Source organism: Nocardioides sp. NPDC057577, from assembly GCF_042801335.1.
In the GTDB taxonomy this organism is placed as follows: Bacteria; Actinomycetota; Actinomycetes; order Propionibacteriales; family Nocardioidaceae; genus Nocardioides.
In genome coordinates, this window is sequence record NZ_JBHVGB010000023.1 from 1 (window position 1) to 50,107 (window position 50,107).

Annotated in this window: 37 protein-coding genes and 2 tRNA genes; 20 read left to right on the forward strand and 19 right to left on the reverse strand. The window is 69.2% G+C overall.

The genetic code is table 11. The features are described from left to right. Positions 1-91: 91 nt before the first annotated feature. The 5 genes from ettA to ACFU7D_RS07355 all read right to left on the reverse strand — a co-directional run bounded on the left by ettA (position 92) and on the right by ACFU7D_RS07355 (position 7,223). Positions 92-1,774 carry an energy-dependent translational throttle protein EttA gene (ettA, locus tag ACFU7D_RS07335; protein WP_378728741.1) on the reverse strand — a complete coding sequence of 561 codons (1,683 nt, stop codon included), beginning with the start codon at positions 1,772-1,774 and terminating at the stop codon, positions 92-94. A 59-nt stretch (positions 1,775-1,833) separates the two neighbouring features. After that, positions 1,834-2,361, reverse strand: coding sequence for a single-stranded DNA-binding protein (ssb, locus tag ACFU7D_RS07340; RefSeq protein ID WP_378865140.1), 528 nt, complete (start codon positions 2,359-2,361; stop codon positions 1,834-1,836). Positions 2,362-2,511: 150 nt separating this feature from the next. Further along, on the reverse strand, positions 2,512-4,164 hold the full coding sequence (locus tag ACFU7D_RS07345) for a GTP-binding protein (protein WP_378728744.1): 1,653 nt from the start codon (positions 4,162-4,164) through the stop codon (positions 2,512-2,514). Between the two features lie 42 nt (positions 4,165-4,206). After that, the gene (locus ACFU7D_RS07350; protein WP_378865143.1) at positions 4,207-6,060 is read right to left on the reverse strand and encodes a dynamin family protein; all 1,854 of its coding nucleotides are present in this window, start codon (positions 6,058-6,060) and stop codon (positions 4,207-4,209) included. Continuing rightward, positions 6,057-7,223, reverse strand: coding sequence for a PrsW family intramembrane metalloprotease (locus ACFU7D_RS07355; protein WP_378728746.1), 1,167 nt, complete (start codon positions 7,221-7,223; stop codon positions 6,057-6,059). The genes ACFU7D_RS07350 and ACFU7D_RS07355 overlap by 4 nt, the downstream gene beginning before the upstream one ends. A 124-nt stretch (positions 7,224-7,347) precedes the next feature. Here ACFU7D_RS07355 and ACFU7D_RS07360 point away from each other — a divergent pair, with 124 nt between their 5' ends. Then, entirely contained in the window at positions 7,348-8,772 is a 1,425-nt protein-coding gene (locus ACFU7D_RS07360) for an aminopeptidase P family protein (protein WP_378728747.1), read from the forward strand. A gap of 2 nt (positions 8,773-8,774) precedes the next feature. Next, the gene (locus tag ACFU7D_RS07365; protein WP_378865146.1) at positions 8,775-9,698 is read left to right on the forward strand and encodes an N-acetylmuramoyl-L-alanine amidase; all 924 of its coding nucleotides are present in this window, start codon (positions 8,775-8,777) and stop codon (positions 9,696-9,698) included. 7 nt (positions 9,699-9,705) lie between these two features. Here ACFU7D_RS07365 and ACFU7D_RS07370 read toward each other — a convergent pair whose 3' ends face one another. Further along, on the reverse strand, positions 9,706-11,409 hold the full coding sequence (locus tag ACFU7D_RS07370) for a hypothetical protein (RefSeq protein ID WP_378865149.1): 1,704 nt from the start codon (positions 11,407-11,409) through the stop codon (positions 9,706-9,708). 566 nt (positions 11,410-11,975) lie between these two features. On the opposite strand from ACFU7D_RS07370, the gene ACFU7D_RS07375 reads away from it, so the two are divergent. Further along, positions 11,976-12,052: transfer RNA gene (locus ACFU7D_RS07375), tRNA-Arg, on the forward strand. A gap of 22 nt (positions 12,053-12,074) precedes the next feature. On the opposite strand, the gene ACFU7D_RS07380 is transcribed toward ACFU7D_RS07375, so the two are convergent. Next, on the reverse strand, positions 12,075-12,698 hold the full coding sequence (locus tag ACFU7D_RS07380; RefSeq protein ID WP_378865152.1) for a YitT family protein: 624 nt from the start codon (positions 12,696-12,698) through the stop codon (positions 12,075-12,077). A gap of 78 nt (positions 12,699-12,776) precedes the next feature. Here ACFU7D_RS07380 and ACFU7D_RS07385 point away from each other — a divergent pair, with 78 nt between their 5' ends. Next, complete coding sequence (locus tag ACFU7D_RS07385; RefSeq protein WP_378865154.1) at positions 12,777-14,207, forward strand: PLP-dependent aminotransferase family protein; 1,431 nt, start codon at positions 12,777-12,779, stop codon at positions 14,205-14,207. 123 nt (positions 14,208-14,330) lie between these two features. Here ACFU7D_RS07385 and ACFU7D_RS07390 read toward each other — a convergent pair whose 3' ends face one another. Next, entirely contained in the window at positions 14,331-15,395 is a 1,065-nt protein-coding gene (locus ACFU7D_RS07390; RefSeq protein ID WP_378865157.1) for a DUF1152 domain-containing protein, read from the reverse strand. A gap of 115 nt (positions 15,396-15,510) precedes the next feature. Here ACFU7D_RS07390 and ACFU7D_RS07395 point away from each other — a divergent pair, with 115 nt between their 5' ends. Next, positions 15,511-17,136 carry a long-chain fatty acid--CoA ligase gene (locus tag ACFU7D_RS07395; RefSeq protein WP_378865160.1) on the forward strand — a complete coding sequence of 542 codons (1,626 nt, stop codon included), beginning with the start codon at positions 15,511-15,513 and terminating at the stop codon, positions 17,134-17,136. Between the two features lie 8 nt (positions 17,137-17,144). On the opposite strand, the gene ACFU7D_RS07400 is transcribed toward ACFU7D_RS07395, so the two are convergent. The 3 genes from ACFU7D_RS07400 to ACFU7D_RS07410 all read right to left on the reverse strand — a co-directional run bounded on the left by ACFU7D_RS07400 (position 17,145) and on the right by ACFU7D_RS07410 (position 21,267). Beyond that, positions 17,145-19,883 (reverse strand): BTAD domain-containing putative transcriptional regulator, encoded by a 2,739-nt coding sequence (locus ACFU7D_RS07400; protein ID WP_378865163.1) that lies wholly within the window; start codon positions 19,881-19,883, stop codon positions 17,145-17,147. A 133-nt stretch (positions 19,884-20,016) separates the two neighbouring features. Then, positions 20,017-20,592 (reverse strand): hypothetical protein, encoded by a 576-nt coding sequence (locus ACFU7D_RS07405; RefSeq protein WP_378865166.1) that lies wholly within the window; start codon positions 20,590-20,592, stop codon positions 20,017-20,019. A gap of 294 nt (positions 20,593-20,886) precedes the next feature. Further along, the gene (locus ACFU7D_RS07410) at positions 20,887-21,267 is read right to left on the reverse strand and encodes an MmcQ/YjbR family DNA-binding protein (protein WP_378865169.1); all 381 of its coding nucleotides are present in this window, start codon (positions 21,265-21,267) and stop codon (positions 20,887-20,889) included. Between the two features lie 76 nt (positions 21,268-21,343). Between ACFU7D_RS07410 and ACFU7D_RS07415 the strand changes: the two genes are divergently transcribed. From ACFU7D_RS07415 to ACFU7D_RS07430, 4 genes are all read left to right on the forward strand, one after another. Continuing rightward, a complete protein-coding gene (locus ACFU7D_RS07415) occupies positions 21,344-21,802 on the forward strand; it encodes a MarR family winged helix-turn-helix transcriptional regulator (RefSeq protein WP_378865172.1) in 459 nt (152 codons plus the stop codon). Continuing rightward, positions 21,799-22,221 carry a hypothetical protein gene (locus ACFU7D_RS07420; protein WP_378865174.1) on the forward strand — a complete coding sequence of 141 codons (423 nt, stop codon included), beginning with the start codon at positions 21,799-21,801 and terminating at the stop codon, positions 22,219-22,221. Before ACFU7D_RS07415 ends, ACFU7D_RS07420 begins: the two co-directional genes overlap by 4 nt. 10 nt (positions 22,222-22,231) lie before the next feature. Continuing rightward, positions 22,232-23,806, forward strand: coding sequence for a phytoene desaturase family protein (locus tag ACFU7D_RS07425; RefSeq protein ID WP_378865177.1), 1,575 nt, complete (start codon positions 22,232-22,234; stop codon positions 23,804-23,806). A gap of 83 nt (positions 23,807-23,889) precedes the next feature. Further along, positions 23,890-23,965, forward strand: a tRNA-Lys gene (locus ACFU7D_RS07430). Between the two features lie 538 nt (positions 23,966-24,503). Here the strand turns inward: ACFU7D_RS07430 and ACFU7D_RS07435 are convergent. Continuing rightward, a complete protein-coding gene (locus ACFU7D_RS07435; RefSeq protein WP_378865180.1) occupies positions 24,504-24,935 on the reverse strand; it encodes an Ltp family lipoprotein in 432 nt (143 codons plus the stop codon). A 338-nt stretch (positions 24,936-25,273) separates the two neighbouring features. Beyond that, complete coding sequence (ilvD, locus tag ACFU7D_RS07440) at positions 25,274-26,956, reverse strand: dihydroxy-acid dehydratase (RefSeq protein ID WP_378865183.1); 1,683 nt, start codon at positions 26,954-26,956, stop codon at positions 25,274-25,276. A gap of 210 nt (positions 26,957-27,166) precedes the next feature. Here ilvD and ACFU7D_RS07445 point away from each other — a divergent pair, with 210 nt between their 5' ends. Both ACFU7D_RS07445 and ACFU7D_RS07450 read left to right on the forward strand, forming a co-directional pair. Continuing rightward, positions 27,167-28,936 carry an ABC transporter ATP-binding protein gene (locus tag ACFU7D_RS07445; RefSeq protein ID WP_378865186.1) on the forward strand — a complete coding sequence of 590 codons (1,770 nt, stop codon included), beginning with the start codon at positions 27,167-27,169 and terminating at the stop codon, positions 28,934-28,936. Beyond that, positions 28,933-30,681, forward strand: a complete 1,749-nt coding sequence (locus ACFU7D_RS07450) for an ABC transporter ATP-binding protein (protein WP_378865189.1) — start codon at positions 28,933-28,935, stop codon at positions 30,679-30,681. The genes ACFU7D_RS07445 and ACFU7D_RS07450 overlap by 4 nt, the downstream gene beginning before the upstream one ends. A gap of 17 nt (positions 30,682-30,698) precedes the next feature. On the opposite strand, the gene ACFU7D_RS07455 is transcribed toward ACFU7D_RS07450, so the two are convergent. Continuing rightward, positions 30,699-30,932 carry a TetR/AcrR family transcriptional regulator gene (locus ACFU7D_RS07455; protein WP_378865192.1) on the reverse strand — a complete coding sequence of 78 codons (234 nt, stop codon included), beginning with the start codon at positions 30,930-30,932 and terminating at the stop codon, positions 30,699-30,701. A gap of 119 nt (positions 30,933-31,051) precedes the next feature. Between ACFU7D_RS07455 and ACFU7D_RS07460 the strand changes: the two genes are divergently transcribed. Further along, positions 31,052-31,252: a hypothetical protein gene (locus tag ACFU7D_RS07460; protein ID WP_378865244.1), complete on the forward strand. Its 201-nt coding sequence runs from the start codon at positions 31,052-31,054 to the stop codon at positions 31,250-31,252. A gap of 166 nt (positions 31,253-31,418) precedes the next feature. Here the strand turns inward: ACFU7D_RS07460 and ACFU7D_RS07465 are convergent, their stop codons facing one another. From ACFU7D_RS07465 to ACFU7D_RS07485, 5 genes are all read right to left on the reverse strand, one after another. Then, positions 31,419-34,442, reverse strand: a complete 3,024-nt coding sequence (locus tag ACFU7D_RS07465) for an NACHT domain-containing protein (protein ID WP_378865194.1) — start codon at positions 34,440-34,442, stop codon at positions 31,419-31,421. A 1,032-nt stretch (positions 34,443-35,474) separates the two neighbouring features. Then, a complete protein-coding gene (locus ACFU7D_RS07470; RefSeq protein ID WP_378865211.1) occupies positions 35,475-36,038 on the reverse strand; it encodes a TetR/AcrR family transcriptional regulator in 564 nt (187 codons plus the stop codon). 72 nt (positions 36,039-36,110) lie between these two features. After that, a complete protein-coding gene (locus tag ACFU7D_RS07475; RefSeq protein WP_378865214.1) occupies positions 36,111-38,324 on the reverse strand; it encodes an Ig-like domain-containing protein in 2,214 nt (737 codons plus the stop codon). A 148-nt stretch (positions 38,325-38,472) separates the two neighbouring features. Next, a complete protein-coding gene (locus tag ACFU7D_RS07480) occupies positions 38,473-40,509 on the reverse strand; it encodes a hypothetical protein (protein ID WP_378865217.1) in 2,037 nt (678 codons plus the stop codon). A gap of 31 nt (positions 40,510-40,540) precedes the next feature. Then, a complete protein-coding gene (locus tag ACFU7D_RS07485; protein ID WP_378865220.1) occupies positions 40,541-41,206 on the reverse strand; it encodes a heme oxygenase (biliverdin-producing) in 666 nt (221 codons plus the stop codon). Between the two features lie 149 nt (positions 41,207-41,355). On the opposite strand from ACFU7D_RS07485, the gene ACFU7D_RS07490 reads away from it, so the two are divergent. From ACFU7D_RS07490 to ACFU7D_RS07525, 8 genes are all read left to right on the forward strand, one after another. After that, complete coding sequence (locus ACFU7D_RS07490; RefSeq protein ID WP_378865222.1) at positions 41,356-42,495, forward strand: hemin ABC transporter substrate-binding protein; 1,140 nt, start codon at positions 41,356-41,358, stop codon at positions 42,493-42,495. Next, positions 42,492-43,526, forward strand: a complete 1,035-nt coding sequence (locus ACFU7D_RS07495) for a FecCD family ABC transporter permease (protein ID WP_378865225.1) — start codon at positions 42,492-42,494, stop codon at positions 43,524-43,526. Before ACFU7D_RS07490 ends, ACFU7D_RS07495 begins: the two co-directional genes overlap by 4 nt. Beyond that, positions 43,526-44,290 (forward strand): heme ABC transporter ATP-binding protein, encoded by a 765-nt coding sequence (locus tag ACFU7D_RS07500; protein ID WP_378865228.1) that lies wholly within the window; start codon positions 43,526-43,528, stop codon positions 44,288-44,290. The genes ACFU7D_RS07495 and ACFU7D_RS07500 overlap by 1 nt, the downstream gene beginning before the upstream one ends. 19 nt (positions 44,291-44,309) lie before the next feature. Further along, positions 44,310-45,395, forward strand: coding sequence for a hypothetical protein (locus tag ACFU7D_RS07505; RefSeq protein ID WP_378865231.1), 1,086 nt, complete (start codon positions 44,310-44,312; stop codon positions 45,393-45,395). A 360-nt stretch (positions 45,396-45,755) separates the two neighbouring features. Then, a complete protein-coding gene (locus tag ACFU7D_RS07510) occupies positions 45,756-47,012 on the forward strand; it encodes a hypothetical protein (RefSeq protein ID WP_378728776.1) in 1,257 nt (418 codons plus the stop codon). 178 nt (positions 47,013-47,190) lie between these two features. Continuing rightward, positions 47,191-48,033, forward strand: coding sequence for a DUF1524 domain-containing protein (locus tag ACFU7D_RS07515; RefSeq protein WP_378865234.1), 843 nt, complete (start codon positions 47,191-47,193; stop codon positions 48,031-48,033). Between the two features lie 103 nt (positions 48,034-48,136). Beyond that, positions 48,137-49,378 carry a hypothetical protein gene (locus ACFU7D_RS07520; RefSeq protein ID WP_378865238.1) on the forward strand — a complete coding sequence of 414 codons (1,242 nt, stop codon included), beginning with the start codon at positions 48,137-48,139 and terminating at the stop codon, positions 49,376-49,378. Continuing rightward, a complete protein-coding gene (locus ACFU7D_RS07525) occupies positions 49,371-49,970 on the forward strand; it encodes a class F sortase (protein WP_378865241.1) in 600 nt (199 codons plus the stop codon). Before ACFU7D_RS07520 ends, ACFU7D_RS07525 begins: the two co-directional genes overlap by 8 nt. The last annotated feature ends 137 nt before the right edge of the window (positions 49,971-50,107 follow it).

Here is a 50,107-nt window from a genome sequence, read left to right on the forward strand (position 1 = left end):
ACCCGGACGAACAACCGGCCCGCGCCGCCCCTCAAAACCGAGCCGCCTCGGCCGGGTTTTCGGTCAGAACGCGCCGACTCGGCGCGGTTGATCAGTCGCGGGTGAGGCGACGGTGGGTGACACGGTGGGGGCGGGCGGCCTCCTGGCCGAGGCGCTCGATCTTGTTGGCCTCGTAGGACTCGAAGTTGCCCTCGAACCAGAACCACTCACCCTCCTTCTCCTCGGTGCCCTCCCAGGCGAGGATGTGGGTGGCGATGCGGTCGAGGAACCACCGGTCGTGGGAGGTGACCACGGCGCAGCCGGGGAAGTCGAGCAGCGCGTCCTCCAGCGAGGAGAGGGTCTCGACGTCGAGGTCGTTGGTGGGCTCGTCGAGCAGCAGCATGTTGCCGCCCTGCTTCAGGGTGAGCGCGAGGTTGAGGCGGTTGCGCTCACCACCGGAGAGCACGCCGGCCTTCTTCTGCTGGTCGGGGCCCTTGAAGCCGAAGGAGGCGACGTAGGCCCGCGAGTTCATCTCGAAGTTGGCGACCTTGATGAAGTCCAGGCCGTCGGAGACGACCTCCCAGACGTTCTTGTTGGGGTCGATGCCGCCGCGGCTCTGGTCGACGTAGGAGATCTTCACCGTCTGGCCGACGTTGAGCTCACCCGCGTCGGGCTTCTCGGAGCCGGTGATCATCCGGAACAGCGTGGTCTTGCCGACACCGTTGGGGCCGACGATGCCGACGATGCCCGCGCGCGGGAGGGAGAACGAGATGTCGTCCCACAGGGTGCGGCCTTCGAAGCCCTTGACCAGGCCCTTGGCCTCCATCACCACGTCACCCAGGCGCGGGCCCGGCGGGATGTTGATGTCGGCGGTGTCGATCTTGCGGGCCTTGTCGGCCTCGGCGGCGAGCTCCTCGTAGCGGGCCAGACGCGACTTCGACTTGGTCTGGCGGGCCTTGGCGTTGGAGCGGACCCACTCCAGCTCCTTCTCGAGCATCCTGGCGCGCTTGGCGTCCTTCTGCCCCTCGACCTTGAGACGGTCCTTCTTGGTCTCCAGGTAGGTGGAGTAGTTGCCCTCGTAGCCGTGGATCGAGCCGCGGTCGACCTCGGCGATCCACTCGGCGACGTTGTCGAGGAAGTAACGGTCGTGGGTGACCGCCAGGACGGCACCCTTGTAGGACTTGAGGTGACCCTCCAGCCACTGCACCGACTCGGCGTCGAGGTGGTTGGTGGGCTCGTCGAGCAGCAGCAGGTCGGGCTCCTGCAGGAGCAGCTTGCACAGCGCGACCCGGCGGCGCTCACCACCGGAGAGGTTGTCGACGATCGCGTCGCCCGGAGGGCAGCGCAGCGCGTCCATCGCCTGCTCCAGCTTGGAGTCGATGTCCCAGGCGTTGATGTTGTCCAGGTAGGTCTGGAGGTCCCCGGTCTCGGCCATCAGGGCGTCCTGGTCGGCGTCGGGGTCACCCATCTCCATGTAGGCGTCCTCGAGGCGCTTCATCTTCGTCTTGATCTCGCCGACCGCCTCCTCGACGTTCTCGAGGACGGTCTTGCCCTCGGTCAGCGGCGGCTCCTGCTGGAGCATCCCGACGGTCGCGTCCTGGTCGCGGACGATGTCGCCGTTGTTCGGGTGGTCGAGCCCGGCCATCAGCTTGAGCAGCGAGGACTTACCCATGCCGTTCGGGCCGACGACGCCGATCTTGGCACCGTGCAGGAACGAGAGGGTGACGTTGTCGAGGACGACCTTGTCGCCGTGGGCCTTGCGCACATTGCGCAGGGAGAGGATGTAGTCGGCCATGGGCTCCACCCTAATGAGGTCGGGGCACGCCGGTACAACCGGCGCACGCCCGGCTCACCTCAGGCCGCCACGGACGCCTCTGTCTCGGCGGGAGCCTCGCCATCGTCGGGGGTCTCCGGCTTCTGGTCCCACGGGTCGGCGCCCGGGGCACGCCAGTCGGAGAGCGGGTCCCGCTCGGGATCGTCCTCGCGAGGCTCGGAGGCAGGCGCGGCGACCGCGGCCAACGTACGCGGGTTGCGCGAGATGCTGGACATGCCGCGGTTGAGGTCGTGGCCGACCACGTTGGCCTCGACCTCGAAGGTGTTGACCTCGAGCCCGTCCTTGTTGACGTAGCTGCGCGCCGACAGCCGCCCCTGGACGACGACAGGGTCGCCCTTGCGCAGCGAGCGCCCGACGTTCTCCCCCAGCTGCCGCCAGGCGCTCACCGAGAACCATTGCGTGACGCCGTCGCTCCACTCACCGGTGGACCGGTTGAGCTTCCGCGGCGTGCACGCGATCCGGAAGTTCGCCACCGAGACCTCACCGACGCTTCGCACGACGGGGTCGGCGCCGACGTTGCCGCGCAGGGTGATGATCGAGTCGTTCATCGTTGTCTCCTCAGTGTTCGCGCCCACCTGATGCGGGCCTCGAAGACAACCCTGCGCTCGACCACCGACAGTTTCCGGGCGGCGTACGTCCGCCTGTGGACAACCCCGGATCGAACCCTCCCTGTGGACAGTGATCGGCCCGCCGACCGGTCAGCGCAGCGCTTTGGCCACCCCGTGCCGAAGGGCGGTGTAGGCCGCCAGCTCGGTCTCGATCGGGTCGACGACGAGCTCGCGGGAGACGTCGGCGACCGCCGTACGCAGCCGCGCATCGGCCGAGCGCGCCCGCCGTCGTGCGGTGGTGATCACCAACAGGTGGCACACGGCCCACAGCACCAGCCCGAGCCCGACACCCCCGAGGAAGAGGACGTAAGGCAGCTCGACCCCGGCCACCGAGGGCGTCACGTCGCCGAGCTGAGCGGCTCCGGAGAGAAGCAGCGCCACCGACCACACCAGCCCGACGGTGGCGAGCACGATGAGGAGCCACTGGAGCGCCTTGACCAGCCCGGTCCACAGCGGCAGCCGCTCTGCGTTCAGGTCGACTCCGCCGACCGAGGCGTCGAGCCTGTCGGCGAGGTCGTCCATCCGCGAGACCGATGCCCGCCGGATCGCGTCTCGCCACGGCGAGGCGAGCCCGGCGCCGGCCTCGTCGGCCAGCTGACGCACCTCGGTGTCGACCCGCGCCCGCTCGACGGCGGTGGTCTGCGGCAGCGAGGTCCGGGCGCGCCCGGCCAGCTGGGTCGCCTCCTCCCCGAGGGAGAGGTGCAGCCGCTTCAGGGGATCGGGCCGAAGCCGGGAGACCCACGAGACCAGCGGCCAGCCGGTGGCCGCCCGGGCCCGGGTGCGTACGGAGCGCTCGACCGCGTCCACCACGGTCGGCACCCCGGCAGCCTCGGAGATGGCGTCCTCGAGGGCCTCCACCCGGGGCTTGGCCAGGGAGCGCGGCTTGGCGTCGCCGGACGCCTTGGCGAGCTTCACTGCGGCGGTCTTGATGTCGGCCGAGAGCCGCGACTTGTTCGCCCGCTTCGCCGCTGCCCGCTGGGCGATCTCGGTCTTGAGCTGCGGGATCCCCCAGCCGAGCTTGGCCGAGACCGGGATCACCGGGACGTTGCGCAGCCCGTCCTGGTCGAGCAGGCGGCGTACGTCACCCAGCATCGACTCACGACGGTCCTCGGGAACGCGGTCGATGTGGTTGAGCACCACGACCATGATCTCGGAGTGGGTCCGGAGCGGCTGCAGATAGCGGTCGTGGATGGCCGCATCGGCGTACTTCTGCGGGTCGAGCACCCACACCAGCATGTCGGCGAGCTCGACCAGCCGGTCGACCTCGAGATGGTGGGAGACCTCGGTGGAGTCGTGGTCGGGCAGGTCCAGCAGCACCACGCCGTCGAGCTCGTGCCCCTCACGGCGGGTGTCGAGCATCGAGTCGCGGGTGGTCTGGTGACGCTCGGGGATGCCGAGCCACTCGAGCAGCTCCTGAGCGCCCTCCGAACCCCACACGCAGGCGGTCGCCCAGGAGGTGGTCGGCCGCCGGACACCGACGGCGGAGAGCTCCAGCCCGGTCAGGGCGTTGAACGTGGACGACTTGCCCGACCCGGTCGCCCCCGCGACCCCGACGACCGTGTGGTCGGCGGAGAGCTTGAGGCGTCCCTGGGCCTTGTTGACCACGGTGCGCGCGTCCTCGACGAGTCCGTCGTCGAGGCGCCCCGTCGCCGCCACGGTCGCAGCGGTCAGTCCGTCCAGCCGATCACCGAGGTCTCCACCTCGGCTGACCAGGTTCTTCGCACCTTCGAGCAGGCCGCTCAATGGTCCCCCTTCGCATCTTGATCAGGCACAGCGTGACAAGTCTCAGTCATCGCCGCGCTGGCTGGCGAAACGAGCGTCGCCGACCTTCCGCGCAGCGTGCCGCAGTCGCTCCGGTGCACCATGGTCGATCTGCAGCGCGTCGACCTGACCCGTGTAGCGCGCACGCTCCTCATCGACGAGACCCACGATGCGTACCTCCAGCGACTTGCGCGCCCTGGACGCGAGCCCGCGCACGGCCTGGTCGCCGAAGACCGCTTCCAGCAGCTTCTGGCCGAGCAGGAGCGTGCCACCGGCGATGCCCACCTCGGCACCGACGAGCGCTCCGCCGGTCGAGGCGAAGACGACCACCATCAGCGCGACGCCTAGGCCGTTGACCCCGTAGGAGAGGAACTTCGCGGTCGTACGTTTGTCCTGACCCTCGCTGCGCACCATGTCGAGCACGTCCTGCTGCCAGTCGCGCACCGCACGCTCGGCCCTGGGCCGCAGCGCACGCGAGGCTCGGCCGAGGTCGGCGGGGCCGGCTTCGAGCAGCCCGCGGCCCGCGGGACTCATCTGCCAGGCCGCCTCCGCCCTCTCGGCAGCCGCCTCGCACTGCTCGAGGATCAGCATCTCCAGGCCGCCCTGCACGGCCGCGGTCACCCGTTCGGCCTGCTGCGGCTTGCCCTTGATCGAGCCGAGGATCTTGTCGCGGAGCATCCCGACCCGCGTCTCCAGCGCCTTGAGGAGCTCCCCGGTCCCGACGAACTCCTGCCAGCGCGCGAGCACCTCGCCGCGCAGCAGCGTGCCGTCGGCGGTCGCCGCCATGATCGCCTCGAGCGCCTTGTCGTAGGCCATGTCCGCATCGGTACGCAGCCGCTGCGCGGCCTCTCCCTGACCGTCCGCGGTGTCGGCGATCGGGTGGACCTCCAGGGTCAGCGCCCGCACCGCACCGTCGAGGGTCTGGGTGACGACCTGGTGCCGCGCGGTGGCGTCGTCGGCGAGCATGTCGAGCCAGGCACGCACCTCGGCGACGTGCTCGGCCGGCAGCAGCCCGTGCTCGGAGACCTCGCCCTCGTGGACGATGAAGAGCGGTGAGTCCTTGAGCCCGCGCGAGGCGAGCATCCGGGCCAGGTGGCCAGCGACGGTCTGGACGGCCTCGGTCGGGGTGCGGTCGAGCACCACCGCGACCGCGGTGGAGCGGTTGGCGGCGAGCTGGAGGAACTCCCACGGCACCTGGTCCGCGTAGCGCGCGGCCGAGGTGACGAAGACCCACAGGTCGGCCGCGGCGAGCAGCTCGGCCGCGAGCACACGGTTGGCCTCTTCGACCGAGTCGACGTCGGGCGCGTCCAGGATCGCCAGGCCGGGGTGGAGCCGGTCGCTGGCGACCAGCTGCAGCGCACCGGGGTCGTTGGTCGGGTGGTTGACCCGCTCCAGCTCGGGAAGCAGACGGTCCTGGCCGAACCAGCGGCCGTCCTCGGGATTGTGCACCAGGACCGGCGAGCGGGTCGTCGGCCGCAACAGGCCCGGCGTGGTCACCTTGGTGCCGACCAGCGAGTTCACCAGCGTCGACTTGCCGGCGCCCGTGGAGCCGCCGACGACCGCGAGGAGCGGCGCGTCGATGGTCATCATCCGCGGGATGACGTAGTCCTCGAGCTGCTCGACCATGTTCTGCCTGGCCGCCCGCTGCTCGTCGATGCCGGGCAGGTCCAGCGGCAGGGTGACCTCGGTCAGCGCCTGGTGGAGCTGGATGAGCGAGGTCACCATCCGGTTGCTCTCGCCGCCGGACGCCTCGATCTCGGCCCGAACGGCCTCGAACTCGGTGGTCGGCTTCTCCGCGAGCATCCCCGCCGTCAGCGCCTCGTAGGCCGCCGGCCGGGTCTCCGGAGCGGTGTCGTCGTCTGTGTGTTCTTCACTCATCCGGTCATCACCTGCCCGCTCGGGAACGCGATGTGTGGACGTACCTCACTGATGCGGTCAACGTATGCCCTCCCCCGGGCGGCGAAGTCTGGCGGCGGGTTGCCGCGCAGGAATCGCCAGTGCAAGTATCCGAGCTCGATGGCAGCCTGCTGGTATTCACGCATGGCCGCAACCCCCTGAGCCCCTCCGTGGGTCGACGCGAACCTCCGCGCCTGCTCCCGGCGCCGCAGATCGACCACCCAGCCGACGTCGGTGTAGGGAATCAGCCCGCGTTGGGCGGCGTCGGTCAGCGACCGGGTCAGCACGATCCGCTCGGACTTTCGCCGCCACACCGCGAAGACCACCATCGAGACGAACGCGGGCACCATCACCACGACGTACGCCAGCAGGAAACCGGCCCCGTCATAGAGCAGCGTCGAACCGTTCCAGGTGCCGTGGGCGAGCACCGCGATGCCGAAGCCCAGCAGCGGCGCCACGACCTTCAGCCAGCGCTTGCGCGTCACCACCGCGATGCCGATGCCGATGCCGGTGAAGGCGGTGAAGAGCGGGTGCGCGAAGGGGCTGAACAGGCAGCGCATCACGAAGACGGCGGTGAACTCACCGATGTGTCCCGCGGAGCTGTCGCCCATGCCGGGCGTGCCGTTGTAGGTGCCGCCCAGGTAGAGGATGTTCTCGGTGAAGGCGAAGCCGATGCCGACCATGCCGGCGTAGACGATCCCGTCCAGCACCCCGTCGAGGAGGTGGCGGCGCCAGACCAGCAGCACGAAGAGGAACAGCCCCTTGGCCGCCTCCTCGGTGACCGGAGCCACGATCGCGAGCTGGGTCGGCTGGCTCCATCCGGCGAGCAGCGCCCCGACGCTCTGCACGATCAGCGCGGCAGCGACCGCGACGAAGGCGCCCCACCCCAGGCCGAGTGCGAGCAGCGACTTCGGCTCGGGTTCGTAGCGGTCCAGCCACAGGAAGGCATAGACCAGCGGCACCACCGGGATGGCCGCGAAGAGCACTCCCAGGATCGCGCCGGTCGGAGCAAGATGGTCATCGACGACGCTGGTGCTCAGCAGGACGATGCCGAGAACCGGCAAAGAGGTCAGCACGACAAGCACGCCCACCACGATGGTGAACGTGCGGTTGCCTCTTGTCGGATCCTTCGGGATCGCCCCCATGCGCGCCAGACTATCGGGCAAGCGGACCGCACGCGCGACCAGACACCGATCGAGACGTCCTCGCCACCCGCGTGGCCTGGGAACTCACGAGCGTTGCAGATCCGGCGCGGCGTACGATTCCGGTATGACGGACAACGGCGCCCCCACTCCTGCAGACGACCACACCGAGAGCCACGACCAGACGGTTCCGGAGGCATGGTCGAAGTTCATGAGAGAGGGCTGGGACGACCGCGAGGTCGAGGTTCCCGAGCATCCGATCACCCCGTGGGCGGCCGCCCGCCGCGAGCGCCTCTCGGGCATCTTCCCGGGTGAGCGCCTGGTCGTCCCGGCCGGCACCTACAAGGTCCGCGCCAACGACACCGACTACCGTTTCCGCGCCGACACCGCGCACGTGCACCTGACCGGCAACCAGACCTCCGACGCGGTCGTCGTGATCGAGCCCGACGGCTCCTCGGTCCTGTACGCCCGCCCGCGCAGCGGTCGCGACACCGACGAGTTCTTCCGCGACCGTCAGTACGGCGCGCTCTGGGCCGGTGCGCGTCCCTCTGCCCGGGAGCTCTCCGACTCCCTGGGCATCGAGGTACGCCACGTCGACCAGCTCGAGTCCGACCTGGCCGGCTCGACCCCGACCCGGGTGCACCGCGGCGTGTCGGCCGACGTCGACAAGCTGGTCGCTCCGGCCGAGGCATCCCGCGACGAGGAGTTCGCCAAGGCGCTCTCCGAGCTGCGCCTGATCAAGGACGAGTGGGAGCTCGGCGAGCTCAAGGAGGCCTGCGACATCACCGTGCGCGGCTTCACCGACGCGGTGCGCGAGTGGGACCAGGTCCTGAAGCACGGCGAGCGCTGGATCGAGGGCACCTTCTTCCGCCGCGCCCGCGCGGAGGGCAACGACCTCGGCTACGACTCGATCGTCGGCGGCGGGTCCCACGCCACCACGCTGCACTGGATCGACAATGACGGCCCGATCGTCCCCGGTGAGCTGGTGCTGCTCGACATGGGCGTCGAGGGCCACAACCTCTACACCGCCGACATCACCCGCACCCTCCCCATCTCCGGGAAGTTCACGCCGCTCCAGCGCAACCTCTACGAGCTCGTCTACAAGGCCCAGCAGGCCGGCATCGAGGCGATCCGCCCGGGCGTGACCTTCCGGGCCGGCCACTTCGCCGCCATGGAGATCCTCGCTCATGGGCTGGATGACCTGGGGCTGCTCCCCGTGTCCGTCGACGAGGCACTCTCCGAGGACAACAAGACCTACTCCCGCTGGACCCTCCACGGCGTCTCCCACATGCTCGGCCTCGACGTCCACGACTGCGCCTCCGCGTCGAAGGAGACCTACATCGAGGGACCGCTGCAGGAGGGCATGGTGCTCACCGTCGAGCCGGGCCTCTACTTCCAGAAGGAGGACAAGCTCGTTCCCGAGGAGCTGCGCGGCATCGGCATCCGCATCGAGGACGACATCGTCGTCACCAAGGACGGCTCCGTGAACCTCTCCGCCGGCCTGCCGCGTACGGCCGACGACGTCGAAGCGTGGATGGGCCAGCATCTGTGAGCTTGGATGCTGACCGAGGCGATGTCCTGAGCCTGTCGAAGGGTGACTCGGTCGAGTCGCGCTTCCTTCGTGGAGTTCCACGAGGGCAGCGACTGCTCACCGAGGTACCTCGGTCAGCGGCCGCGGTCGTGGGCAGCCTCGCCCTGGCTTCGGCCCTGATGGCCTGCAGCCCAGGACGTACGCCACGGCAGCAGCCCGCCGCCTCGCCATCAACCACGACGTCTCCCTCCGCCTCCGCCTCCACCTCCGCGTCGAGCGGAGCGGACGACATCTTCGAGGGAGCCGTGGTCGGGATCGACCCGGGCCACAACGGCGGCAATGCCGGCGCCCCGGAAGTGATCAACGAGCCGGTGTGGAACGGGCGCTCCGAGAGCCCGTGCAACACGACCGGTACGGCGACCAACGACGGCTACCCGGAGACCGACTTCACCTGGGCGGTGGCCCAGAAGCTCGCCACCGACCTGCGCGAGTCCGGAGCCAAGGTCGTCATGACCCGCGGCAGCAACGAAGGGGTCGGGCCGTGCATCGACGAGCGCGCGAAGACCATCAACGACGCGAAGGCCGACGTCGCGATCGACATCCACGCCGACGGTGCGGCCGCGTCCGAGCGGGGCTACTCGCTGCTGATCCCGGTGCCCTCGGGCACCAACGACGAGGTCGTCGAGCCCTCGCGACGCTACGCCCGGATGCTCCGCACCGAGATGCGGAAGACCGGGATGCCGCTGGCCGACTACCTCGGTGAGGGCGGGTTCGTGGAGCGCGACGACCTGGCCGGACTCAACCTGACCACCGTGCCGCAGGTGCTGCTGGAGACCGGCAACATGCGCAACCCCCAGGACGCGCGGCTGCTGAAGTCCGACCGGTTCCAGGCACGGACGGCCGCCGCCATCAAACGGGCGATGGCGGCGTACCTCCGCTCACGCTGAGCTCAGCTCAGAGCTTCGTCCACTCGACGGACTTGTAGCCGTACTCCTCCGCGATCGGCCCCCACGCCTTGGCGGCCGCCTTCTTCGGATCGTGACTGGCCAGGCTGAGCGTGGTCGCCTTCTCCAGCTTCCCCTTGCCGCCCACGCACTCGCCGTCGGCGTTGACCTTGCGCTTCTCGCCCCAGGCGGCGAAGGCCAGGTCGGCGTTCTGCGAGGTCATCCACGCGGACTCGAGGTTCTTGACGAGCTTCCGCGACCCCGGGAGGACGGCGGTGTCGATCTTGGCGACCTTCGCAGCAAGCTTCTCGCGGGACGTCGCGGCGTCCTGGAAGGTCTGGATCGCCTCGTCGATGTTCTCGCACGCCTCGAGGTCGGCCTGAGCGGCGCCGATGGCCGCCTTGTCCTTGGCCGAGGTCTTGATGAGGTCGTCGATCTTCTTGGCCTCGGCCGCGGCACCGCCCTCGGTCGTGGTGGCGCCCTGGGTGGTGCCGGTCTCGGCGTTGGCGTCGTCGTTGCTGTTGATCAGCCCGATGACGAAGGCGATGATCGCGACCACGACGGCCAGCGCGAGGACGATCAGGCCCCAGCGCTTCAGGTCGAGACCACCAGGTCCCTTGCCCTGACCGCCCTGACCGCGCTGCGGCTCGTAGCGGGCGTCGTAGCCGTTCCCGTACGGGTCGTAACCCTGCGGCGCCATCGGCGGCGGGGCCGGGGTGGTGGGTCCACCGCCAACCGGCGGCTGCCCCACCAGGGTGGCGTCGGTGTAGGCGTTCTGGCCGTAGGGGTCACCGTACGGCTGGCTGAACTCGTCCTGGGACCGGTCCTGCGGCTGCCCGTAGGGCTGCTCGTACGCCTGGTCGTAGCCCTGGTCGGGCCCCTGGCCGTACGGCTGGTCATGGGGCTGGTCATAGGGCTGGTCGTAGCCCTGCGACCACTGCGCCTGGTTCGGCTCGAGCTGCGGCGCGAGCGGAGCGTAGGCGGGGTCACCGTAGGTCGGGGCCTGCTGGACGAGACCAGGCTGGACGAGATCAGGCTGGCCGAGATCGGGCTGACCGTCGTCGTAGCGCGACTCGGGCGCCGGGGCGTCGAACTGCGGCTGCGGCGGCGCGAACTGCTCGAACTCGTCACGCGGACGGGTGCCTCCGGCGGCCTCCTCGTCGACGGCGTCGAACCGAGGGCTCATCGCGACCTGGGTGCTGTCCTGAGCCTGTCGATCCACCGGCGGCATCGCCTCGTGGGTCGCCTCGTAGGCCGGCTCGTAGGCCGGCTCGTAGGCCGGCTCATACGTCGGCTCATACGTCGGCTCGGGGCCGGGGCCACCGAACTGCGGCGCGGGCTCGACGAAGGTCGGGTGCTCCGCACTCTGGTGGTACGCCGCGGCCGGACGCTCGGGCAGCGGAGGCGCAGCCATCGGCTCCGGGGTCAGCGGCGCCTGCGGCTCCGGCATCTGCGGCGCGGGGGCGGGCGGCTCGGGCGCGCGCTCCTGCACCGGGGGCCGCGTCGGGAGGTCCGGGAGCGGCGCCGGGGCGGCCGCCCGCACCTCGGGCTCAGGATCCGGCGCCGGGGTCGGCTCGGGCTCCTCCGCGACGCGCTTGCGCTTGGGCAGGAAGAGCGACTGCGACTGGGAAGCTAGCTCTGGCTCGAACTTCGGCGTACGCGCCGCCAGCCCGAACAGGCCACCACCATCCGACTCTGCCGGCGGCGGGGCCATGCCACCACCGAAGGCAGGCTGCTCTCCGCTGGGCGCGGACATATTCAGCTGAGGCGCCATCGAAGCCCCAGGCGTACGCCTGACCTGCTCGAGCGGCAACGGGGCCGGCTCCGTGTCGGGCTCTGGCGCAGGTGTGGCGGAAACCTGCCCACGCCTCGGCAACGACAGACCACCCTGCTCAGGATCGGCACCCCGCTGCGGCAGACGCGGCGGTGCGACCGGCTCCGGTGCACCCTGCGACGGCGGCTGATGAGCGCTTCTGACGGGGGTCCCACAACCTGTGCAGAAGCGCATACCGGTGACGGCTGCACCGCACGAGGTGCACATGGACTCCATAGTCATGTCCGGGGACCTTACCGATGATCGCGTCCAGTCTCGAACCCTCGTGGTCCGCCAATCGGACACCCAGGTCGACAGTGCGGGGACAGTGCACCCAAATACCCCCCACACCTTGGTAACACTCCGGTCAGCGTTTCGGATTCCGATGCACACAGGGGATACGGGCACCGGTAAGATCGTGCGCGGCCTGCGCAAACCCCCTTCAGCGGGGTGCTCACGAAGGCCACGCCTCCGTAGCTCAGCTGGATAGAGCATCGGCCTTCTAATCCGACGGTCACAGGTTCGAATCCTGTCGGGGGCGCCACCGGAAATCTGTGTGGGTTAAATCATGCACTCGCGCGTGTTTCGGCACCGACCTCCGCAGCGGCCGACCTCCCGGCGTACACGGTCCGGAAGAACGGCAGGGTGCGGTGCACCATCGGACCGATGAGCAGCGCCTCGGCGACCGTGCCGATGCCGACCAGTCCGCCGAGGAGCCAGCCGACCGCCAGCACGGTGATCTCGACGCCCGCACGGCAGAGCCAGACCGGGGCGCCGGTGCGCTCGTGCAGGCCGGTCATCAGGCCGTCGCGCGGACCGGGACCGAGGCCCGGAGCGATGTAGATCCCGGTCGCCGCGGCGAGCAGCGACAGCCCGGCCGCGAAGACCGCGACCTGTGCGAACACACCGGAGACGGGCGGGATGAGCCACAGGCCGATGTCGGCCGAGGTGCCGACCAGGAGCACGTTGAGCACCGTCCCGATCCCGGGCCGCTGGCGCAGCGGGATCCACACCAGCAGCACGCCGAGCCCGATCAGGTTGGTCATCAGGCCGAACGAGATGCCGGTGGCCTCGACCAGACCCGAGGTCAGCACGTTCCACGGCCCGACGCCGAGCGAGGCACGCAGAAGCAGAGCGAGTGCGATGCCGTAGAGGAAGAGTCCAGTTATCAACCAAGAGAGCGACTTCACAGAGAGATCCTTCACGATTGCAAAGCCAATCACGGGTCCAATCGAAGGTAAAGAAGCCAATTGGCGTAAGGTGGCCTCATGCCTCGCGGAAGAATCGGTGCCACTGCGCTCGCTGGCCTGCTCGGTCAGTGGCAAGGAGAGGGCCCGGCGTACGAGAACCTCGCCGAACGGATCCAGCTGCTGCTGATCGACGGACGGCTCTCCGCCGACATCCGCCTGCCCTCCGAGCGCGAGCTCTCCGAGCGGCTGATGCTGAGCCGCACCACGATCACGGCGGCCTACCGGCGCCTGCGGGAGCACGGCTACGCGCTGAGCGTGCAGGGTTCGGGTACGACGACGAAGCTGCCACCCACCGCACCCGACTCGTTCACCGAGGGCGGCGAGATCGACCTGGTCCGGGCCACCCTGCCGGCCACCCGGCGGCTCCCGGAGGCCGCGGTGGAGGCGACCCGGCGGCTGGCCGACCACATGACCGGCCCCGGCTACACGCTGTGGGGCATCGAGGAGCTCCGCGCCGAGATCGCGGCGCGCTACACCGATCGCGGTCTACCGACCGATCCCGACCAGATCATGGTGACCACCGGCGGCCAGAGCGCGATCGCCCTGCTCGCCCGCACCGTGATCAGCCGCGGCGACCGGGCCTACGCCGAGAGCCCGTCCTACCCCAACGCGTACGACGCCCTGAGCCTGGCCGGCGCCCGGATCATCACGAGCCCGGTGACCACCGACGCCGGCTGGGACATGTCCGCGATGGAGGCGGCCATCGCCCGGACCACCCCCGTGATGGCGTACGTCATGCCCGACTTCCACAACCCGACGTCTCGCTCGATGTCGACCGAGGACCGACTCCGTCTGCTGCGCGCCGCCGCGAAGGTCGACACCCTCCTCGTGGCCGACGACACCACCGCCGAGCTGAACATCGACCGTCCTCATACGTTCCCGCCGCTGGCCGCGATGGCCGGCGAGCACCAGGCCCGCGTCGTGCACATCGGCTCGGCGAGCAAGATGCTGTGGGGCGGGCTGCGGATCGGCTGGATCCGCGCCGACCCCGTGCTGCTGACCCAGATCGCCAGCGGACGCTCGGCCACCGACCTCGGCACCCCGATCTGGGAGCAGCTCGTCACCACGATCCTGTTCAGGCATCTGCCCGAGATCCTCGAGGAGCGCGCCGCACAGCTCGCCGCGGGCCGTGCCGCGCTCTACCACTCGATGCGCGAGCACCTTCCCGACTGGGAGCTCCCGCCGCGGATCGACGGCGGTCTCTCCGCGTGGGTCGGCCTGCCCGCGCCGGTCAGCTCCCAGCTCACCCTCGCCGCCAGACCGCACGGACTGCTCGTCACCGCCGGGCCACGGTTCGGGGTCGACGGCGCCTACGAGCGTCACCTGCGGCTGGCGATCACGCCCCGGCCCGAGCTCGTCCGGCGCGGAGTCGAGATCCTCGCCGAGGTCTGGCCCCGCGCCGCCTCCACCCCCGCCCTGGCCCTCACCACCTCCGAGGCCGTGGTCTGAGCCGCGACCCTGCGAGGTACGAGCAGAGTCGCGACGCGAAGAGATCGAGCGAGCGCGCGGCTGAGCTTGCGAAGCCGCGACCGCGGGTCGAGATCCGACCCGCTTCACCCGACACAGCCCGGTTCAACCCCGAGCGAGGGCATCCAGAGCCCACAGCCCGAGCCCGTCGAAGCGTGCCGACTCGTAGCTGGGTACGTCCCCGCTGGTCGCCTCCAGAAGCCGGCGGGTGGTGATGTGCGAGGCACCCCGGGCGAGGCTCGCGTTGGCGATGTCGGCAGCAGTCACGGTTCGCGGCGGGATCTCGCGACGTTCCCGGGCCCGTCGCCGCTCGTAGTCGAGCTCGTCGACGGTGATGCCGCGGATGATCGTCTCGGCGCTCCCCAGGGAGCGGGTCTCGATCAGCGCCTCGGCGAGCGGGAAGTCGTGCGCCTCGACCACGTCGAGGCGCCACACGGTGGCACTCGCCTCGCTCACCGGGACAGGTGTCTGTCCTCGTCTCATCTCCACGGCGCCTCGAAGTCCGCGCGCGGCTGCTGCGGCCAGCGTCGTCGCCTCGGTGGGATGCCAGCCGAGCGAGTCGCCGACCCTGTTCACGTCCGCGGTCCCCAGCGTCCCCACGTGGGTCCCGCCGAGCCCGCCGAGGATGGCGATCACCTGCTCGGCCGGAAGCTCCCCGTCCACACCCGGTCCGACGACGGCGAGCCGCACGGGCAGGCCGCTGCGCAACGCCGCCGCCAGCGTGAGCGAGTCGGCCAACGGGCTCAGCAAGCCGGGCTCGTCTCCCCGAGCGACCACATCACCACCGACATCGACGACCGTGAGCGAGTCGGCGCCCAGGGCCCGAGCGAGATGCTGAAGCTGCTGGGCGAGCCCGATCGCACCATCCGCGAGATCGTGCAGGAAGAGGCGCCCGTCCAGGTCGCCGGCGAGCCGCGGCAGCACGGACCTGCCCGGAGGAAGGGTGTCGGTCGTGGTCGATATCTCCGCACGGACGCCCTCGACCAGGCGGAGCCCGATGAAGTCGCCTCGCGAGCGCGGGCCGGGCACCGGGTCGATGCGGAGCCGCTCCCAGGCGCAGGTCGACACGAACACGTCACCATCGTCCAGCTCGGGTTCCAGGACCTGACGCGCCAGGAGCACGCCGAGCGCATCACCCCCACCACCGGCCGCGACGAAGAGAGTGCTCACGCAGTCGATTCTGACCGCTTGGCACCCGGGGCGCCACCTGGTCGGCCGCATCGTCTGTCAAGAAGTTCGCGGGAACTCGTTGTGACCTGCGCCACGTTGGGTCACGATGTGCAGCATGCAAGGACTGATCCAGGACGCACCGCTGACCATCGACACGATCATCCGGCGCGCCGAGCGCGTCTTCCCGACGCGGGAGATCGTCACCAAGACCGCCACAGGTCTGGATCGCCACACGTTCAAGGACCTGGCCACCGAGGTGCGCAAGCAGGCCGGCGTCCTCGACCGGCTCGGCATCTCCGAGGACGGCCGGGTGGCGAGCTTCGCGTGGAACACCCTGCGCCACCTCGCGCTCTACTACTCCGTCCCCTGCACCGGCCGGGTGCTGCACACCGGCAACATCCGCTACTTCCCCGAGCAGCTCGTCTACACCTTCAACCACGCCGAGGACGAGGCCGTCTTCGTGGACCGGTCGCTGCTCGGCCTGCTGGCTCCACTTCTCCCCCAGCTCACCACGCTCAAGCACATCGTCGTGATGGACGACGGGGTGCCGACCCCGCTGCCCGACGACCCGCGGGTCGTCTCCTATGAGGAGCTGATGGCCGACGCCGAGGAGGCGGTGATCGAAGGCCGGGTCACCGACGAGCGCACCGCTGCCGGGATCTGCTACACCTCCGGCACCACCGGCAATCCGAAGGGCGTCGTCTACACCCATCGCTCGCAGTACCTGCACGCGCTGGCCTCCCTGGCCGGCACTCTCTTCGGCACCAACGACCGCGACCGCGTGCTTCCGGTGGTGCCCTTCTTCCACGCCAACGGCTGGGGCTTCGCCCACTCCTCCCTGCTGGCCGGCGCCAACCTGATCCTGCCCGGTCCCGACCTCTCGCCGGCCGGCATCATCAAGCTCCTCGAGGCCGAGAAAGTGACGATCGCGGCCGGCGTACCCACGATCTGGATGGGCATGGTCCCGCTCCTCAAGGACGCCGATCTGTCCTCGCTGCGCGTCGTCGTCTGCGGCGGCTCGGCGGTGCCGAAATCGCTCTCGGAGGCCTGGCGCGAGGCGATCGGCCTGCCGATCACCCAGGCCTGGGGCATGACCGAGATGTCGCCGCTCGGCAGCGTGTTCAACGAGCGCGCCGAGATCGCGGGGCTCTCCGAGGAGGAGAAGGCCGACTTCCGTACGTCGCCGGGCATCCCTGCCGTCGGCGTCGAGCTCCGCATCGTGGAGCCCGGGACCACCGACGAGCTCCCCTGGGACGGCGAGACGACCGGCGAGCTCGAGTGCCGCGGCCCGTGGATCGCGTCGGGCTACTACAAGGTCGACGCGCCGAGCTCCTTCTCCCCCGACGGCTGGCTGCGCACCGGTGACATCGCCGCGATCGAACCGCTGGGCTACGTACGCATCGTCGACCGCACCAAGGACCTGGTGAAGTCCGGTGGCGAGTGGATCTCGACCGTCGCGATCGAGAACCTCATCATGGGCCACCCGAGCATCGCCGAGGCGGCGGTCGTCGCGGTGCCGCACCCGAAGTGGGGTGAGCGGCCGCTGGCCTTCGCGGTGGTCAAGGACGGCGAGTCGGTGACCAAGGAGGAGCTGCTCGGCTACCTGACCGACAACCTGGGCAAGTGGCAGGTGCCCGACGACGTGGTCTTCATCGACGAGGTGCCCAAGACCTCGGTCGGGAAGTTCTCCAAGAAGACCCTGCGCGAGGAGTACGCCGACTACAAGCTGCCCACCGCGTAGCGGAACGGTCAGCCCAGCTGCGCGAGGATCGAGGCGGACTCGGCCCTCGCGCAGTGGGCGTCCTCGTCCTTGCCGAGGGCGGCGCGGGCCTCGGCGAGATGGCCGAGCGCGTCGGCCAGGCCGGGCAGGTCACCGGCGGCGCGGAGCTTGGTCACGGCCTCCTCGAAGTGGCCCGCAGCCTCGTCGACGGAGCCGAGCTGCTGGTGGATCCAGCCGATGGTGGCGATGACGTTGCCCTCGCTGCGATAGCCGGGTGCCACCCGGCGCAGCTCGGCGAGCGCCGCCTCGCAGTGACCGAGCCCGGCCTCGTACGCACCGTCGAGAGCCTCGTAGAGACCCAGTCGCCCGGTCGTCCAGGCCGCCCGGATCGGGTCTCCCGCGCGAGCGAAGACCTCCGCCGACCGAGCCGCGTACGCAGCTGCCCCAGCATGATCGCCGGAGGCCGTCGCCACGGTGGCCAGCCGGTGCAGGCTCTTTCCCTCCCCCACCAGGTCGGCGGACTCCGTCGCCAGGTCGAGGGCCCGGCCAAGGTGATCGAGGGCGTCCTCGACCCGCCCGAGCCGCCCGCAGGCTGCCCCGGCGGCGCGGTGGATGACGCCGAGCCCGGCGGGGTCGCCGCCCTGGGAGACGCTGCGGCGCACACCCGGGAGCGCGGTCTCGGCCAGCGCGGCGAGCTCGATCCAGCGTCCCTGGAGATCGAGCAGACGCTCGAGGGCACCGACGAGCAGCACGATCCGATCGGGGGCGAGTCCCCGAGCGACGGCGACCTCGATCACCCGGGAGATCACCGGCAGCTGGGTGCCGATCCAGGCCAACGCCTCGACGCTGTCGCCGATGACCTCAGGGGTGACCCCGTCGCGCATCGGCTCCAGCGCATCGAGGTGGCGCTGGTGGGGGTCGTAGGCGCTGTGCACCACCCGGGCGCTGAAGACGTAGTGGTCGATCATCCGCAGCTCGGCCGCCTCGCGGGCCTCCGCGGGCTCGCCGGTGGCGAGGTCGGCGGCGTACTCCCGGAGCAGGTCGTGCAGCGTGAACCGGCCGGGCGCGCACTCGGTCAGCAGGTTGGCCTCGGTGAGCTCGTCGAGCAGGCGCCGGGCCCGCACCCTGGAGATCCCGGCCAGGCTGGCCGCGGCCAGGACGGTGAAGGTCGGCCCGGGGTGCAGGCCGATCAGCCGGAACAGCCCGGCCGCGGCGTCGGACAGGTGCTGGACCGACCACGAGAAGGTCGCCCGGAGGTCACCCCGTCCGCCGCCGAACCCGTCCAGGCGGGACTCGCCGAGCTCCTCGGCCAGGTCGGCGAGGGAGTGGGCCGGCCGGACCGCCGCCCGGGCGGCCACGACCGAGAGCGTCAGCGGCAACGAGGCGCACAGCTCGATGATCCGCTCCACGGCCGCCGGCTCGGCCAGCAGGCGGTCCTCGCCGAGCCGCCCGGCCAGCAGCTCATAGGCCTCCTCGTCGTCGAGCAGACCCAGCTCCATCGGTCTCGCACCGGCTTCCGCGACCAGGCCGGAGAGCCTGTTTCGGCTGGTCACCAGGGTCACACAGCCCGGGCTGCCGGGAATCAGGCTGCGGACCTGCTCGCTGTCGCGGGCGTTGTCGAGCACGAGCAGCACCCGCTTGCCGGCGAGCTTGCTGCGCAGCAGCCCCGCGCGTCCGTCGATGTCCTGGGGTTGACGCGAGCGCTCCACCCCGAACGCCTCGAGCACCACCCCGAGCGCGTCCAACGGGTCGAGCGCGTCGCACGGGTCGAAGCCGCGCAGGTTCACGAAGACCTGGCCGTCCGGGAAGCGGGACGTGGTCCGGTGCGCCCAGTAGAGCGCCAGCGTCGTCTTGCCGATCCCCGCCGTGCCCGCGATCGCCGAGATCACGACGGACCGACCGCCCTCGTCGATGTTCCCGTTCGCCACCAGGTCGTCCAGCGCCGTCAGATGGTCCTCGCGGCCGGCGAAGGCGGCGACGACCGGCGGCAGCTGGCGCGGCACGATCTCCTCGTACGTCCGGGCCGGCGCGGGCTCGGGATCGTCTCCCTCGATGATCCGCAGCTGCAGGTCGCGTACGTCCTTGGAGGGCTCGACCCCGAGCTCGTCGCGGAGGACACGGAAGAGGCGCTGGTAGGCGTCCAGGGCCTCGGCCGTGCGGCCGGAATGCCACAGCGCCGTCATCAGCAGCAGCCACAGGCCCTCGCGGAGCGGGTTGGCCCGGACGACCGGACCCAGATCAGCCACGACCGCGGCCTGCCGGCCGAGCGCCAGGTCGGCGGCGGCGCGGGACTCGACGGCGACCAATCGCAGCTCGTCGAGCCGGGCGGCCTCGGTCGCGATCATCGGCGACTCACCGACCGCGCCGTACGCACCTCCGGTCCACAGCCCGAGGGCAGCGTCGAAGAGCATGCTGGCCCGCTCGTGCTCCCCGGTCTCGGCCGAGGCGCGGCCCTGGTCCATCAGGTCCTCGAAGCGGGCCTGGTCGATGTCCGCCCCGACCAGCGCATAGCCGTTGGCCCGGCTCTGCAGCTGGCGGCGATCCTCGCCGAGCGCCCGGCGCAGATCACGGACGCGCTGGTGAAGCAGGTTCACCCCCGTCGCCGGGGGTGAACCTCTCCACAACTCGTCGACCAGGAGGTCGGAGGAGACCGGCGCTCCACGGCCGGCCGCGAGCAGGGCGAGCAGAGTCCGCCGCGTACGCGACAGCTTCTGCACCGTGCCGTCGTCACAGATCAGCTCGACGGCACCTAGGACCCGGACCCGCACCACACCTCCTGTTGACCACGCAGCATTACGTCCGAGAAGAAACATCGTCTCATCACCACAGAGATGGTGACGCGTAATGCCGCCAGAAGGTTGCCTGGAGGTTGGTGCTGAATCCAGATTTAGGGCTTCTGTACTACGGAACCCGCCACAGGCCGCTCTCGCCGCCCTTGTCGATCTGGAACCCGACCTGCTTGATGTTCACCCCGACCGGGACGACGAACGGCACCAGGGCCGTCCGCTGGTCACGCGGCTGCAGCCCGAACGGGTTCGGGAACACCTCGCCGCCGTCGACCGTCACCGTGCTGGGCAGGCTCTTGTACTTCTTGCCCGAGGCGTCGATGACCGTCGTGCCGGTGGCGGGGCTGTCGTTGAAGACCCTCGACCCGGCGTTGACGACCTGGATCTCGACGGCCATCACCCGCGACCCCGGCGGGGTCTCGGTGCCGTCCGTGAAGGACGTCTCGAAGACGTCGTGCACGATCACCCTCAACAGGATCCCCGGTGCTTCGCCCTTGATGGTCCCCTCAGTCGTCAGCCCGAGCTGCTGGTTCTGCTCGATCCTCTCGGTGCTGTCGACGGTGATCACCTTCTTCTCCATCGCGGGGTTCTCGCGGTGGTTGTTGCTGTAGAACCCGTTGTCGATGGAACTGTCCGAACCGCAACCGACCCCGGCCGCCGCAACGACTCCCCCGAGGACCAGCATGGCCATGCGACGCACTCGCACTCCTTATGAAATTTGTTGCACTGGAAAGGAAATTGTTCCCCCTGATTTACCATGGCAACATGCCGGAGTCCAAGCGTTCGGCCTAGGGTCTAAGGTCCCAATCCGGGTCCAACTCTTCGAGACTATTTCCACAGCACGAAGTAGTGGACGACCACCGGGACCACCGGCACCACGAGAAAACCAGGGCGTGACCAGCGAAAGCTTGTTGATCAGGCGTACGCCGCCCACAGCCCTCGCGCGCGCCACCCTTGTCGGCGCCGGTCGCACCCTGGGCGGACCCTACTCGGTCGTCACCGACGGGCGCTCGACGAGACCGGCCAGCTTGGCCGGAGCCTGGATGCAGTAGGAGTCGGTCAGGAGCTCGGCGACCTCGTCCCAGTCGGTGTCGTCGTCGAGAATCATCCCGACCACGTTGCCACCCCAGCCGGCCTTGAAGTACGGGGGGCCGAGGTGCTCGAAGGCCACCACCTCGTCGGGCTCACCGCGGAACACGATCCGGAAGAGCTGGTCCTCGCCACCGAAGACGTGCGCGATCGTCGCCTGGCCGACCCGCCAGCGCACCCCCACCCAGGCATCGTCCTCGAGGCACTTCGGGAACGCGGCGAGGATCTCCCTCAGCCGCGCCACCATCGCCTCGGGAACCTCTGGACGCTCAGCCATGCCCCCGATCCTGCCAGGGACCGCCGACACTTCTAATTGCTATACATGTTTACGATCAACATGTATGGTTTCCGGCATGAAGAAGCAGACGATCGGACACGTCGCGTGGCGCCTCGCCATGCGTCTGCGGGTGTCGATGGACAGAGCTCTCGCGCCCCTGGGCCTCACCCACGCGCAGTACTCGCTCATCGCCTCCCTCTACGGCCTCCGCGCCTCGGAGGCCCCGACCCAGAAGCAGCTGGCCGACCTCACCGGACTGGAGCCGATGTACGTCTCCAAGCTCGCCCGTCAGCTCGAGACGAAAGGCTGGATCGAGCGCGTCCGCGACACGAAAGACACCCGAGCCGTACGTCTCGCCATCACGCCCGAGGGCACCGAGGTGACCCGCGAGGCGATCGCGGTGACCGGCCGGCTGCTCGACCAGCTCACCGCTCCGCTCGGCGGGCGCAACAGCCGCCGTGCCGCCGAGGCGCAAGCAGCGCTCGAGGCGATGCTCGCCGCCCCCATCGACACCGACCCTGGAGACCGATCATGACCACCGCAGCTCCCCCGCTCACCGGCGCCAACCTGGGCCTCGCCTACTTCGCGATCCGCAAGAACCTCCTCGACCGGCTCGACGACTACGACCTGACCTTCGAGCAGTCGCTCCTGCTCAACTACCTGCACCGGGGCGACGCCACGCGCGCCGATCTCGTCGCCTCGACCGCCGACAACATCAAGGTCTCCGCGGCCGAGGTCGAGTCCCATCTCGACGCGGCGATCGCGCGCGGGCTGATCGCGGACGGTCTCACGCTGACCGCGGAGGGCGCCCGCGTCCAGGAGGAGATCGTGGCGCGTACGCAGCCGCTGACCAGGACGTTCTTCGCCGACCTCCCACCCGAGGACGTCGCCGCGACCGCGCGCGTCCTGGCCACCCTCACCGAACGCGCGAACGCCGCCTTGGCCGCCTCCTAGGATGCAGGGCATGGCGCAGGAGAGATACGACGTAGTGGTAGCCGGCGGCGGACACAACGGCCTCACCGCCGCCGCCTATCTGGGCCGGGCGGGCCTCTCGGTCCTGGTGCTCGAGCGGCTCGACCACGTCGGCGGCGCGGCGATCTCGGCGCAGGCCTTCGAGGGCTTCCCGACCCGGCTCTCGCGCTACTCCTACCTCGTCTCGCTGCTCCCCGAGCAGATCCGCACCGATCTCGGGCTCGACATCGAGCTCGCGTCGCGGCAGACCGCGTCGTACTCCCCCTTCCTCGACGGCTCACGCGCCACCGGCCTCCTGGTGGAGACCCCCGAGGGCGAGGCCACCGCGGCCAGCTTCCGTGCGGTGACCGGGTCGGACGAGGAGTACGCCGCGTGGCAGTCCTTCTACTCCGAGGTCGGCGAGCTCGCGCAGGTCGTGGCGCCGACCCTCACGTCCCCGCTGCCCACGGGTGCGGCGATCCGCTCGGGGGTGGGTGCGCCGATCTGGCGTGACATCGTCGAGCGGCCGCTCGGGGAGGCGATCGAGCGCCGCTTCGCCAACGACCTGGTCCGCGGCGTGGTCGCCACCGACGCCCTGATCGGCACCTTCGCCGGCCTGGGCGAGGCGAGCCTGATCCAGAACCGCTGCTTCCTCTACCACCTGATCGGCAACGGCACCGGCGAGTGGCGGGTCCCGATCGGCGGGATGGGCGCGGTCACCGGGGCGATCGCCAAGGCCGCGTACGCCGCCGGGGCGGAGGTCGTCACGAGCGCGACCGTCACCTCGATCAGCGGCGGGGCCGTCGGCGAGGGCGCCGAGGTCACCTGGACCGACGCCTCCGGCTCCCACACCGTGGCCGCCGACTACGTGCTCTCCGGCCTGGCCCCGTACGTCCTCGACGGCCTCCTCGGCCGCCCTGCGACCACCGCCAAGCCGGTGGGCGCCCAGCTCAAGATCAACATGCTCCTCTCCCGCCTGCCCCGCCTGCGCTCCGGCGAGGACCCCGAGGTGGCCTTCGCCGGCACCCTCCACCTCGGCGAGTCCTACTCGGAGCTCGAGAGGGCGTACGCCGAGGCATCCGCCGGCTCGGTCCCCACCGAGATGCCGGGCGAGGTCTACTGCCACTCGCTGACCGACCCGTCGATCCTCGGCGACGTCCCGCCCGGCACCCAGACCCTCACCTACTTCGGCCTGCACGCCCCGGCGACCCTCTTCGAGGACCCCGCCACGCGTTCGGAGCGCAAGGAGCAGGCCGTCGAGCGCGCCATCGCCTCCCTGGACCGCCACCTGCTCGACCCGGTCTCCTCCGTCGTCGCCCGCACCGCCGATGGCGAGCCGTGTATCGAGGCCAAGATCCCTCAGGAGATCGAGGCCGACCTCGCCATGCCCGGCGGCCACATCTTCCATGGCGACCTCGCCTGGCCCTGGGCCCCCGACGACGCCGACCTGACCACTCCCGCCGCCCGCTGGGGCGTCGCCACCGACCTCGGCACCGTGCTCGTGTGCGGCTCGGGCGCCGTGCGCGGCGGTGCCGTCTCCGGCCTGGGCGGCCACAACGCCGCCCAGGCGGTCCTCGAGCTCCGCTGACCCCCTCCTCGATTTGGGCCGCATCCGCGCCCGCTGCTAATGTTCCTCTCGTCGCCGAGCGCGCCTGACGGGCTCCAAGACATGCGCCATTAGCTCAATTGGTAGAGCAGCTGACTCTTAATCAGCGGGTTGTAGGTTCAAGTCCTACATGGCGTACCAAACAAGGCTCCTGACCAGCACAAACGGTCGGGAGTTTCTTGCATTTCGAGCCCTTGCCATCCGAGCGTAAGGAATGCGGACTACAGCGCTGATCGCGTCAGCACACCAGATCGCCGGAGCTTCCGCTGTACCGAACGCAGTAGCGTCGCGCCGTCCGCATCCGAGAGCCCGAACATGTGCACGGCGTCAAGACCCGAGCCGTAGACCTCGCTCGCCCAACGAGCTCCGTGGCGACCATCGCTCTTGTCCAGTCCCAACGCGAGAGCTGCCCACCGTCACGGAGCAATGCCTCGAGCTCGCGCGCACAAGCGGTCAGATCCGCCACAGGCTCGAAGCCCATCACACGCGCCAGCGCATCCGTTGGGCTCGCCGGCCCTAGCCACTCGCACAGCCGGCGACCTGGAGGTCGCCGACCCGATCGAGGTCGCTCAGTACGGGCGGTGGGCCGAGGCTCTGACGTCGGTCGCGTTCACCGGGCAGGCCGCGGCTGACCGGTGCCGCGACCTCACCCGCGATCGTGGCCGGTCTGCCAGCGAGCTCAGTACGCCTTCTTGATGGCGTAGTCGGCCTGCTTCTTGGTGAACTTGTCGCCGGCCGGCGATGTCAGTTGGTCGTACATGGCCTGCTCGGACATCGGCATCGTGGCCTGGTAGTTCTCCACCGCTTCGACGGCCTCGGCATTCCAGTCGACCTTGATGTGGTTGACGGCAAAGACGGCGTCCTTCTTCGGGTACTTGTCACCGGCGGGGGACGAGAGCTGGTCGACGAGGCCCTTGCGGGAGAACGGCATCGTGTCGACGTAGTTCTGCGCCGCCCCGATGGCGGCCTCCTGGGAGGACGTGTATTTCGGCTTCTTGGTGTTCTCGCCCTGCGAGGACCCGTCGGCGGCTGTGCCATCGGTGGTCTCGGCGCAGGCCGCGGTGAACAGCAGAGGTATGGCGACGGCGATGGTCGCGATGATGTGCTTCATGGGCTCTCTCCTTGTCGAGTCCGAGATTCGCCTCAAATTCGAACGGTAGCCCTTTGCTTAATAGTTGTCATCCGCTTGCATCAAACAAGGACGATTTGCATAACTAAACATGTGTCTGCCTCCGGCGCGACCGGATCACGGATGTTCGCCGCGATACGACGGAGGTAAGGATGACTGCGCCACGATTCCCTACGAACAACCATTAACCGGCCAGACCCTCAAGGCATGCCGTACATCGAAACCGGCCCCCACCTGGTCTTTCAGGTGAGAGCCGGTCTCTTGTCATCTAGTCCGGGCAGGATTGCCGCTTCATCGCTGGCCCTGAGGGGTAGCGCCGCTCAGCAGGTGACAGCCCCGACAGCGGCCGACTGCACGGTCTTGGCGTACTTGCCGAGGACACCGCGGGTGTACTTCGGCGGCAACGGCTCCCAACCGACCTTGCGCTGCTCGAGCTCGCCGGCATCGACACCGAGCTCGAGGATGCGGTTGGCGACGTCGAGCGTGATCGGGTCGCCGTCGCGTACGAACGCGATCGGGCCGCCGTCGACGGCTTCGGGCGCGATGTGGCCGACGCAGAGGCCGGTGGTTCCGCCGGAGAACCGGCCGTCCGTCACCAGGATGACGTCCTTGCCGAGGCCCGCGCCCTTGATCGCGCCGGTGATGGCGAGCATCTCGCGCATACCCGGGCCGCCCTTGGGACCTTCGTAGCGGATCACGACGACGTCTCCGGCCACGATCTGGCCTGCGGTGAGCGCGTCCAGCGCGGCGCGCTCGCCATCGAACACCCGCGCCGTGCCGCTGTACGTCGACTCGTCGAAGCCCGCGCTCTTCACGACCGCTCCCTCGGGGGCGAGCGTGCCCTTGAGGATGGTCAGGCCGCCGGTCTTGTGGATCGGAGCGTCGAGGTTGCGGATGATCGTGCCGTCGGGCGACGGGGGCGCCAGCTCGTCGAGGTTCTCGGCCATCGTCTTGCCGGTCACGGTCAGGGTGTCACCGTGCATCAGGCCGGCGTCGAGCAGCGCGCGCATCACCATCGGGATGCCGCCGATCTTGTCGACGTCGTTCATGACGTACTTGCCGAACGGCTTCATGTCGGCCAGGTGCGGGACCTTGTCGCCGATCCGGTTGAAGTCGTCCAGGGTCAGCTCGACCTCGGCCTCGTTGGCGATCGCCAGCAGATGGAGCACGGCGTTCGTGGACCCGCCGAGCGCCATGACGACCGTGATGGCGTTCTCGAACGCCTCCTTGGTCATGATCTGGCGAGCGGTGATGCCCTTGCGAAGCAGGTTGACCACGGCCTCGCCGGACCGGTGCGCGAAGCCGTCGCGACGGCGGTCGACGGCCGGCGGCGCTGCCGAGCCCGGCAGGCTCATGCCCAGCGCCTCGCCGACCGAGGCCATCGTGTTGGCGGTGTACATGCCGCCACACGCACCCTCGCCCGGGCAGATCGCCCGCTCGATCCGATCGACCTCCTCGCGAGTGATCTTGCCGGCGAGGCAGGCCCCGACGGCTTCGAACGCGTCGATGATCGTGACGTCCTTGCCGTCCACGTTGCCCGGCATGATCGACCCGGCGTAGAGGAAGACGCTCGCGAGGTCGAGCCGGGCCGCGGCCATCAGCATGCCGGGAAGGCTCTTGTCGCAGCCGGCGAGCAGCACTGAGCCGTCGAGCCGCTCGGCATTCATGACGACCTCGACCGAATCGGCGATCACCTCGCGGCTGACCAGCGAGAAGTGCATCCCCTCGTGTCCCATCGAGATGCCGTCGGAGACCGAGATGGTGCCGAACTCGAGAGGGTAGCCCCCACCCGCGTGGACGCCGTTCTTCACGGCCTTCGCGAGCCGGTCCAACGACAGGTTGCAGGGCGTGATCTCGTTCCAGCTGGACGCAACGCCGATCTGCGACTTGGCGAAGTCCTCGTCCCCCATGCCCACCGCGCGGAGCATCCCACGGGCGGCAGCCTTCTCCAGGCCGTCGGTGACATCGCGTGAGCGAGGCTTGATGTCGGGTGATTCGGTCATACCAGCAGCGTAGTAGCGGATGAGCACCCTCGGCCCGATCTCGCATCCCTCCGGATCCCGGGCGTGGCGTCTTCAGCACCCCGGACCGCCATGTCAGAATGAGAATGATTCCTGATTCTAGGCGCGGGTGAATAGAGCGCCGGGTGGCCTTCGGCCTGCCTGATCAGGCTTCTCGGACCTCGATCTTCCCCTGGACAAGGACATGCCCTGATGGCATCGCCACTGCGTGACATCCTCCGGCCCGTACGCGGCCGCCTTCTCGCCTGCATCGCGCTGACCGTGGTCTCCACGGTCGCCGGGCTGGTGCCGATGATCGGCATCGTCGAGCTGGCTCGGATCCTGTTACCGGCCACCGGTGGCGCGAGCATCGACGCAGGACGGGCTTGGCTGGTGGTGCAGGTGAGCCTGGGTGCTCTCGGCATCCGACTGGCCACCATCTTGGCCGCGTCGTGGCTCTCCCACGCCGCCGACCTGGACCTCTCGGTGCTGCTGCGACGAAGCCTGGTCGCCCGGCTGGGCCGGGTGCCGCTGGCGTGGTTCACCGAGCGCTCCTCAGGGCAGGTGAAGAAGGCGGTCCAGGACGACGTGGCCGCGCTGCACCATCTGGTCGCGCACTCGGCGATGGAGCTGACCGCAGCGATCACGCTCCCGGTCACGGTGGCGGCGTACCTGCTCTCGGTCGACGTCACCATGGCGCTGATCACCTGCGTCCCGCTCGTCCTCGGCATCGTGGGTCTGCGGATCTCGATGCGCGGCGCGGCCGAGCTCTACCAGACGTACGACCGCGGGCTGGCCGAGCTCGGCTCGGCCGCGGTGGAGCTGGTCAACGGGATCACGGTGGTCAAGACGTTCGGCCGGGAGGGCCGTACGCATCGCCGGTTCACCGAGGTCGCGCAGCGTTTCGGCGGCTTCAACCGCGACTGGATGCGGCACTCGGCGCTCGGGATGCTGCTGATGGAGCTCGCCCTGACCCCGGTGCTGACGCTCGCGCTCGTCGCGGTCACCGGTGCGCTGCTGGCGAGCAGGGGTCACCTCGCCGCGATCGACCTGGTCCCGTTCCTGGTGCTGGGGCTGACCATGACCGCCCCGGTGACCGTCGCCGGGTACGCCGGCCGCGAGCTGCGCGAGGCGACCGGTGCCGCCCAGCGGATCCAGGAGCTGCTGGCCACCCCGGAGCTCCCGGTCCCGGCGACCGCCGCGAGCCCGGAGGGCGGTCGGGTGGAGCTGCGCGGCGTCGGCTTCGCCTACTCCCCCGGCGGCCGGCTCGTGCTCGACGGGATCTCGCTGACCCTCGAACCCGGCACCGTGACCGCTCTGGTCGGCCCGTCCGGCTCGGGCAAGTCGACCCTGGCGCGGCTCCTACCCCGCTTCGCGGACCCCACGCTCGGGTCCATCAACCTCGGCGGCTGCGACCTGCGCAGCCTGACCAGCGAGCAGCTCTACGAGCGAGTCTCGTTCGTCTTCCAGGAGACCTCCCTGCTGCGCACCAGCGTCCGCGACAACATCCGGCTGGCTCGCCCCGACGCCTCCGACCAGGACGTACGCCACGCCGCGGCCGCCGCGCAGATCCTGGACCGCCTCGACGCCCTGCCGCGCGGGCTGGACTCGGTGGTCGGCGAGGATGCGCTGCTCTCCGGGGGTGAGCGGCAGCGGGTCGCGATCGCTCGAGCGATCCTGGCCGACACCCCGGTCCTCGTCCTCGACGAGGCCACCGCGGCGGCCGACCCGGAGTCGGAGGCGCAGGTGCAGGAGGCGCTGTCGCGGCTGGTCGCGGGACGTACGCTCCTCGTCATCGCCCACCGGCTCTCCACGATCACCGGCGCCGACCGGATCGTCGTCCTCGACTCCGGGCTGGTCGCCGAGTCCGGCACGCATGCCGACCTGCTCGCCGCCGACGGCCTCTACGCCCGGCTGTGGCGGGCCGATCAGCGCGCCCATCTGGAACCCGTCCACACCCAGACCGCCGAGGTGGCCCGATGATCTCCGTCGTACGCATGCTCAGCACCCTCCTCGACCACGACGGCCGCCGGCGGCTGCTCCGGGTGGTCGCCACCTTCGTCGCCACCGGGGTCCTCCAGGGCCTCGCCTTCGCCGCCCTGGTGCCACTGCTGGTCGCCCTCTTCACCCAGGACTGGAACGGGGTGACCGCCTGGGCAGCGGCGCTCCTGGGGCTGCTGGTCGTCCACCACGTGCTGCTCACTCTGGCCGACCTGGCCGGCTACGACCTGGCCTGCGACCTGCTCGACCGCACCCTGGCCCGGCTCGGCGAGCACGTCGCCCGGCTCCCGCTCGGCTGGTACGACGCCGACCGCACCGGGATGGTCGGCCGGATGGCGTCCAAGGGCGCGGCTGACATCTCCTCGATCCCGGGCCACCTGCTGCGGCCGATGACCGCCGCCGTGGTCAGCCCGGTCACCGTGGTCGCCGCGCTGCTGGTCCTGGAGTGGCGTCTCGGGGTGGCACTGCTGGCCGGTGTCGTCCTGGTCTTCGCCGCGACCCGCCTGCTGAGCGTGATCATCGGGCGCTCCGAGGCCGGCTACGACGCCGCGATGGCCAACGGCTCGGCACGCGTCGTGGAGTTCGCGCTCAACCAGCAGGCCCTGCGGGTCTTCGGCCGCACCGTCCACGGCAACGAGCTGGTCGAGGACGCCTTCGCGGCCCAGCGGGCGGCGAGCAGGCGGATGCTGGTGACTGGCTTCGGTGGTCGCGGACTCCAGCTGCTCGCCGTCCAGGCGCTGCTCACCGTGGTGGTCGCGCTCTCGGTCCACCTCGTCCTCGGCGGCAGCCTCGACGCCCCGACCGCGGTCGGGCTGCTCGTGCTCAGCGTCCGGTTCGTGGAGTCGATGGTCGACCTCGGCGAGCTCTCCAGCGCGCTGCGAATCGCCCAGGGGTCGCTGCGCCGGGTCCTGGACCTGCTCGAGATCGCCCCGCTCCCCGAGCCTGCCGTCCCCGCGACCGCGCGAGGCGGCGCGGTCGAGATGACCGACGTCTCCTTCTCCTACGACGGCTCGACCGCGGTTCTCGACGGGGTCTCCTTCACCGCCCCGGCCCGCTCGCTGACCGCGATCGTCGGGCCCTCCGGATCCGGCAAGTCGACGCTGCTCCGGCTGGCCGCCCGGTTCCACGACGTCACCTCCGGGTCGGTGCGGGTCGGTGGGGTCGACGTACGCGACCTGGGGACCGAGGCGCTGATGGCCGACGTCTCGATCGTCTTCCAGGACGTCTACCTCTTCGAGGGGACACTGCGGGACAACGTCCTGCTCGCGGCCCCCGACGCCGACCCGGCTCGCCTGGCGGAGGCCGCGCGGCTGGCGCGGGTCGACGACATCGTCGCCCGTCTCCCGCACGGCTGGGACACCCGGGTCGGCGAGGCAGGCTCCACGCTGTCGGGCGGCGAGCGCCAGCGGGTCGCGATCTGCCGGGCACTCCTCAAGGACGCCTCCGTCGTCCTCCTCGACGAAGCCACCGCGGCGCTCGACGCCGAGAACGAGGCAGCCGTCCAGGAGGCCCTGACCGCCCTGGCCGCCGACCGCACCGTCATCGTCATCGCCCACCGGCTCCAGACGGTGACGGCGGCCGACCAGATCCTCGTCCTGGACGGCGGCCGGATCGCCGAGCGCGGCAGCCATGCCGACCTGCTCGCGACCGATGGCCGCTACCGGGACTTCTGGCAGCAGCGTACGACCGCGGCGGGCTGGCAACTGGTCGGCGAGCCGACCGGCTGAGCGCTTCGGCCGAGTGCTTACAGCGCGCCGACGGCGCGGAGGACGAACTCCTCGATCCGGTCGGCGGGGAGGTTGCGGGTGCCGAGGACCGAGTGCACGAGGCGACTATGACCGCGACCCGATCCTTGAAAGTGGTGGTAGATGCCGGTGAGCCCGATGTCGGCGCGCTGGGCCAGCTCGGACACGCTGATCGCGCCGTAGCTGCCCTCGGCCATCAGCTCCGCGAACGCCGCGAAGATCCGCTCGCGCACCTGCTAGCGGTGCTCGGGAACGTTGTCAGTGGCGATACGGGGCACGAGAACGAACTGTAGTGCGGCCGCGCCGGAAGCTGTTCCCGGGTTGACGTATAGCCAGGGCACTGGACCTCGCCGTGTCGATGCTGCCGGGCAAGGTTGAACGCCGCTCCTACGACTACTACCGCCACGGCACCACCACCCTGTTCGCGGCACTCGAGATCGCCACCGGTCAGGTCATCGCCGCGTTGAAGCCGAAGCGCCGTCACCAGACCAAGACCGCCGACCAGATCGTCAAGAAGCCCAACCATCCAGCGACTTCAAATTCACGCCACTAGCGTGCCCACGCCACCGCAAAGACCACAAGATTTCCGAGCATCGCACTACTTAGCGCGTGGGGCCGTCTTTGGCGACAGCAGACTTTAGATCGACATCAGTACATCTGACCGATACGGCGCAGCGCTCCAGATTGATAACGTCCAGCGGAATCAGAATAACGTTCATTCACTCTCCGGAAACCGGGGACTCATCACGCATTCGCGCCAAGCGATAATCTTCGACTTTCCGCCTTTCAGGGTCAACTATTGTAACCTTCGATCTCGGGTCAACAAAGTTCAACTTCAGTTCCAGCCAAGAGTCAACCGCCCTCCGCACACTGGTCGTCAACCGAAGCGAGTCAATGACTGACCTTGGATCTGGACGAGGGCCACGATCACCACGAGACAGGTCCCGCCGAATCGATCGATCCAAGACCCGTTCGCTCAATAGATGAATCCGCGCGTGCGGCCGACTTGCAGTATGCCCACGATCGATCAAGATCCATATTTCGATTAACGGCAAAAGGAGCAGGATAGCGACAGACCGCGCAACTACATCCGTCTTGACATCCCTGTCACGTCTTAACGGCCGCTGATCCAAGTCCGCATCGACGTCAAACATGCTCTGAAAGATCTGAAAATCGCCCTCAAACCAAGGACCTGGGGCCGCGATCAACGCGTCATGGATCTCATTCAGCACTTCACTGGCGGCAGCCTCTTCCGATGACCCCAGGCCGCCGCGGTAGCCTTGACGTCCAGCGTGACGAACTAGCGAGTACGCTGGCGGCGGCGCGATAACTACATCGCCATAAAAACATTCGTAAAGCGCGGGGACGCCAAATCGGCCCACCACGTCTTGAACCTTCCACTCACCAGAGAAAATATGCCTAGCCGCGATCCAAGGGACCTCGTTAGAGGCGGCCGCTATTTCGGGCTGACATTCGAGCGCCATCTCCTCAGCCACTTGCTCGATCTCTGCGTCGAACCTAGCTGAACGCGCCGACCTACCAACCGCGCTTCGACTCAACGCCCCCCAGAACATCACAAGGGCCAACGCGCGTTCCCGACGATCGGAGCTACTCGCCACGCGCAGCTCAGAAGTTATGCAGGCTCTGATCAGCGGCTGGTTCTCCGGGTTTGCGCCCATCAGCTCAAGCAGAGGGACATACGGTTGTCGACGGTCATCCACAGAGCCAGTCACGCCCAATGCCACACAACCGTTTACGATGCCGCGCACAACAGCCGGTCGAGGTACCACGAAAGCAAGCGCACGCGCCGCGAACGATAAGATGTTCACGCGCCTGCTTTGCTCGTCTGCGGCCAATAGGTCCGCAGCTCGCGTGATCAATAACTCCAGCAGGTCGTCTGCGCCGTCTTCCACCGTCTTTCCAAGTGCCTGAACGGCCAACTGGGCAACTACATCCCACTCCGCAGCCTCGATCCTGTCCAACAACACTGCGTATAGACTCTGCGCCGAAGCATTTTCCCTCACGAGCTGCGCCGCAGCGAAAAACTCCAGAAAGGTCTGGTGCGTAAACCAGTAGCGTTCAGCCCCAACGTCAGTAAGCACCCACGCTCGACCTCGACAAAAGTCGATGAAACTATTAGCCGCGTTCTCCGCCTCTTCAAGATCTTCGAACCGCTTCTTAAGGAGATATGAGGTCATGAACTCAACGAGCTTCTCCCTTGGGAGACCTGAACTCTGCTCGTGTGTCGAATAGAGCCACAGGGCAAGGCTTCGAAGCGAAGCCATCACGTGGGCGTCAAACGGTAGTGGCGCAACAATTCCCCGCTGCTTGTCCCAGCGCTCAAACAGCAGGACGGCGCACTTTTCGTAGAGATCCGGCCTATTCTTGGGGATGTATCTTTCTCCGGAATACAGGCCGCACATCAAAGCTAACATTAGTGGATTCGACCGAAGATCGGACACGTACTCGCTATCGCCAAGGAAAGCGTCTGCAAGCTCGGAACGCCTAATCCGCTCGATAGATTCGTCTAACGAGAACCATTTCCGCGCATAACTCTCGACCTCTTCGTCTTCAAAGTCCGAAAGCAGCGCGATAGTAAACAGTGTATCGTCGAGCGGCGCTTCCTCGTACCCGACCTTCCTTGATGTGACCAGGATCTGCGTGCTCGGATACCGGTGCGCAAAGCCTTCGACCGCCGTCACAACGTCCCGACGTTGTGAAGTCTCAAGAAGTTCGTCTAGACCATCGAAAACCACCACGGCAATCCCATTTAGAAGTAGGTATTCGACGCCACCCCCAGGCGGCTTGACCGAATATGGGGTTTCGCAGATCTTTTCAATGTAACTTACCAAGGAAGTACGCTCGTCCGAGTACTCCTTTGCATAGTCACGAAGCTGGACGAAGAATGGAATACGGACCTTCAATCCGTCGGCCCCATGCTTGGCAATGTCGTAAGTCAGCTTCAGAGAAGACGTCGATTTGCCACCTCCTGGATCACCGAGAAGTACGGTCCGATTACTGTGCCTGAGAACCTCGGAAAGTTCGGAGATATCTAGACCGTCATCCCCAATCCCGAGCCGGATTCGGGGTTGAACAAATAGGCTTTCATACTTAACAGAGCGAGACGAGTTGGCGTGCGGCAACCGCATCATTCCATGCACGCTTGCGATTTGTGCTGCCAGAGACTTCTCAAATTCGTGAATCGCTCCGATGGTCGTCATTGAACTCATGAGCTCTGAGTTCCTTGTTGCCGATAATGCGAAGTTCGCGCTGCATTTTGCGATGGCCAACTGAGTTCTCTTAGGAACTCCGCCAGCAAGTTCGAGGGCACTATCCAACCCGGTCAACGCAGCGCCTTCCAGTGCCGAGAATAGATACCTCTCGAGGGGCTGAAGAACTTCTTCGTCGGCAGTCACATGGAGGCGAAGCAGTGACTCGAGTTGGCTGTGCAGGTCGGCCGTCGCGAAGCGCTTCTCTCCGGTTCGTACCAGGTAGTGATTGAGAACAAGCTGGAGTGAAAAGTGTTCCAGTTCTGCCGATTCCAGCAGTTGGCTAAACGCCGAGGCGTTCTTAGCGGAAAGCGCGGGCAGGGAAGCAGAATCCGCGCCCGACCACTGCTCGCTCAGTGCGTCGACAAGCTTCCGTTCACGGATTCGCTCGATAAGCGGCTTGCCCACCCATCCAAGCGCCTTTTGGACACTACCTGCGGCAGCCTTCGCCAAAGCCGCTTCTACGCCAGTCAACACTATATCCACTCCCAGCTCTCGCTAATCAGGGTAGCGATCCGCTGATCCTCTCGCAGGGAAATCAGGTAGTCGGGGCAAAGCCCCTAACGTTCGTCACCGTATGGATGCATGGGCTCAGGACACCGCGCGGGCGAGTGTCAAGAGTTGCGTGCAACAACACATCCCCGTGCATCCCCGGGGGAGCCATCTGGGGTGCGACATACCCAATCTTCGCGAAAGACCTTCTCTACTAACTCAAGGCGGCCCCTAAGGCGTGCGGCCTGGCGGCCGGTCCCCCTACGCGCCGCGCAGTGGGAAGGCGCGCCCCAGTCCGTAGACCAAGGCGCTCCCCGGAGGATCGTCCTACGTCAGGTCGGCAAGTGCCCCGACAACCCGTAGACGATCTTCCAATCCGCGTAGCAACCGAGCACGCCGTCATCGAAACAGCGCGCCCGATGAAGATCCACTGCACGTCACCGTCCTCAGTCAGCGTGTAGCCAACCGCGACGTTGAACGCCTCCCCACCACATGTACAGGTGCACTCTTCAAGCTCCGCGTCATCGAGATAGTCCGTTGAATCCGGCATGAGCAGGACCGTGCCGCACGAGGTGCATGTTGTTTCCACGCACACTTCCTCGTCGTCGACGCGAAGCCGGAACACATCACCATCGCAGGCATCGCAAGCCGAGTGCATGACCCGGCCCTCTCCTCACCCGTCGAGCGGCTGAACTCCCATAGGTCCTCGTTCAGATCACTCGCGTCCAACCCGGTCCGGGCCGCACCTGAAGTGTCGATCACCAGGTTTACCGCTGCGTATGGCGGACCGAGCGTTCCCGGTCGAGTTTGAAACTCGCTGCACGCCCGGCCCGATCCCTAGGGTTTGCGTGACACCACCGGGCATCAAAGGCAGCCAGGCAGCGGCCATTCTGCCGCGTCATGAGCGAACCGTCGGTCACCGCAACGGGGCCCTCAACCAGGCGAGCCACGGCCGACGGTGGCTCTCGTTCCGGCATGACCGGTAGCAACCGCCCAATCGCAGCGGCTCCGCCATCACAGCGCGCCGACGGCGCGGAGGACGAACTCCTCGATCCGGTCGGTGGGGAGGTTGCGGGTGCCGAGGACGGAGTGCACGAGGGCGAGGGTGGCGTCGACGTCGGAGACGGCGAAGATGCCTTGCTCGGCGCCCTGCTCGAGGATCTCCGCTAGCACCTGCTCGACGGCGACGATGTGCTCGCGGATCTCCTGGCGGGCCTCCTCGGGGAGGCCGCCGTAGACCTGGGGGCCGAAGCCCATGTGGAACTTCTCGCCGAGGGTGAGGTGGTTGCGTACGTAGATCCGCAGCCGCTCGGCCGGGTCCTCGCTCGCGGCGAGCTGAGCCTGCAGGGAGGCGACGTACTCCGAGGTCTCGTGGGTCGCGAAGGCGACCATGACCGCGTCCCGGTCCTTGAAGTGGTGGTAGATCGCGGTGCGGCCGATGTCGGCGCGCTGGGCCAGCTTCGACATGCTGATCGCGTCGTAGCTGCCCTCGGCCATCAGCTCGGCGAACGCCGCGAAGATCCGTTCGCGCACCATCCTGCGGTGCTCGGGGACGTTCTCGGCGGCGATTCGGGGCACGAGTACGAACCCTAGTGCAGCCGCGCCGGCGAGCCCCCGCACCCTGAGGCGAGGGCTCACCGGCGCCGCGACCTACCTCGCGGTGACGGTCCGCGTCCCGGTCGCTGCCTGGTACCTGGCGTTGCCGGTGTAGCTGATCTTGATCGTCCACCTGCCCTTGCCGAGGCGCTTGGACTGCGCGCCAGTCAGGGACACCTTGGCGACGCCGCTCTTGATGGTGGCCCAGCGTACGACCGACTTCTTGCCTCGGACGAAGGTCACCTTGACCTTGCCGGTCGGCTTCGCGACGCCGGCCTTGCCGACGACGACGGTCTTGAACCCGACCCGCTGGCCTGCCTTGACCTTGGTCGTCCACGAGGTCCGGTAGCCCACGCTCGCCTTCGCGATCGACACCACCGGCTTCGCGGTGGCGGCGGCGACGGTGCCCGAGCCGTTGTACGTCGCGGTGAAAGTGTGCTTGCCCGTCGCGAGCGACTTGGGCAGGGTGAAGGTGGTCCGGCCGCCGGACAGCGTGCGGGTGCCGTACGACTTCGAGCCCTCCTTGAGGGTGACCGACCCGCCGACCGAGACCGCGGAGCGGACCGCGACCGTCACCGAGCCGGACGTGCCGTAGCTGCCGTTGCGCACCGACGTCGAGACGCTGGACGACGCCTTCGCCACGGTGAGCGTGACGGTCTTCGAGGACGCGGCCACGGTGCTGCTGCCCTCGTAGGAGACGGTCAGGCTGTGCGCGCCGACCGCGAGGTTCGTCGGCAGCGCGACGGTCGCGCGCCCCTCGCTCAAGGTGGCGCTACCACGGGTGGTCGAGCCCTCCGTCACGGTCACAGTCCCGGTCGCGGTGGGCGAGACGGTCACGCCGATCGAGCTGGCGGTGCCGTACGGCCGCGCCTGCACGGTCGTGGCGAGCGTGGAGGCCGCTGCCGTGGTGAAGGTGATCGGGGTGAAGGTCTCGTACGTCGCCTGGACGGCACCGCTGCCGGCGTAGGTGTAGATCCCGTAGCCGGTCAGCGCCGGGTCGGTCGCCTTCGCGTCGATCGCGGCCTTGTCGACGGTCAGCTCGGCGGTGAAGGTGCCGTCGGGGCGTAGCTCGATCGCGCCGGCCTCCGGGCCGCCGACGGTCGCGGTGTCCTCGGCCAGCACGGCCCAGTTCACCGAGGTGTTCACCCGGCTGGTCGAGGGCGCACCCGCGGACGGCCTCCAGACGTCTGCGACCTTGCCGAAGGCCACGTACGCACCGGCGGGCTTCCCTGCCAGCGGCGGCCGGGCCCCGGTCGCGGCTGCCGGGTCGAAGCCGGTGCCCTCCACGGTCACCGTCGTCTGGCCCGCCTCGGGCACGGAGGTCCGGGAGACGGTGACGGAGGCCGGCTCCGCGGCCTGGGTCTCCGGTACGACGACCTCGAGCGGGATCGTGGGCTTGCGCGCATCGGCCGCGCCGCCGCTGGAGTACCAGTAGGACGCCGAGCCGACGCCGACCTGATAGTCGACGAAGGACTGCGGGAACGCACCCCAGGTGGCCCCGGTGCGGGACTGGGCGGTGCCGCCGGCGGGCGCCTCGTACTCGACGCCGAGGTAGTCGGGAGTGACGACCAGGCCGGTCTCGGTCACGTCCACGCCGCTCAGCGTGGCCAGGGTGACCTCGGCGGGGGCGAGCTCGGTCCAGGCGCCGGTGTCGTTCATGTCCGAGCCGTAGCCGCTCAGCGTCGCGGTGACCGTGCCGACGCCGTTGTCGACGGTCAGCTCCGGGTCCGAGACGTAGAAGAACGACATGCCGCTGTAGTAGACGACGGTGAAGTCGCCGTCCCAGGAGATCGAGGCGTCGTCGGCCGCGGCGTCCAGGGTGCCGGTGCCGCTGTCAATCACGACCTGGTGGTCGCTGAACTTGGTGAACGTGATCGCGGTGCCGTCCGGCGCGGTGCTGAGCCCGGCCCAGGTGGTCGCTGCGTAGCTGCCGTCGGCCTGCTCCTTCTCGATCGTCACCTCACCGTCGGTCGCCTTCCACCCGGCCGCGGCGCCGTTGGCCCAGGTCGCGCCCTGGGCGGCAGCGCTGAGGGTCTGGCCGCCGGCGCCGGGGTTGCCGAGCTTGCCGGCGGCGAAGTGGTTGTAGGTGCCGGGCGCGAAGGCCCGGGAGTTGGACTCGTTGGTGAAGCCCCAGCGGAACTGGACGTCGTCGACCGAGACCGGCGCGGCCTGCGCAGGGGCTGCGGCGAGAGCGGCGAGCCCGGGGATGATCAGCCCGGCAGCCAGGGTGAACGCGAGCCCACGACGGGCTCTGGCCTTCAAGGACATGGAGATATGCCTCTCGTACGAAGAAGGGTGGGGATGCCGGACGACCGGCCGGCACGGCCGAGAGCGAGCCGAGGCTCCAACTCCAAGCAAGGTTAGCCTTGCCTAAGTTAGGTTTACCTTAGAAGATCCTGGACTTCTTGACAACCTGTCAGCCGCGACGCGGCCGCACGGTGCGCAGGACGATCACCGCTGCCCCGAGAAGGGCCGCCGTGCCGAGCCACCAGGGCCAGGACGTACGCCACGCCAGTACGCCCGAGGCCAGCTCGGTGCCCAGCCCCATCAGGGTGTCCACCGGTCCGGCCAGCGCCGGGAAGGCAGCCGTCGCGGCCGCCAGCGCGGGCAGGACCGCCGGGCTCACGGCAGGGCTGGCGGCGGGGCCCGGCGAGGCGCCCGCCGGCGCCGTGACCACAGGATTGGAGACGGTCCCGCCGCCACCGTCGTCGCCGTCCTCGACCGCCGGCTTCGTGGTGGTCACCGGCTTGGCCGCGTCGTAGGAGACCGACACCGGCAGGGCGACCTTGTGGGCGTCGGAGGCACCACCGGAGGAGTACCAATAGGAGCCCGAGCCGGCGGTGGTCTGGTAGTCGACGAAGGACTGCGGGAACGCGCCCCAGCTCGACCCGTTGCGCACCTGCGCGGTCGCCGTCGACGGCACGCTCACCTTCACCCCGCGGTAGACCGGTGTCGCGGTGAAGCCGCGGGCTCCGGACAGGTCGACCTTGCCGAGCCTGGCGAGATCCACCTTCCGTGGCGCCACCGGCGCCCACTGGGTGGTGTCGGTCTGCGAGGAGGAGTAGCCGGACAGCGTCGCGGTCAGGGTCGCGGTGCCCTTCGAGACGGTCAGTGCCGGGTCGGTGACGTAGAAGAACGTCATCCCGGAGTAGTAGAGCACCGTGAACGAGCCCTTCCAGCGCACCGACCCGGAGCCGGTCGAGGGATCGATCCGCCCGGTGCCACCGGTCAGCACCACCTGATGGTTGCTGAAGCTGCCACCTGAGGTGGTCAGCTTCGCGCCGGTGGAGTCGGTGCCCAGTCCGGCCCAGGTCGCGGCCCGGTAGGCCGAGGCGTCGGCGGAGTACTTCTCGATGCGTACGTTGCCAGAGCTCTGCTTCCAGCCCGACTGCTTCAGGGTCGTGCCGCCCTTGCCCGGGTCGGCGATCTTCCCGGCGGAGAAGAAGTTGTAGGTCCCCGGCGCGAAGGCGGCGTTGTTGGACTCGTTGTTGATCCCCCAGCGCAGGGCGGCGTTCTTCACGACCAGCTCGCCCCCGGGGTTGATGTCGACCGGGGTCGTGGGCGTCGGGGTCGGCTCGGGCGTCGGCTCGGGCGTCGGCTCCGGGGTCGGCTCGGTCACGACCGGGTCGGAGCCGGTGAAGTCGACCGCGAACGGCAGCGGCGGCTTCTTGGCGTCGGCGGCACCGCCCGAGGAGTACCAGTAGGAGGAGAGCCCGGAGGCGAAGTGGAAGTCGAGGAACTCCTGGGGCCAGGCGCCCCAGCCGGAGCCGGTGGTCACCTGCGGCGTCTGGTCCTCGGGCACGGTGACCCGGCGCCCGGCGTAGTCGGGAGCGATCGTGACCCGCCCGTCCGGGTCGATCTCGGCACCCGCGAAGGTAGCGACGGTGACGTCCGCGACCGGGTCCATCGGCTCGCGGCTGTCCGGGTCGGTCATCGAGGAGGCGTAACCGGACATGTCGGCGCGGAGCTCTCCGGTCCCGTCGGCGGCGACCGTCAACACCGGGTCGGAGAAGGTGAACGGCACCAGGCCGCCGTAGAAGTTGACGCTCCAGTCGCCCTCCCAGGCGACGGTCCCGGACCCGTCGGCGGCCAGCTCGGCCCGCCCCTCGTCGAACCGGACCAGCTGCTGCACGGACCCGCCGACCTGCCGGGTGCGGGTGGCGTACGTCGCCTGGGACCGGGTCCCGTCGGTGGCCACGTGCACGATCGAGACGTCGTCGGCGACGCCCCGGTAGGTCGCCTGGTCGCCGGCGGAGGCACCCGCGGAGAAGTAGTTCGACCCACCGAACGGGGGCGCCGACTGCATCTCGACGTTGCCCGCCCACTCCAGCGCCACCCCCTCGAGGACCACCCCCTCGGCCGGGGTGTCAGCGGCGAGGGCGGGGACCTGGGGCACGCCCAGGAGCGCGAGCAGTCCGGCCACCAGACCAGCGGAGAGTCGGCGGTTGTTCATGTGGGGGCTGTCCTTGTCGTTTAAGGGCCTGTCACCTGCGGTAGGTGTCGAGGTTGGCGCCGAGCTCCTCGAAGAGCGCCTGGTTGAGACCGAAGGCGACCTGGACCTCTTCGACGATGCGGATCTTCTCCGCGGGGCCGAGGTCGAGGGCGTCGAGGCGGGCGCGGTAGCCGTCCTTGTAGGGCTTGGGCTTGGGGATCTCGGCGAACTCGTAGAACGCCACCCCCTCGCCGTCGAGCTCGAAGAACCGGTCGAGCAGCCGGCCGATCGCCTGGCCACCGGAGAGGTCACCGAGGTAGCGGGTGTAGTGGTGGGCGGCGTAGAGACCGCCCCAGGCGCGGGTGGCCTCGATCCGGGCGACGTACGCTTCCGCGGCCGCGGACTCGACAGCGCCACCGTCGGGGGCCCAGACGGTCAGGTCGGCATCGATCGCCGCCAGTCGCTCCAGGGCGGCGTCATGGACGGCCGCGGCAACCGGGTCGGCGGCGGCGAGATCGCGGCCCACCGACTCGAGCGCGACGTAGACCTTGCGCAGGCGCAGCAGGTAGTCGGCGTACCCCTGCTCGTTGACGCGGCCGGCCAACAGCTCCTCCATGAAGGAGGAGCTCTCGGCGGCGGTGTGCTGGATCCGGGAGCCCTCACGCATCAGCGCGGAGAGCGGGGCGGCGGAGGTCTCGTCGACGAGGAGGGCGGACATGTGTGCTCCAGTCAGGTCGGGCGGCAAAGCGATGGCGTTCCGGCAAGGATATTGACACATTGTCAGAAAGTCAGCAAGACTTTGCTTAGGCTAGCCTAAATAAGGTTACCCTTACCAGGTTTGGTAACGCCCCGAGAGGACCTCCCCCCGTGCTTCACTCCCCTCGCGCCCTGGTGCGCGCGGTCGGCCTGGTCGCCACCATCGCGCTGCTGACCACCGCCTGCTCCGGACTCCCGGGCACCGGCTCCCACACGGATGCGGACGCGACGTCCGCGATCCCGCTGGCCGCGGCCGAGGTGCTCGACGACCCGCGCGCCTGGAACGGCGCGACCCACGCCTCGCTCACCGAGCAGGCCGTCGATCCGATCAGCGACTCCGCGCCCGAGCCGAAGCTCCCCGTCACCGTGACCGACTCCCAGGGCACGAAGGTGACCGTCGAGGACACCTCCCGGATCCTGGCGCTGGACATCTACGGCACCATCTCGACCACGGTCTTCAACCTCGGCCTCGGCTCCTCGGTGGTCGGTCGCGACGTCTCCACACAGTTCACCGAGGCGGCCGACCTGCCGCTGGTCACCGGCACCGGCCACGAGCTGGTCGCCGAGAAGATCCTCGAGCTGGACCCGACCGTGATCCTCACCGACACCTCCCTCGGGCCCTGGGACGTGGTGCTGCAGATGCGCGACGCCGGGATCCCGGTCGTGGTCGTGGACTCCGAGCGCTCGCTCGCCAACGTCGGCCCGCTCACCATGGAGATCGCCACCGCGCTCGGCGTCCCCGAGCAGGGCGAGCGGCTCGCCGAGCGCACCGAGACCGAGATCGACGAGGTCGAGGCCGAGATCGCGAAGGTCGCGCCGGCCTCGGAGCAGACCCGGCTGCGTACGGTCTTTCTCTATGTACGCGGCCAGGCCGGTGTCTACTACATGTTCGGCGAGGAGTCGGGAGCGGACTCGCTGATCACCGCACTGGGCGGCTACGACGTGGCGGCCGAGATCAACTGGAACGGGATGAAGCCGGTCACCGACGAAGGCATCATCTCCGCCCAGCCCGAGCTGGTGCTGATGATGACCAAGGGGCTGGAGTCGGCCGGCGGCGTCGACGGGCTGCTGGAGCGGCTGCCCGCGCTGGCCCAGACCCCCGCCGGCCAGAACCGGCGGTTCGTGGACATGACCGACTCGGCGATCCTGGGCTACGGACCGCGTACGGCCGAGGTGCTCAACTCGCTCGCGGTGGCCATCTACGCGCCGGAGTCCGCCGAGCCCTCCTTCGGTGAGGACGGGGCCAAGTGAGCCTGCGCGCCAGCGCGCTGATCGGCGGTCTCACCGTCGCGCTCGTGGCCACCGTGGTCGTCGCCGCCGGACGCGGACAGCTCGCGATCCCGCCGGCCGAGGTGGTGGGCTCCTTCCTGCACGGCATCGGGCTGCCGCTCGGACCGCTGCCCGAGCACCCGCAGGGCGATGTCACCCTGTGGCAGGTGCGCTTCCCGCGGGTCGTGCTCGCGGTGCTGGTCGGGGCGGCGCTCTCGGCCGCCGGGGCGCTGATGCAGGGCGTCTTCGGCAACCCGCTGGCCGAGCCCGGCGTCGTCGGCGTCTCCAGCGGTGCGGCCTTCGCGGCCGCGATCGCGATCGTCTACCAGCTCACCTTCTTCGGCGCCTGGACCATCCCGGTCCTCGCCTTCCTCGGCGGCCTGGTGACCACGGTGTCGGTCTACCTGCTCTCCCGCGCCGACGGCCGCACCGAGGTCGTCACCCTGGTCCTGACCGGGATCGCGGTCAACGCCCTCGCCGGCGCCGGGCTCGCACTGATGCTCTTCCTGGGCGACACCCAGGCCCGCGAGGAGATCGTCTTCTGGCAGCTCGGCTCGCTCAACGGCACCCGCTGGATCTACGTCGCCGTCGTCGCGCCGTTCGTCGGGGTCGGAGTGCTCGGTGCTCTTCTCGTGGCCCGGAGCCTGGACCTGCTCGCACTCGGCGACCGGGCCGCCCGGCACGTCGGCGTCAACGTCGAACGGCTGCGGATGTTCTCGATCGTGCTCGTGGCCATGCTGACCGCGGCCGCGGTCTCCTTCGCCGGGATCATCGCCTTCGTCGGGCTGGTCGTGCCGCACCTGGTCAGGATGATCGTCGGGCCGGGCCACCGGGTGCTGGTACCGGCCTCCGCGCTCGGCGGTGCACTGCTGCTCTCGCTGGCCGACCTCTTCGCCCGCACGGCCGTCCCCTACGCCGAGCTGCCGATCGGCATGCTCACCTCGCTGGTCGGCGGACCGTTCTTCTTCTGGCTGCTGCGCCGCAGCCGCCGCTCGGCAGGAGGCTGGGCCTGATGCTGTCGCTCTCCGAGGTGTCGGTCGGCCTCGCCGGCCACCCGATCCTGCACCGCGTCTCGACCTCGGTCTCCGCCGGCGAGGTGGTCGCGCTCGTCGGCCCGAACGGCGCCGGCAAGACAACCCTGCTCTCGGTGATGGCCGGCGACCTGGTCCCCTCTGCCGGGAGCGTCACGCTCGACGGGACCGACCTGAGCGCCTGGAAGCAGCTCCCCCTGGCCCGCCGCCGCGCCGTGCTCCCCCAGGAGCACCGGCTCGCCTTCGGGTTCCGGGCCGCCGAGGTCGTACGCATGGGCCGGGCGCCCTGGGCGCGCACCGCCGCCGAGGCGGCGGACGACGAGGTCGTCGCCTCGGCGATGGCCCGCACCGACATCGAGCCGCTCGCCTCACGGACGTTCCCGACGCTGTCGGGCGGTGAGAAGGGACGTACGTCGTTCGCGCGGGTGCTCGCCCAGGCCACGCCGCTGGTCCTGCTCGACGAGCCCACCGCGGCCCTCGACCTGCGGCACCAGGACCAGGTGCTCGCCGAGGCCCGCCGGCTCGCCACCGCCGGCTCGGCCGTGGTCGCGGTGCTGCACGACCTGTCCGTGGCCGCGGCGTACGCGGACCGCATCGTCGTCCTCGCCTCCGGCGAGATCGTCGCCGACGGACCGCCCCGTGACGTCTTGGACGCAGACCTCATCGGGACGGTCTACGAGCATCCGGTCGACGTCATCGAGCACGACGGCCGGTTGCTGGTCGTCCCCAGCCGTATCCATCCGTAACTCCCGATCAGGACATCCCATGACCTCCCGCCTCCTCGTGCTCGCCGCCGCTGCGGCCGCCTCCCTCGCCCTCGTCACCCTGCCAGTTGCACCCGCCTCGGCCGCGGCCCGCGTCACCATCACCGGCTCCTCGGGGCAGGCGGTGGCCGACAGCGCCCGAGCGACCACGGTCACCGTCTCGGGCAACGAGTTCCAGTCGATCCGGAACGGCCACGGCGGCGTCTACGTCTTCTTCGGGACCGTCAAGGGCACCTGGCAGCCCTCCCGAGGCGGCCAGACCGGCCGCGACTACTTCTACGTGCCCGACAGCGAGGCGAAGAACAACGCCGGCTACCAGCGGTACGTCGCCTTCCCCGGCTCCGACACCGGCTCGGCCGCCAACGGCGGGAGGATGAGCGCCGACGGCAGCTGGTCGACCTCGCTGGTCATCCCCGGCGCGAGGTTCCAGGCCGTCGACCGAGCCGGCCGGGCGACCACCATCGACTGCCTGGAGGTCACCTGCGGCGTGATCACCGTCGGGGCCCACGGGGTCACCAACGCCAACAACGAGACCTTCACCCCGGTGTCGTTCCGGAGCAGCGGCGCGACCCCGGCCACCCCGCAGGCCTCCGCGACCCCGACCGCACCGACCGCACCGGGAGCCTCGGCGGCCCCCGCCCCCTCCGCCGCGCCGGCCGCGAACGGGAAGCCGAAGGCCGAGGTCGACCGCACCACCGCGGTCCTCGGGCGGGTCCTCTCCTTCACCGGTGCCGGGTTCACCCCCGGCGAGCAGGTCACCGCGACCTTCGACGACGGCGTCGCCGCGGTCGGACCGCTGCAGGCGGGCGCCGCCGGCGAGGTCGCCGGCGTGCTGCAGCTGCCCGCCGGCACCGTCGCCGGCACCCACACCCTCCGCCTGAGCGGCGCCGCCTCCGGTGCGCAGCCCGAGGTCTCCTTCGGGGTGGCGAGCCCCGTCGCCGCCACGACCGCGGAGCCGTGGCTGGAGCAGAACCTCCCTGCGTACGCCTTCGCGGGCGGTGGTCTGCTGGTGCTGATCGGCGCCGTGACCTTCTCGATCGTGGTCTCGCGGAGGCGGCGGGCGGCGGCCTCGGCGATTGAGTCCTAATCTTTGCGATCCGGACCCAGTGGAACAGATCGGGCACAGGCTTCAAACGCCCGGTCCATATCGGGGACCGGCACTGGGACCTTCGTAAAATCCACCCCGAAATCGGCCCCCGTCACGACCTGTTACCGCCGAAGTTACGGGCGAAATTGTGTGACCTCGGGCATCGGTTCAGCGCTAGGCGAGACGAATCGACCTGGCTAGACTCCCCGCTTCGTCACGGCGAGTCACAGCAACCGGGGGGCTGCAGAGGCTGACTTCCACTCGTCGTGCCCTGTCATCGACAGTTATCAACACCATTGGAGAAGTCACTTGCGCTCCCCACTCTCGGTCCGCGGAGCCGCCCTTGTTGCGGCGACCGCGATGATCGGTCTTTCCGTGACCGCGGCCCCGGCGACTGCGGCGGAGAAGCCCCAGGCCAAGGCCTCGTCGGTCGCACTGACCGTCAACGTGTCTGACAAGGTCAAGGTGGACACCGGTCGCTACACGGCCACCTACAACGGCAAGAAGACCGTCAACTCGGGCACCAACAAGCCCGCCCTGCCGCTCCTCGCGGGCGACCAGCAGCTGCTCTCGGTCGGCGTCTTCGCCCAGGACGCGGCTGCCGCCCTCCAGAACGGCAACGTCTACTCCGGCGCCTGCTCGGCCCTCGCCGGCAAGGGCGCGACCCTGGTCGCCATCGGCGACGGCTCCAGCTGCGTGAAGCCGGGCGAGGCCGTCACCGTGAACCTCGCCGAGCTCAACCTCCAGAAGCTGGGCGCCACCACCGACTACCTGCTCAACGACCAGAGCAAGTCCGTCCACGTGAAGCTCGGCCCGGTCAACGACCTGGTCCAGACCATCGTCTCCGGCGTGCTCACCAAGGTCGGCGGTCTCTCGGTCGGTGTCGACCTCGACGCCGCGGAGAGCACCTGCATGGCGCAGGGCTCCGACTTCAAGGGCAAGACCCAGCTCAAGAACGCCGCCGTCACCGTGAACGTCCCCGGCAAGGGCGACATCAAGGTCGCCGACCTGCCGACCAACCCCAAGAAGAACACGACGGTCGTCCCCGACCTCTCCCCGGTGACCGACGCCGTCCTCGGCCGCGTCGACACGCTGCTCCAGTCGGGCCTGAAGAGCAAGATCGCGCCGGGCGTCCTGGACGTCTCGATCCGCGTCGACCTGATCGAGCACATCAAGGAGCAGCTCGCCGTCCTGCTCAAGGGCCTCGAGACCGACCTGGTCAAGCTCACCATGAACAAGCAGGACAAGACCGCCAAGTCGCTCGAGGTGTCCGCCCTGGACATCAACGTCCTCGACGCCGTGAAGAAGGTCGGCGCCCCGACCGCCGCCAAGGTCGCCATCGGCACCAGCACCTGCGGCACCAACGGTCTCACCTCCTCCGAGGAGAAGGCTGCGGCCAGCGGCGACAAGAAGAACGTCGACGTCGTCGTCTCCGGCGACAAGTCCGACCCGGACACGAGCGTCCAGGTCAAGCCCGACAACGCCCCGGCCAACGCCGAGCTCAACCTGCTCTCGTCCCCGGCCGCCAAGGGCGGGTTCGCCGCCGGCGCACTCGTGCTGCTCGTCGCCGCTGCTGCCGCCACCCGGTGGTTCCTGCTGCGCCGCGCGCACGCCTGATCCGCTGTAGCACCCGCAACACCCGTACCCCGGGCCAAGGCTTCGTGCCTTGGCCCGGGTTCGGTTTTGTCGCTGGTCCTGGGCGGCGCGCCTGCGTGCCACCCGGCGCGAGATCCGGGAAAGTTGAGCCGCCCCCGATGCTCCCCAGAGCTCTTCCCCCAACTCTCTGGAGTCCCCCATGCTGCGCCCGCTGGCGACCCTGCTCGCCGTCGTACTCCTCTGCTCCGGCTGCGCCGAGGTCTCCCAGCCCGACACCGCCGTCCAAGCCGGATACGGCGCCGACAGCGGCGAGGAGGTCAGCCTTCCGTTGACCGAGGCCATCGCGAAGCTCCCCGTCGCCAAGGAGGTCGCCTCCGGCTACGAGCGGGAGAAGTTCAACCACTGGGTCGACGCCGACGGCGACTGCCAGGACGCCCGCACCGAGGTGCTCCTCGAGGAGTCTCGGAAGAAGTCGCGTGGCAAGTGCGACGTGACCAGCGGTGCCTGGCTCTCCGCGTACGACGGCGTCAACCTCAAGCGTCCCGGTGGCCTCGACATCGACCACATGGTCCCGCTCAAGGAGAGCTGGGAGTCCGGCGCCGACGCGTGGAACGACGAGCAGCGGGAGGCGTACGCCAACGACCTCGGTGACCCGCGCGCGCTCATCGCCGTGACCGCCGCGACCAACCGCAGCAAGGGCGACCAGGACCCGGCCGACTGGATGCCCGACGCCACGAGCTACCACTGCACGTACGTCGCCGACTGGGTCGCCGTGAAGATCCGCTGGAGCCTCTTCGTCGATCGGGCGGAGAAGGCCGCGATCGAGGACATCGCGGCCGGCTGCGACAACCCCGAGATCACCGTGCGGCTGGCCGGGCCGGCGCCGAGCGACCCTCCCGAGGGCGGCTCGGGTGAGGACCCCCGTTTCGACACCTGCGCCAAGGCGACCGCGAAGGGCTACGGGCCCTACCGGAAGGGCCGCGACGCCGAGTACGAGTGGTACCGCGACGGCGACAAGGACGGCACGGTCTGCGACAGCTGACCTGACACCCGGATTCCGCAGGTCAGAAGCGATACCCCAGCCCGTAACGTACGAGGCTCCTTCTCCGTTGAGTGTGACGAACGTCAAAGGGAGGGAAGTTCACGTGCGCACAACACTCATCGCGCGGGGAGCCGCGGTGGCGGCCGCGGCCGCCATGGTTGCCTTGTCAGCCGCACCTGCGAGCGCCGCCACGGTGTCGCAGGCGTCAGCCACCGCGCTCAGCCTCGAGCTCGCCGGCACCGGGGCGACCGACTCGGGCACCTATGCCGTCACCAACGACGGCACCACCGAGTCCGCCGAAGGCACCAACGAGCCAGTCATCACCGCGCTCGGAGGCCAGGACGCGATTCAGGTCGGCACGCTGGCCCAGAACGCGGTGGCCAACAAGGACGCCACCTCGGCGGCCTGCTCCGGCATCGCCGGAGACGGCGCGACCCTGGTCGCTGCCGGGTCCGGCGACTGCCTCAGCGGCGGCGACAATGTCTCGCTCGACGCGGCCAGCCTCGACTTCAGCGACCTGCGGGTGATCCAGTCCGACCTGTTCCAGGGGATGGACACCGAGGTCCAGGACGCGCTGAAGCCGTTCCAGGACCAGATCACCGCCGGCCTCATGCAGCTCCTGGCGCCCGCGATCGAGGGGCTGGACGGCGCTGGTCTCTACGTCGACCTCGGCGCCGTGCAGAGCAGCTGCACCGCCGACGACGACACCGCGAGCGGCGACAGCACGATCGCGAACTCCTCCGTCTACGTGGTCGCGCCCGGTGGTGACCGCATCACCCTGGTCGACCTGCCGGTAGAGCCTGGCGTGAACCAGAAGGTCGTCACCGACCTCTCGGGCGTGACCGATGCCGTTCTCAAGGGCCTACGCACGCAGCTGACCAATGGGCTCGACGGTGCGCTCAGCCCGATCGACCCCGTGGTCGACCAGCTGCAGAAGCAGGTGCTCAACACGCTGCTCACCTCGCTCCAGGAGCAGCTCGCGCCGCTGGAAGAGAACGTCCTCGACATCACCCTCAACGCCCAGGACCGCTCCCCGGGCGCGATCACGGTGACCGCGCTCGACGCGAAGGTTCTCCCGGCAGCCGAGGCGTTCGTCGGCGGCAGCCTGGCGCACCTGACCATCGGCACCAGCAGCTGTGGCCCGAACAGCCCGGCCACGAAGACGGTCGTCAACAACCCGCCCAAGGCCGACAACCCGCCGGCTTCGGTCCCGACCGTCGTGACCGCCGGCGTGGAGAGCTACGACGACGGCAGCGCCGGACGCATCGCCCTCGTCACCCTGCTGCTCCTCGCGGCCGCGGGCGCCGGTGTGGCGACGTACGTCCGCATGTTGCGGCGTGGCTGACACTGCTGTTGACTCGCCGCCGCGGCTCGCCGCGGCGGCGAGCGGCCTCTGGACCGCGCTGGTCGTGCTCGCCGTCGCGATGGTGCTGGCCGGGCTGTTGTGGCCCAGCGGCAGCGCCGCGGTGGAGGTGCCACCCGGTGCCCCGCAGCGCCTCGAGCTGCCCGGGCTGAACACGAAGGCGAAGGTCGTCCCGATCCGGCTCGACGGAGAGGTGCTCGACCCGCCGCGCAACCCACGCGAGATCGGCTGGTGGGTCGGCAGCGCCAAGCCCGGCTCAGCGCAGGGTCAGACCGTGGTCACCGGCCACACCGTGCACACCGGTGGCGGCAGCCTCAACAAGCTCGACCACATCGAGAAGGGGCAGGAGGTCGACATCGTCACCAAGGACGGGACCTTCCAGCACCAGGTCGACTCCGTCGAGGTGCTCAGCCGCAAGGAGCTGGCCGAGCAGGCCCAGCGCATCTTCGGGCAGGATCACGGCGACGGCCGGCTGGTGATCATCACCTGCACCGACTGGAACGGCTCCTCCTACGACAGCAACATCGTCGTGCGAGCACACCGCTTCAATAGCTTGCCCAAGCACAAGAAGTAGCGCCGAGTCGGCTCATCGTGACCAAGATCCGTGGCGACTGGGCGCGGCAGAACGAGCCGCCTCCGCCGGGGTGAAGGGACAAAACCGGCGACACGTCACCGAACCCCTCACCCGCGCCCGCCAGCACCTCACCCGAA

Coding starts and splice junctions, on each gene's coding strand:
- ettA (WP_378728741.1), bottom strand. CDS start 1,774: ATGGCCGACTACATCCTCTCCCTGCGCAATGTGCGCAAGGCCCACGGC.
- ssb (WP_378865140.1), bottom strand. CDS start 2,361: ATGAACGACTCGATCATCACCCTGCGCGGCAACGTCGGCGCCGACCCC.
- ACFU7D_RS07350 (WP_378865143.1), bottom strand. CDS start 6,060: ATGAGTGAAGAACACACAGACGACGACACCGCTCCGGAGACCCGGCCG.
- ACFU7D_RS07355 (WP_378728746.1), bottom strand. CDS start 7,223: ATGGGGGCGATCCCGAAGGATCCGACAAGAGGCAACCGCACGTTCACC.
- ACFU7D_RS07360 (WP_378728747.1), top strand. CDS start 7,348: ATGACGGACAACGGCGCCCCCACTCCTGCAGACGACCACACCGAGAGC.
- ACFU7D_RS07370 (WP_378865149.1), bottom strand. CDS start 11,409: ATGGCCCCGCCGCCGGCAGAGTCGGATGGTGGTGGCCTGTTCGGGCTG.
- ACFU7D_RS07385 (WP_378865154.1), top strand. CDS start 12,777: ATGCCTCGCGGAAGAATCGGTGCCACTGCGCTCGCTGGCCTGCTCGGT.
- ACFU7D_RS07395 (WP_378865160.1), top strand. CDS start 15,511: ATGCAAGGACTGATCCAGGACGCACCGCTGACCATCGACACGATCATC.
- ACFU7D_RS07405 (WP_378865166.1), bottom strand. CDS start 20,592: ATGGCCATGCTGGTCCTCGGGGGAGTCGTTGCGGCGGCCGGGGTCGGT.
- ACFU7D_RS07410 (WP_378865169.1), bottom strand. CDS start 21,267: ATGGCTGAGCGTCCAGAGGTTCCCGAGGCGATGGTGGCGCGGCTGAGG.
- ACFU7D_RS07415 (WP_378865172.1), top strand. CDS start 21,344: ATGAAGAAGCAGACGATCGGACACGTCGCGTGGCGCCTCGCCATGCGT.
- ACFU7D_RS07420 (WP_378865174.1), top strand. CDS start 21,799: ATGACCACCGCAGCTCCCCCGCTCACCGGCGCCAACCTGGGCCTCGCC.
- ACFU7D_RS07425 (WP_378865177.1), top strand. CDS start 22,232: ATGGCGCAGGAGAGATACGACGTAGTGGTAGCCGGCGGCGGACACAAC.
- ACFU7D_RS07435 (WP_378865180.1), bottom strand. CDS start 24,935: ATGAAGCACATCATCGCGACCATCGCCGTCGCCATACCTCTGCTGTTC.
- ilvD (WP_378865183.1), bottom strand. CDS start 26,956: ATGACCGAATCACCCGACATCAAGCCTCGCTCACGCGATGTCACCGAC.
- ACFU7D_RS07445 (WP_378865186.1), top strand. CDS start 27,167: ATGGCATCGCCACTGCGTGACATCCTCCGGCCCGTACGCGGCCGCCTT.
- ACFU7D_RS07450 (WP_378865189.1), top strand. CDS start 28,933: ATGATCTCCGTCGTACGCATGCTCAGCACCCTCCTCGACCACGACGGC.
- ACFU7D_RS07475 (WP_378865214.1), bottom strand. CDS start 38,324: ATGTCCTTGAAGGCCAGAGCCCGTCGTGGGCTCGCGTTCACCCTGGCT.
- ACFU7D_RS07480 (WP_378865217.1), bottom strand. CDS start 40,509: ATGAACAACCGCCGACTCTCCGCTGGTCTGGTGGCCGGACTGCTCGCG.
- ACFU7D_RS07485 (WP_378865220.1), bottom strand. CDS start 41,206: ATGTCCGCCCTCCTCGTCGACGAGACCTCCGCCGCCCCGCTCTCCGCG.
- ACFU7D_RS07500 (WP_378865228.1), top strand. CDS start 43,526: ATGCTGTCGCTCTCCGAGGTGTCGGTCGGCCTCGCCGGCCACCCGATC.
- ACFU7D_RS07505 (WP_378865231.1), top strand. CDS start 44,310: ATGACCTCCCGCCTCCTCGTGCTCGCCGCCGCTGCGGCCGCCTCCCTC.
- ACFU7D_RS07510 (WP_378728776.1), top strand. CDS start 45,756: ATGATCGGTCTTTCCGTGACCGCGGCCCCGGCGACTGCGGCGGAGAAG.
- ACFU7D_RS07515 (WP_378865234.1), top strand. CDS start 47,191: ATGCTGCGCCCGCTGGCGACCCTGCTCGCCGTCGTACTCCTCTGCTCC.